This is a genomic window from Corynebacterium sp. TUM25015, assembly GCF_056393505.1.
Genome location: NZ_CM150783.1, coordinates 2,075,200 through 2,132,870, shown reverse-complemented (window position 1 = coordinate 2,132,870; position 57,671 = coordinate 2,075,200). Strand labels below are relative to the sequence as shown.

Below are 57,671 nucleotides of genomic sequence, written 5' to 3'. Positions count from 1 at the left end.
TGATGCGACTGAGAAAACTGGGAACGCTGGGAACGCTGGGGACGCTGAGAACGCTGGGCACAACGGTGCCAAAGAGCTACCCGAACTAAATGATGTATCCCAAGTGGAAGACCACGTCGCGCCGCTGAAAGCTGCGATGCGTGCTGGAGTGCTGGTTCTCCTGGCTCTGGGTGTGGTGTCCCTCCTGGTGTGGGGGCTGATTAGCGGTACAGCAGGCTTGTGGGGAGCCGGCATCGGTTGGTTGGTCGGCGGCGGGTTTATGCTGATGACCGTTGTAATTGTGTTGGTGAGTTCCAATACGTCGCCCTCTGCCACGATGGGGTTGATCTTGGGAAGCTGGTTGGTCAAGGCCGCGGCACTGCTGGGAATCCTGTTCTTCCTTAAAGACAAGACTTTCTACGACACGCCAGCACTGGCCGTGACCGTTATGCTCAGCATGATTGCCGTGCTAGTTATTGAGACGCTGGCAGTCACCCGCACTCAAAAGCTGTACATTAGCTAGGGAGTAGGGCGCTCAATGCGCCCCTTCAGCTAAAAAGCTGGACAGGGGGAGTGTGGAGTAGGCCGCAAATGATTCTTGCTCCAAAGACGTTGAAAAGCACGACCAAGTGGGGGGACCCGCGCTGCGTTTCACTTAGCGATTCGCGAAGCAATACTGATATTGTCTTAGCGGGCCTTTTATTGGCACACGTATGTGTGAACAGTAGATACGGCACCGGCTGATTCTGTAGGGACGTGCGACGGAGTCCCTTAATTATCGGCCTAACTCTTCGAAAAGAGACCTCCATCGCACCGCAGTGATTCCATGCAATCTTGCGGCCCAATCACGGGAGAGAACGCTGAGCGTAACAACCTTGGCCATGAAGGGCGAATTCCACCCGCCTTCATTGGAGCACGAATTCTTCCCGGGGCAAGTGGATAGCAACCACCTGTGGTTCAGTGAGTTTGCCGGTGGAGCGTTCGCGCTCGACCGCCTCATGGTCATCCGTATTGTGATGATTCTGCTGGTTTCTGCATTCTTCTTCTTTGCAATGCGGAAGCCGAAGCTGATTCCGAGTGGCGTTCAGAACGTTGCTGAGCTCTTCTTGGACTTCGTTCGAATTCACATCGCGGAGGATATCTTGGGCAAGAAGGAAGGGCGCCGGTTCCTGCCGATCATCGCCTCTATCTTCTTCACCGTTCTTGCCGTCAACATGTCGACGATCATCCCGTTCATGAATGTTTCAGCCAGCGCTCGCGTGGGTCTACCCCTGGTGCTGGCTGTTGTCGCATACATTGCCTTCATCTACGCGGGTGTGAAGCGCTACGGCTTCGGCAAGTACGTCAAGTCCTCGCTGATCATTCCTGGTTTGCCGACATGGCTCCACTTCATCGTGGCGCCGATTGAGGCATTCTCCACATTCGTCCTCCGTCCGGTAACGCTTACCATTCGTCTTATGGCGAATATGCTGGCTGGACACATCATCCTCGTCATGCTGTTCACTGCTACGAACTTCTTCTTCTGGCAGATGAGCGGCTGGAGCTTGGTTGCTGGCGGCACGATCCTCTTCGCGATCGCCTTCACCCTGTTCGAGCTCATGGTGATCTTCTTGCAGGCATACATCTTTGCCCTGCTGACCGCCGTGTATATCGAGCTGTCCCTCCATGCGGACGAGCACTAATTCGCCCCTTTTTAAGTACTAAAATGACCAGGCCGGACAACAAAAACAGAAAAGCTGCAACCGGCCGGTTCTCAGAAAGGTAATGGAAACCAAATGAACGACATCTTCCTCATCGCGCAGGACACCACCACCAAGTTCCAGGGCTTCGGCACCATCGGCTACGGCCTGGCTGCTATCGGCTCCGCTATCGGTGTGGGCAACGTTGCAGGTAAGACCGCAGAGGCTATGGCTCGCCAGCCTGAGATGGCCGGCCAGCTGCGCACCACCATGTTCCTGGGTATCGCTTTCGCCGAGGCACTGGCTCTGATCGGCTTCGTCGCCGGCTTCCTGTTCTAATTTCAGTGCGATTGGCCGCTCGTTAAGAGCACTTTCTAACCACCGCACCAGAATCGAAAGCTGGAGACTATGACGAACACCTTTTTGTTAGCAGCTGAGAAGCTGCCAATGGAGGAGTCGGTTAACCCGCTCATTCCTCCGCTGTACGACATCGTCTGGTCCATCATTCCTTTTGCAGTCATCCTGTTTGTCTTCTGGAAGTTCGTTCTTCCGAAGTTTCAGGAAGTGCTGAATCAGCGCGAGGATCAGATCGAGGGCGGCATTCGGCGTGCCGAGTCCGCTCAGGCAGAAGCTAAGGCTGCCTTGGAGAAGTACAACGCTCAGCTCGCTGAGGCACGCACTGAGGCTGCACAGATTCGTGATGACGCCCGTTCTCAGGGCCAGAAGATCATCGCGGACATGAAGGCTCAGGCAACCGAAGAGTCCAACCGTATCGTCGAGTCGGGCCACAAGCAGCTCGAAGCACAGCGTTCCGCCGTTGTTACCGACCTGCGTAAGGAGATGGGTGAGAACTCCATCAACTTGGCTGAGCGCCTGCTGGGCGAGCAGCTGTCGGACGACGTAAAGCGCTCGGGCACCATCGATAACTTCCTCGCCGGACTGGACAACGTCGGCGCATCCGGGAAGTGATCGGTATGCACGCAGCGAGCCGAGAGGCAATTGAGCGCCTCGAGAAGACCCTGGATCAGGGTCTGAACGAGACCTCCGACAAAGTGGGCACCGGTGTAACCACCGGCACCGAGCTGTTCGATGTTGTTGAACTGCTCGACAGTGACCGCGGCCTGCGTGTCGCGCTGATCGACCCGGCGAGGGATGCCAACACCCGCGTCGAGCTGGCCAAGCGCCTGCTCGGTGGAAAGGTATCCGCCTCGACGGAAGAAATCGTGTCTGCTGCTGTATCCCAGTCGTGGTCCAACACCCGTGACCTGCGCGACGGACTTGTGAAGCTGGGCCGCCTGGCCCTGCTGCGCGCCGCCGACGCCCAGGGACAACAGGATCGCGTTGAAGACGAACTGTTCCAGCTGGCTCGAATCATCGAGCGTGAGCCGGAGCTAGAGCTGAAGCTGGCCGACCGTGCCACATCTTCGGATGCACGCCGGGATCTGCTGGCTAAGGTCCTGTACGGAAAAGTCACCTCCACGACGGAGGCTCTGGCACTGCAGGCGATCGGTCGCCTCCGCCAGCGTCCAGTCGAGGAGCTTGACTCGTTGACTGAAGAGGTAGCTGCTTTGGAAGGACGCACCGTTGCGCGTGTCCGCTCTGCAGCTGCCCTGGGTGAACAGCAGAAGTCGACTCTGTCGGACAAGCTGGAAAAGATTTACGGTCGCAAGATTGCGGTCCACTCCGAGGTTGATACCAGCCTCCTCGGCGGTGCCGTAATCCGCGTCGGTCACGAAGTTATCGACGGCAGCACTGCAGGACAGCTGCGGCGCCTGCGCCAGTCGATTGCTTAAGGGCGTCATAAAGAATCGCTCCTTAGAAGTAACCGACACCGACCCAAGCAAGAGAATTAATGCTGGAAGACGAAACCGAGAGCAGGAAGAACATGGCGGAGCTGACGATCTCCTCCGATGAGATCCGTAGCGCGATTGCGAACTACACCTCGAGCTACTCCCCGGAGGCCTCCCGTGAGGAGGTCGGCGTGGTCACGGCGGCTGCAGACGGTATTGCCCAGGTAAGCGGCATGCCTTCTGTGATGGCTAACGAGCTACTCGAGTTCCCAGGCGGCGTTATTGGCGTTGCACAGAACCTCGACACCGACACCGTCGGCGTCGTAATCCTGGGTAACTTCGAGTCCCTCAAGGAGGGCGACGAGGTCAAGAGGACCGGCGAGGTCCTGTCCATCCCGGTCGGGGAGAAGTTCCTCGGCCGCGTTATCAACCCACTGGGTCAGGCCATCGACGGCCTGGGCGACATTGAGTCCGAGGAAGAACGCGCCCTCGAACTCCAGGCGCCCTCCGTTCTGATGCGTCAGCCCGTCGAGGAGCCGATGCAGACCGGCATCAAGGCTATCGACGCAATGACCCCGATTGGCCGTGGTCAGCGCCAGCTGATCATTGGTGACCGCAAGACCGGTAAGACCTCGGTCTGCATCGATACCATCCTGAACCAGCGCGACAACTGGGCATCCGGCGACCCGAAGAAGCAGGTTCGCTGCATCTACGTTGCCATCGGTCAGAAGGGCTCTACGATCGCTTCGATCCGTAAGACCCTGGAAGACCACGGCGCGCTGGAGTACACCACCATCGTGGCAGCACCGGCATCCGACTCCGCCGGCTTTAAGTGGCTGGCACCGTTCACCGGTGCAGCTCTGGGCCAGCACTGGATGTACCAGGGCAAGCACGTCCTGGTTATCTACGATGATCTGACCAAGCAGGCTGAGGCCTACCGTGCGATCTCCCTGCTGCTGCGTCGCCCGCCGGGCCGCGAGGCATACCCCGGTGACGTTTTCTACCTGCACTCCCGTCTGCTGGAGCGTGCAGCGAAGCTCAACGACGAGCTGGGCGGCGGTTCGCTGACGGCACTGCCGATCATTGAGACGAAGGCAAACGACGTATCTGCCTTCATTCCGACCAACGTCATTTCCATTACCGACGGTCAGGTCTTCCTGGAGTCCGATCTGTTCAACCAGGGTGTCCGACCGGCTATTAACGTTGGTGTGTCCGTCTCCCGTGTGGGTGGTGCCGCACAAACCAAGGGCATGAAGAAGGTGTCCGGTTCCCTGCGTCTGGATCTGGCCGCTTACCGCGACCTGGAGGCCTTCGCGGCCTTCGCATCCGACCTGGACCCTGCTTCCAAGGCACAGCTGGAGCGCGGTAAGCGCCTGGTTGAGCTGCTGAAGCAGAAGGAGACCCAGCCGCAGTCCGTCGAGGATCAGATGGTTTCCATCTACCTGGCTGGCGAGGGCGAGTTCGACGACGTTCCGGTTGAGGACGTCCGCCGTTTCGAGTCCGAGCTGCTGGAGAACCTGCACGCTTCCCACGGTGGCGTGTTTGAGCAGATCAAGGGTGGCACCCCGTTCAACGACGAGTCGAAGGCCGAACTGGCCGGTGCCGTCCGCGACTTCAAGCAGGGCTTCCAGACCACCGACGGCACCCCCGTCATCAACGAGCCTGAGGCTCGCCCGCTCGGCGACGATGAGGTCTCGAAGTCTCAGATCACTGTCTCCCGCAAAGCAAAGTAACCGCGGAAGGTAAGTGAGCACAGTGACCACCAAGAACATTAATGAAACAGAAGGGAGGCGATAGTTATGGCTAGTCTTCGCGAGCTGAGGACACGCATCAAGTCCGTGAACTCAACGAAGAAGATCACGAAGGCCCAGGAGCTCATCGCCACCTCGAGGATCACCAAGGCTCAGGCGCGCGTTGAAGAGGCAGAGCCTTACGCGGAGGAAATCACCCGCGTCGTTCAGCGTCTGGCATCCGCAAGCTCTCTGGATCACAAGATCCTGCAGGAGCCTGCTGGGGCTTCTCGTGCTGCGATCCTCGTGGTTTCAAGTGACCGTGGCATGTGCGGTGGCTACAACAACAACGTCTTCAAGAAGACTGCAGAGTTGCGCAAGCGCCTGGAGAACGAAGGCAAGGACGTTGTTCTGTACGTCTCTGGTAACAAGGGCATCTCCTACTACAACTTCCGCGGTGAGGACATCGCAGGCGCCTGGTCGGGTTACTCCCAGGATCCCGACTACGCAGCCACCCACGATGTTCGTCGCCACCTGATTGATGGCTTCGTCGCCGGTTCCGAGGGAACCGCTAAGTGGCGTGAGGGCCTCAATGTGGAAGAAGGACAGGGCATTCAGGGATTCGACGAGGTGCACATTGTGTACACCCGTTTCGTTTCCATGCTGAGCCAGACCCCAGAGGCACACCGACTGTTGCCGATCGAGACTGTGGTTGAGGAAGAAAAGCTGGAACTCGGCGAGGACTTGGTCTCCGACAAGGCCGACCATGTCGCTGCCGACTACGACTTTGAACCCGACCCAGACACCCTGTTGAAGGCTTTGCTGCCGCAGTATGTCTCCCGAGGCATCTTCGCAGCAATGCTGGAGTCTGCGGCGTCGGAATCCGCAGCGCGTCGTACCGCGATGAGCGCCGCAACCGACAACGCGACCGACCTGGTCAAGCAGCTCTCGCGAGTGGCTAACCAGGCTCGTCAGGCCCAGATTACCCAGGAAATTACAGAGATCGTCGGTGGCGCATCCGCGCTCGCCGATAGCGGAGAAAGTGATTAAGTATGACTACAGCAAACAAGATTCAGCAGCCCGCTGAATCGGCTGTTGCGGGCCGCGTCGTGCGAGTTATCGGCCCGGTCGTCGACGTGGAGTTTCCGCGTGGCCAGCAGCCAGCACTGTTCAACGCCCTGACCGTCGAGGTTGACCTCGAGGCAGTGGCAAAGACCATCACCCTGGAGGTCGCACAGCACCTCGGGGACAACCTCGTTCGCGCCGTGTCCATGGCTCCGACCGACGGTCTGATCCGTGGCGCCGCGGTTACCGACACCGGTAAGCCGATTTCCGTGCCCGTCGGTGACGTCGTCAAGGGCCACGTCTTCAACGCGCTGGGCGACTGCCTGGACGAGCCAGGTCTGGGCCGCGACGGCGAGCAGTGGGGCATCCACCGCGAGCCGCCGGCATTCGACCAGCTCGAGGGTAAGACCGAGATCCTGGAGACCGGTATTAAGGTCATTGACCTGCTGACCCCGTACGTCAAGGGCGGCAAGATCGGCCTATTCGGTGGTGCAGGTGTGGGTAAGACGGTGCTCATCCAGGAGATGATTACCCGTATTGCTCGCGAGTTCTCCGGTACCTCCGTGTTCGCAGGTGTTGGTGAGCGTACCCGTGAGGGCACCGACCTCTTCCTGGAAATGGAAGAGATGGGCGTGCTGCAGGATACCGCGCTTGTGTTCGGCCAGATGGACGAGCCGCCGGGAGTCCGTATGCGCGTGGCTCTGTCCGGTCTGACCATGGCGGAGTACTTCCGCGATGTACAGAACCAGGACGTGCTGCTGTTCATCGACAACATCTTCCGTTTCACCCAGGCCGGCTCTGAGGTATCGACCCTGCTGGGTCGTATGCCTTCCGCCGTGGGCTACCAGCCCACCCTGGCTGACGAGATGGGTGTGCTGCAGGAGCGTATTACCTCGACCAAGGGTCGTTCCATTACCTCCCTGCAGGCCGTGTACGTGCCGGCCGATGACTACACCGACCCGGCACCGGCTACGACCTTCGCCCACCTGGATGCGACCACCGAGCTGGATCGTTCCATCGCCTCGAAGGGTATTTACCCTGCTGTGAACCCGCTGACCTCTACCTCTCGTATCCTCGAGCCGGGTATCGTCGGCGAGCGTCACTACGAGGTTGCTCAGCGCGTGATCCACATCCTGCAGAAGAACAAGGAACTGCAGGACATCATCGCCATCCTGGGTATGGACGAGCTCTCGGAAGAGGACAAGATCACCGTTCAGCGCGCACGTCGCCTGGAGCGCTTCCTGGGCCAGAACTTCTTCGTTGCGGAGAAGTTCACCGGCCTGCCGGGCTCCTACGTGCCACTGAAGGACACGATCGATGCCTTCGAGCGCATCTGCGACGGCGAGTTCGACGCTTACCCGGAGCAGGCCTTCAACGGTCTGGGTGGTCTCGACGATGTCGAGGCTGCTTACAAGAAGATGACCGAAAAGTAAGGGGTTAGGCACATGGCTGAGATTGCCGCACAACTGGTTTCCGTGGAACGTCCGCTGTGGGTTGGTACCGCAACGTCCGTTACCGCGCAGACCACTGAGGGCGAGATCGGCGTGCTCCCTGGTCACGAGCCTCTGCTCGGCCAGCTGGTCGAGAACGGCGTCGTCACCATTCGGACTAACACCGGTGAGAAGCTGGTCGCTGCGGTGCAGGGCGGTTTCCTGTCCGTATCTTCCGAGAAGATCACCATTCTGGCGGATTCTGCGACGTGGGCCAACGAGGTCAACGTTGCGGACGCCGAGGCTCGCGCACAGTCCGCTGAGACTGAGCACGAGAAGGCCGTTGCCGAGTCCGAGCTGCGCGCTGCGAAGCGTATGACCGCTAACTAGTTTTAGCCCATACGTCCCTTTTTAAGCGGGCTCCACTCTATTTCTTAGGGTGGAGCCCGCTTTGCTTTTCGAAACTTCCTTCAGGGCTGTAAGTTAAATATATGGCGTGGTTGTGGTACTTAATCCTGGCGTTGGTGGCGCTCGTCATCGTTGCTATCGTGTGGCGATTTTTCGCTTTACGTTCCCAGGGCTATCCCGTGGTTTTGCGGCGCCTGCCTAATTCCGATGGAAGGCACTGGCGCCACGGGATTTTGAAGTATTCTGGCCTTTCCGCCCAATTCTATAAACTGCGCAGCCTCCGCCCTGCCTCCGATGTTGTGCTAACGCGCCTGGGCACTCATATCGTTTCTCGCCGCGAGATAACGCAGCGCGAGTCGGCTTTCCTGGAGGATCACGTTCATATTGTAGAGGTCTCTCACCGGGGCAGGCATTGGGAAATTGCTTTGGACAGTTCGGGTGATACCGCGCTCGTAGCATGGCTGGAGTCGGCTCCGTCGGAGCGCCGTATACCCCGCCATTAGTACAGCACTTCCGCGCCTTACTGGTTGGCCCGCGCGACCGTAGCGTAGGCTGAACAACCATGCGCTTAGTCATTGCCCGCTGCTGTGTCGATTATGTCGGCCGTCTTGAGGCCCATCTGCCACCCGCTGATCGCTTGATCCTGGTCAAAGCCGATGGTTCGGTTTCCATCCACGCGGACGATCGAGCTTACAAGCCCCTCAACTGGATGATGCCGCCCTGCACCTTGGAGGCCGTCGATGCTTCTTCTTTCGAGGGTGGTGACGCCCCCACCGAATATTCGGAACTAGACAATGAGGGGGTCGAACAGTTGTGGATCGTAGCGAATCCAAAGGGAGAGCAGCTGCGAATCCAGATCTTCGAAATCTATTCAGATACCGAGCATGATCTGGGGGAGGATCCTGGCCTGGTAAAGGACGGTGTGGAAGCCCACCTGCAGGAATTGTTGGCCGAGCAGATCGAGATTCTGGGGGAGGGGTACACACTTGTGCGCCGCGAATATCCAACTGCCATCGGCCCGGTAGACATTCTGTCCAAGGACTCCACCGGGGCGACAGTCGCGGTGGAGATTAAACGCCGCGGCGGCATCGACGGCGTGGAGCAGCTGACGCGCTATGTGGAGCTACTGAACCGCGATGAGCTGCTTGCGCCGGTGTCAGGCGTGTTTGCAGCGCAGGAGATCAAACCACAGGCGCGCACTCTGGCAGAGGATCGGGGATTCCGGTGCGTTACGCTGGACTACGAAGCGATGCGAGGAACCGATTCCTCGGAGTTCAGGCTCTTCTAAAACATTAAGAAGCCAGCAGAAGCAGAAGAAAGGACCTTTCTAAGGTGACGAATCCTTCCAATACTCCTCCGTCTCGGTTCGTTGCGGGTGCGGTGGATCTCGGTGCGGTGAAGCAGCAGGCGGAGCAACGCGCGCAAGCACAAGCGGCACAGGCTCAGCGCGCTCAGGCCGGGCAGGGAACACCGGGCGCCCAGGGAGCTGCAGCCGGTGCAGCCGGTGGTGCTGCCACCTTCGTATCTACGATTACTCCAGAAAATTTCGAGCTTGACCTGGTCGTGCGTTCGACTCAGGTGCCGGTGATCGCGCTGCTGGGCTCCGCTCGCTCGGAGGCCTCGGAGCAGATGCGCCAGGATTTCACCCAGATGGTGGAATCCCAGCAGGCACCAACGAAGTGGCTTTTCCGCTACGTGGATGTGGATGCCACCCCGGAAGTCGCGCAGGCCTTTGGCGTGCAGGCGATCCCCACTGTGATCGCTTTGGCAGCAGGTCGCCCTTTGACCAACTTTGAAGGCGGTCAGCCGGCAGCTCAGCTCAAGGGCTGGGTCGATGCTGTTGTACAGGCTGTGGACGGCAAGCTCCGCGGGCTGGCTGCGGAGGAGGATCCAGCTCATGGCGCTGCCGGTGCAGAGGGCGCAGATGGTGTTGGCAGCGCAGGAGACAGCGATCCCAACGCCGGCGATCCGCGACTTCAGGCTGCTGCCGAGAAGCTGGAACAGGAAGACTACGCGGGTGCTGTGGCGGAGTATGACGCGATTCTTGTGGCGCCAGGACAGGCCGATGAGGAGACTGTGGCAGAAGCTCGGGCGGCACGCGCGAATGCGCTGCTTATGCAGCGCCTTGCCGACGGGGGAGACGAGTTTGCGGAATCTGACCGCCTATTGCTGGCCGGCGATAAGCCCCGGGCTTTCGATCTGCTGATCGAACAGCTGCGACCTTCTGCTGAGGGAAGCGAGGAAAACAAAAAGCAGGCGAAGACTCGCCTGCTTGAGTTGTTCAGCCTATTCGACCCGGCAGACCCCGAGGTTATTGCAGGCCGCACCCGCATGGCCTCGGCACTGTTCTAAGCGCTTTCGCTTCTTTGACCCCGCTGGAGCCACACGGCTCCCGTCGGGATCTATCCCTCCAGGACGAACCAGCGCGCACTGTGCGCCGGGATCTGCAGTACGGCAGAGGCATCCATGCCGTGCGAACCGGTTGGCTCGGTGTGTAGATCACCACTGACACGCCCAGCACCCTCGTACTGCACGTCGTCGGTATTTAGCACCTCGCGCCATGTTCCGGCCTGCGGCAGGCCGATGCGGTAGTTCTCCTGCGTGGTGCCCGAGAAGTTAATCACACACGCCAGCTCTCGCCCGTGGTGGCGTCGAATAAAAGAGAGAACATTGTTCGACGAGTCATCGTTGGCGATCCATTGGAAGCCCTCGGGGGAGTGATCCTGGCCGAGTGCAGGCTCGGAATGATAGAGCTCGTTGAGTTGGCTGGTCAGAGCGCTAATGCCACGGTGGAACTCGCCCTCCCATCCCTCGAGGTTCTGCCAATCGAGACCGCGGGATTCGTTCCACTCCTCGGTCTGGCCCCATTCCTGCCCCTGGAACAATAGCTTCTTGCCGGGGTGAGCCCACATAAAGGCCAGGTAACTCCGCACCATTGCGGCTCTATCCCACGCAGAACCTGCAGGCATTCGCGACCACAGCGTGCCCTTGCCGTGCACAACCTCATCGTGGCTGATCGGTAACACGTACTTCTCGGAGTACGCATAGACCATAGAGAACGTGATCTCGTTGTGGTGGTAGCTGCGGTAGGCCGGATCGCGCTGGATGTATTCGAGGCTGTCGTGCATCCAACCCATGTTCCATTTCAGGCTAAAGCCCAGCCCGCCCTCGCTGGTGGGGGCGGTCACGCCCGGCCAGGAGGTCGACTCTTCTGCAATGGTCAGCGAGCCCGGGCATTCGCGGTGCACCGTGGCATTCATTTCCTGCAGGAACCGGACGGCATCCAGGTTCTCCCGCCCTCCGTGCTCGTTGGGTAGCCAGTCATCGCGGGAGTAGTCCAGGTAGAGCATGGAAGCCACAGCATCCACGCGAAGACCGTCGATGTGGAATTCCTTGCACCAATACAGTGCATTGGCTACGAGGAAGTTGCGGACTTCGTTGCGTCCAAAGTCGAAGACGTACGTTCCCCAGTCCGGCTGCTCTCCACGGCGGGGATCCGGGTGCTCGTAGCAGGCCTCACCGTCGAAGCGCCCCAGAGCCCAACCGTCCTTGGGGAAGTGCCCGGGAACCCAGTCCATGATGACGCCGATGCCCGCGCGGTGAAGGGAATCGATCAGCAGGCGCAGATCGTCCGGAGTTCCATAGCGGTTATTCGGCGCGTAGTAGCCGGTGACCTGGTAACCCCACGAGGGCTCGAACGGGTGCTCGGAGACTCCCATTAGCTCCACGTGGGTGTAGCCCATCTTCTTGACATACTCCACGAGCTCCACGGCCAGCTGCTGGTAGCTCAACCCCTTGCGCCAGCTACCGAGGTGCATCTCGTAGATACTCATCGTCTCGTCAACGCCTACGGCGGCGCGGTGAGCCAACCATTCGTCGTCGCTCCACTGGAACTCGCTATCCGCGACAACAATCGAGGCGGTCGCAGGGGCAGGTTCGGCTAGGCGTGCCATGGGATCGGCCTTATCCAAACGCACGCCGTCGCCGGTGGTGATGGAGAACTTGTAGCGGGTGCCGGCCCCGATACCGGGGATCCACAGCTCCCAGATGCCACTGCTGCCCAGTGCACGCAAGGGGTGCTGGTTAGCATTCCAACCGTTGAAATCGCCGATCACGGACACGCCTGCCGCATGCGGAGCCCATACGGAGAAGGCCACACCACCGTCGACTATGTGCGCGCCGAGAACCTTCCACAGTTCCTCATGGCGGCCTTCGCCGATGAGGTAGCGATCCAAGTCGCCAACGGTTGGCAGATGGCTGTAGGGATCTTCCAGGGTGGTGGTACCCCCGCCCATCCACGTGACCTCGAAGACGTAAGTGTCAACGAAATAGTCCACGGTTGCGGTAAATAGCGCCGGGTATTCGTCGGCTGGCGTCATCGGAAGGAGATCACCACCGTTGATACGGACGGCGACGGACTCCGCCCCGCACTGAACCGTGCGGATTGTGGTGGTGCCGTCGCCGTTATCGTGCGCCCCTAGGACGTCGTGAGGGGCGTGGTGCCTGCGTTCTGCGAGCCGGTGGTAATCGTGGTTCATACCCGCCAATTCTACCTGCGGGGATCGTATTCTTCCTGACCTCGCATGCAGACCCGCTCGCGCTCACCCTCACCAAGGGTGGGCAGTGTGAAGATGTGCGCAACCTGGAAATCTGGATCCAAGCGCACATAGTTGCTGGCGCCCCATGTGTAGGTCTGGTTCGTCGGCAGGTCAGTCACCTCGAAGTGTGCATCGTGCGGGGTGCCCAGGCCGAGCGCCTCGGTATCGAGGTTCACCGAACCCTCGACGATCTGATTCGGGTTCAGGTTCACCACGACCAGCACCGTATTGCCGGTTACCCCGTCGACCTTCGAATAAGCCAGAAGGTCGTCGCTGGTTGTCTCGTGGAGGCGCAGGGTGCGTTGCTGCTGTAGCGCCGGGTTTTCGCGACGCCACTTGTTCAGATCCCTGATCCATTCAGAGCAATTGTCCGCCGTGTAGTCGCGCGGGCGTAGCTCGTACTTCTCGGAATCTAGGTATTCCTCCGAACCGGCGTGCACCGGGGTGGATTCGTAGATCTCGAAGCCGGAGTACACACCCCACAGCGGAGACATCGTGGCAGCCAGCGCAGCGCGGATAGCGAACATGGCTTTGCCACCGGTCTGCAGGGACTCGTGCAGAATGTCCGGGGTATTGACGAAGAGATTCGGGCGGAAAACATCGGCGTAGTTCGCGATATCTCCCGCGAACTCCTCCAGTTCTGCCTTTGTGGTTTTCCACGTGAAGTAGCTGTAGGACTGAGTAAATCCAGCCTTCGCCAGGCCATAGAGGCGCGGCGGGCGGGTGAATGCCTCGGAGAGGAAGACTACATCCGGGTCGGTGGCGTGGATCTCCGCGATCAGCCACTCCCAGAAGTTCGCGGGTTTGGTGTGGGGGTTATCCACGCGGAAGATCCGCACGCCGCGGCCAATCCACAGGCGTACGACCCGCAGCACCTCGTGGTACAGGCCCTCCGGATCGTTGTCGAAGTTCAGCGGGTAGATGTCCTGGTACTTCTTCGGCGGGTTCTCGGCATAGGCGATGGTGCCATCTGGCAATACGGTGAACCACTCAGGATGCTGCTGCGCCCATGGATGGTCGGGGGCACATTGCAAAGCCAGATCCAGCGCGACCTTCAGGCCAAGGTCGCTGGCCGCGGCGACGAAAGCCTCAAAGTCCTCGACAGTGCCCAGGCGTGGGTGAACAGCCTCGTGGCCGCCGTCCTTAGAACCGATCGCCCACGGAGAGCCAACGTCCTCCGGGGTAGGGGTCAGCGTGTTGTTTTTGCCCTTCCGGTTGATTTCCCCGATCGGGTGGATCGGTGGCAGATAGACCACGTCGAATCCCATGTCCGCGATGCGAGGAAGATCCGCTGCGGCGGTGGCGAAGGTCCCGTGTACCGGGTTGCCCTCGGCATCCCAGCCGCCGGTGGAACGCGGGAACATCTCATACCAGGAACCCACACCAGCGGTCTTTTCCTCCACCAGTACGTGGAACTCCGGACCGCGCGTCAGCAGGTCGCGCAGCGGGCGCTTGTCCAGTGCCTCTTTGATCTCCGGAGAGAGCGCAGTGGCCAAGCGCTCGTCAATGCTCAGTGATTCATCGCGCAGCTGGCCAGGTACGGAGGAAACCAGCTCGCGGTGCTTGCGGGACGCCTTTTCCGACGCCCGCTCGAACAGCCGCGCGCCGATCTCGAAATCGTTGGCCAAGGCATGGGCATCCTGGCCTGCAGCTACCTTCTTGGTGATCGCGTTGAACCAGGTCGCGGCTGGATCCGACCAGGCGTCAACACGAAAGGTCCACATACCCGGCACATCCGGAACGAACACAGCGTGGCGACGGTCGACGTCCTCGGGGTCGGGAGTCATTGTGATCTTCGCACGCCCGCCCTCGGCGCCGGCAGGGCGGCGAACGACGAGCGTGGCGGAGATGGCGTCATGTCCCTCACGCCAGACGCTGGCGCTGACCGGGAACACCTGGCCGACAATGGCCTTGGCGGGGGTGGCTCCGTGGGAAATGACGGGGGAGATGCAGTCGATGCCGAGGCGGCCGGTCATGGTGGAAACTCCTTACACATGGCGTTTGTTGTGGCGTTACACCGTAAGCCTATGTTGTTGGCACACTTCGCGCGGATCTTGAGGCACCATGGGGGAGTGAGCGACAACGTGACGAACCTGATTTCTGCCCCAGCTACCGCCCAGGTCGACGAGGACGACCTGATTGTTAACATGCGCGGCGTATCCGTTGTGCGCGATGGCCGAGCCATTCTGGCGCCCATGGATTGGCAGGTGGAGCTGGACGAACGCTGGATTATCGTCGGCCCTAACGGGGCAGGCAAGACCACTTTGATGCGTCTGGCTTCGGCACAGATGTTTCCGACCACCGGCACCGTAAAGCTGGTGGGTGAGCAGGTGGGTAAAGTCGACCTGCGCGAGCTGCGCACTGCCATCGGTATGAGCTCCTCGGCGTTGGCACAACGCGTGCCGGGTGAGGAGAAGGTCGCGGATATCGTCATCTCCGCCGGCTACGACGTACTCGGCCGCTGGCGCGAGGCTTATGACGAGTTGGACTATGACCGCGCTATCGAGATTTTGGAAAGCATCGGCGCCTATCACCTCGCCGAGCAAACCTGGTCCACGCTGAGTGAAGGTGAGCGCAAGCGCGTGCTCATTGCCCGGGCATTGATGAACGATCCGGAACTGCTGCTGCTGGACGAACCGGGTGCCGGCCTGGATCTGGGCGGTCGGGAGGATCTGGTGGCGCTTTTATCCGAACTAGCGGCGGACGCGGATTCCCCGGCAATCGTGATGATCACTCACCATGTGGAGGAAATCCCGCCGGGATTCACCCACGCGCTGCTGTTGGACGAGGGGGAAGTCGTCGCCCAGGGCATCCTGGAGGACGTGATGACCAGCGAGAACCTGACCCGCACCTTCCATCAACCAATTGAGGTCAAGTACGAACAAGGTCGCTGGTTTGCCCGCCGCAGCCGCCAACGCCGCGGCAGCCACCGCTCCCGGGAAGATCGGTAGACTCTGATTCATGTTGGAAAACCGTTTGGGCCCAGTGCAGCCACGCCACGCGTCAACGGTGATTCTGTTGCGCGATACGTTGTCAGGGATCGAGGTGTACGTCCAGGAACGTGCCTCGACCATGAAATTCTGCGCCGAGATGACGGTTTTCCCAGGCGGGGGCGTGGATTCCCGTGACATGCCAGGTGACGTAGACGGCGATGGTCACGAATCGCCAGCGATTAACTGGCAAGGTGCGGAGGTCAAGTGGTGGGCTAAGCGCCTGCAGAAGCCGGAATCCATGGCACGCGCCCTCGTCTGTGCCGCGGTGCGCGAAACCTTCGAAGAGTCCGGCACTCTGCTGGCGACGCACCGCGATGGTTCCCCTGTGGTTGACACCACCCCATTTCAGGCGGAGCGCAAGCTGCTGGAGAACCACCAGCTGAGCTTTTCGGACTTTATGAGCAACAATAACCTCGTTCTCCGCTCCGACCTTTTACGCCCCTGGGCGAACTGGGTTACCCCGGTTGAACAGCCCATTCGCTATGACACGGCCTTCTTTGTCGCTGCCATGCCGGAGGGACAGCAGACTCGCGATGACACTCCTGAGGCCACTTCTACGGGATGGTTCCGCCCCTCCACGCTGTTGGACGGCTGGCGCTCCCGCAAGATTTCCCTGATGCCTCCGACATGGGCGCAGCTAAAGTTGCTGGATACCTTCCGGACTGTCGAGGAAGTATTGGACTTCTCCTCGAATCTTTCTGTCGACCCCGTACTGGCTGAGCCTGTCGATGAGCCCTACATGGCCGAGTACTACCTGATGGAGCAGCAGATGTACGGCGCGCCCGCCCGCCAATTCGCGCCGGGTATGAAGTTCGCCGTGGATCCTGCCGAGCTTCCCGCTAACCCCTTCGCTAGCCGCCCGGACTCCTACGAGCAGTAGGCCCCGCACAACTATGGCCTTTACTGCATCTGAACTGGACTTTTTACTTGCCGACTCTGCCGCTGGCTCGCTCTTTATTAATGACGCCACCACGTATCAGCTGACCAAGAAATCCCTCGTGCAGGACCTTTCCCACCTGCGCAAGACATATGGTGAGCACGCCCGCGCCCTCGTCGAACTCGTGCAGGCTCGCCGTGCCGACAAGCTGCCGCAAAGCTGGTTGATGGATAGTGAATCCACTCAGCAGGCCACCCCGCCCGTAGTGGCCGCGTGGCGCGCAGAGGTCTTGAAGAACGCCGGGGTGGGCAATGCCGTGGATGTCACTTGCAGTATCGGCACCGAGTTGCAAGCGCTTGCCCAAGCCGGGTTGCAGGTACTGGGTGGAGATCTGGACCACCAACGCCTCCGCATGGCTCGCTTCAATGTGCCAGAGGTTCCCGTGGTGCGAATGGATGCACTACGCCCAGCTTGTACGAGAGCCGTGACCTCCGGTGTAGTCGTAGCCGACCCGGCCCGACGCAATTCTTCGGGACGGGTGACGAAGTTGGAAGACCTACAGCCACCGCTGCCGGAGCTCACGGAGCGGTACGAAAATTTAGTGGTCAAATGCGCGCCCGGAATTGACTACTCTGAGTTCGACGGCCATGTGGAGGTCGTGTCAGTCGATGGAGGAGTAAAGGAAACGTGCCTTTATACTCCCGGCATAGTCGGGCGGGGACGCCGCGCGGTGGTGATGCGGGCGTCAACAGTTAAAGAGACAATTAGCTGTGACGAGCCTGAAACGGATTGTGTGAGTGGGGTGGGGCGCTACATTGTGGATCCCGATGGAGCCATAGTGCGCGCCGGGTTGGTGCGGCATTATGCTGCGCGGCACGGTCTATGGCAGCTTGACCCACATATCGCTTATCTCAGCGGGGATCATGTGCCTGCCGGGGAGCGCGGTTTTGAGGTTCTAGAGGAAGTTCCGCTGAAGAAGGCCCGCACTGCATTGGTGGGGCTGGGGGCAAAGAATGTGGAGATTCTTGTGCGGGGTGTGGACGTGGATCCGGATGAGCTGCGCAAGAAATGGAAGCTGAAAAAGGGGAGTAATGAAATGTATTCCGTCATCGTGACGCGACTGGGGGAGGGTGCCGCCGCGAAGGCTATGGCCTATGTGTGTCGCCCGTGTCAGGGGGCGCGGGGGTAGTTCTAAAACAATATAGGAAAGTTGTGGCGGTGATCACCTAGTGGTAGGTACTATGGTGCCAAATCACAATACCCAAGCAGGAAGGTCAACGAATGTCGAACATCGTTGTTCTGGTTAAGCAGGTGCCGGACACCTACTCCGAGCGCAAGCTCACCGACGATGACTTCACCCTCGACCGCGACAGCGCAGACGCTGTCCTGGACGAAATCAACGAAAACGCTGTTGAGGCTGCGCTGCAGCTGAAGGAAGCTGACAGCTCCCGCAACGTCATCGTCCTGTCTGTCGGCCCGGAGCGCGCAACCGAGGCGCTGCGTAAGGCTCTGTCCCTGGGCTGCGACGAGGCCAAGCTGGTTGTCGACGACAACCTGGCCGGCTCCGATGCACTGGGCACGGCATGGACCCTGTCCAACGCTCTGAACCAGATCGAGGACATCGAGCTGATCATCACCGGTAACGCCTCCACTGATGGCGGCGCTGGCTCCGTTCCGGGTCTGCTGGCTGAGTACCGCCAGATCCCGGCTCTGACTCACATGGAGGAGCTAAACGTAGAGGGTGGCAAGGTCACCGGTAAGCGCGTTACCGAAGAGGGCGTTTTCGGTCTGGAGGCTCCGACCCCGGCCATCGTCTCTGTGACTGAGAAGTCCAACACCCCGCGCTTCGCTGCCTTCAAGGGCATCATGGCTGCTAAGAAGAAGACCATCGAAGAGCTGTCTTTGGAAGAGATCGGCGTGGACGCTGCAAACGTTGGTCTGGCAAACGCCACCACCTCCGTTTCTGCTTCCACCCCGAAGCCGCCGAAGTCGGCTGGTGAGATCATCAACGACGAGGGCGACGGCGGCAAGAAGCTGGTCGAGTTCCTGGTCAAGGAAAAGCTGGTTTAAGGGAAGTAGGGATTTAAGGACATGACCAACGTACTAGTACTGGTTGAGCACGGTGAGGGTCAGCTGAAGAACTCCACCGTCGAGCTGATCACCGCTGCACGCGTGTTCGGCACCGTCGGCGCCGTCGTCGTGGGCGCTCCCGGAACCACCGAGAAGCTGCAGGGCGCACTGGCTGAGGCTGGCGCAGAGAACATCTACGCCGCTGAGTCCGATCAGGCAGAGTCCCTGCTGATCACCCCTGAGGTTGACGCACTGTCCGGCCTGGCAGCCCAGCTGCAGGTTCCGGTTCTTGTTTCCGCTACCGCTACCGGCAACGAGGTTGCTGGCCGCGTCGGCGCTCGCGTCGCTTCCGGTGTTCTGTACAACACCAACAACATCACCGCGGAGAAGACCGCTGAAATCAGCATCTTCGGTGGCGCTTACACCGTTACCGCTTCCGCCGCTGGCGCATCCCCGGTCTTCACCCTGGCTCCGGGCTCCCTGGATCCGGAGCCGCAGGCTGCCGCTGGCAACGTCCAGCAGGTAGAGCTGCCGGGCGCTGGCCCGACCGCTGTCACCATCACCTCCTTCGCTCCGGCAGAGCAGGGTGACCGCCCGGACCTGACCGAGGCCAACATCGTGGTCTCTGGTGGTCGTGGCGTGGGTGGCCCGGAGGGCTTCGCCGACGTTGTCGAGCCACTGGCCGACGTCATGGGCGCTGCTGTTGGTGCTTCCCGTGCAGCTGTGGACGCCGACTACTACCCGGGCAAGTTCCAGGTCGGCCAGACCGGTGTTACCGTCTCCCCGAACCTGTACATCGCACTGGGTATCTCCGGCGCTATCCAGCACAAGGCTGGTATGCAGACCTCCAAGACCATCGTTGCTGTGAACAAGGACGAAGAGGCTTCCATCTTCGAAATCGCAGACTTCGGTGTTGTGGGCGATCTGTTCAATGTTGCCCCGCAGGCTACCGAGGAGCTGAAGAACCGCAAGTAGTTCTTCGCCCTAGGTGTTGAAAGCCGCCACCCGGCGGCTGCCTCAAACCGGCGCCCTTCCGCCAAGCTTTCACGCTGGCGGGGAGGGCGCCGGTTTTTGTCGTGCAGGCTAAATGTCCTGCTGCCGGATATAGTCCTCCATATACGGCAGCGTGAAGCGTACGACCCCAAAGCCGGCCGGTTCAATGAGATCGCGGGTAATGAGCCGGCTGCGCCAAGTGGAAAGTCCCCGCGGTTCCACGCCGAGGCGGGAGGCGATGTCGCCGGTCTTGACGCCCCTTTCGTCGGCACAAATCGTAGCCATCGCGCGGAGGAAGTTCATTTCGCCCTCCGGCAGGCGGCTCAGCGCGGGTCGGTGCACGTGGCTGGTCATGCGGTCGATCGCCCGCTGGGAGGCAGTTTCCACGTGTGCGGCCTCGATGGTGTTTGACCCGTCGATTCCCGCGGCAGCCCACGACAGTGCGCCCACCACCTGAATGAGGTAGGGGTATCCGCGGCAAATGTCAGTGGCGCGGCCTAGGGCGTCATCACTAAAAGGGCGACCAGAGTCCGCAGCGGTGATGGCGAGAGTCTTGGAAACCTCCTCGGTCGGCACAGCGTGGAGATCCACGCGGAAAGCGCGGCGCAAGAACGTGGTGCCCTCGTGCTGCAGCAGGGTGTCCACGCCGTGGGGGAGTCCCGCGCAGACGAAGGCGATGTCGCGCTCATCGCGCATGAGGTCCTGGACTGCCGTGGCTAGGCGGTGGAGCTGGTCGAGGTCGGCGGACTGCAACTCGTCGAGGGTGATGAGGATGCCAGCGCCCGTGATGGCGCCGGAGAGCTCGCGTAGACGGGTGATGAGTGTGGGCACACTGCGGAGCTCCTCGGCTCGCGAGTGAACCTCCGTGCGAAAGCTGCCTACGCCGGTGAGGGAGGCGCCGGAGAGTTTGCGCTGTGGGGGTTGCTCGATGTTGGCGATAGCGGTGGGGATGGTTGTCTCGACCAACTCGGAGATCATGTCGCTGTTGGGGTAGGCGCGCAAGATGATCCAGCCTTGTGTGCGGGCTTTGTCCTCGATCTCGTTGAGTAGCACTGTCTTGCCCACGCCACGCAGACCGCTGGCCAGGATTGTGCGATGCGGGGAGCCGGGTCCTTCGGCTAGGCTGAGTTCGAAATCCTGTAGCAGCTCCGCCCTGCCTGCCAAGTAATATGGCGATGTGCCGAAACTGGGGCGGAAGGGGTTGCGCTGGCTGGGTGTGGGCGTCTGATGTGGGTGCTCGGACATGCCTCATAGCATAGCGCCACCCTGGTGGATTATGTTAGATCCGTTAGATCTTGGCGGTCTTGTTAGAAGTGTTAGATCCCGGTTTAATTGTTAGATCTTTGAAGTGAAAGAAAAACCAGGATCTAGCTCCCATGACCCTGAAGCATCCGAATTCGAGAAACAAGTAGGGTAGGGGCGTGAACGAGACAAACCACGCAGCGAGCGCGCAAGGGCGCCTGTATGTGGACAACGCAGCATCCCAGGCCTTGCGCCCCGAAGCGCAGGAGGCGATGGAGCGAGCCGCAAGTCTGCTGAACCCTGCAGGCCAGTACAAGACCGGCCGCGAAGCCCGCCGCAGCCTTGAGGAAGCCCGCGAACAGATCGCAGAACTCCTCGGCGCGGATGCAGCAGAGGTAATCTTCACCGGCTCCGGCACGGAGGCGGATAATATCGCCATTCAAGGGCTCGCATTTGGCTCGAAGGCTCATCGGGGTGCGCACGTTATCGCCAGCTCCGACATCGAGCACCCCGCCGTAGTCGAGTCCGTCGACTGGCTTACCATGGGGCCGCTCGATCTGAGCTTTGACCGTGCCGTTCTTCCTGTGGACGCCACCGGTCGCGTCCGCGCCGAAGAGTGGATAGCCGGTCTAGAAGGCGGCGCGGACACACCTAGCGACCTGGCGCTGTTGACTTGCATGTGGGCCAACAATGAAACCGGCGCGATCCAGCCGGTGCAACAACTGGCGGAGTTCGCCCGGGAGCACAACGTTCCCTTCCACACCGACGCAGTGCAGGCAATCGGCCACCTGCCAGTCGACTTTCATGCCCTCGGTGCCACCACACTGGCCGCAAGCGCCCACAAGTTCGGCGGCCCAAAGAACACCGGTTTGCTGCTTGCCCGCCGAGATGCGGACATCCTGAGCCCCGTGCGTGGAGGCGGACAGGAGCGAAAGCTCCGTTCCGGCACTGTGAACGTCCAGGGTGCGGTGGGATGTGCGGCCGCGCTGGCGTCATCAATAAAGGAACTAGACCAAGCAACCGCCAGAATGCGCATCGCGCGCGAGACGCTCCGGGCGGCGGCGCAGGAGATCGACGGAGTACGGATCTGGACGCCTGAGGACGGCGCGCTGCCCGGGCACCTGCACATGAGCTTCCCTGGCGCCGAGGGCGACTCGCTGATCATGCTTTTGGACGCCGCCGGGGTGGACGCCTCGACGGGCTCGGCATGCAGCGCCGGGGTGAACCGCGCCAGCCGCGTGCTCACTGCCATGGGAGTTCCCGTAGATGTGGCCCGAGGCGCGCTGCGACTCACCATCGGTGCGGACATCGCCGATGAGCAAGTCGAATACCTGGCAGGAATCTTGCCGCGCGTGGTCGAACAGGCGCGTGCCGCCGGAATGGCCTAACCGGAATGGCCTAATCCACCGGAACGCGAGTAGGGTGCCACTCATGCGAGTAGTAGCAGCAATGAGTGGCGGTGTAGATTCCGCCGTGGCAGCGTCCCGAGCGCTCGAAGCCGGGCACGAAGTGATCGGTGTGCACCTGGCGCTTTCCCAATCTCCGGAGGCCGTGCGGGCAGGTTCGCGCGGATGCTGCTCCCTGGAAGATTCCGCGGATGCGCGTCGCGTAGCAGACAAGCTGGGGATTCCGTTCTACGTGTGGGACTTCTCCGACCGCTTCAAGGCAGACGTAATCGACGACTTCGTGGATTCCTACGCTATTGGCGAAACCCCGAACCCGTGCCTGCGCTGTAACGAGAAGATCAAGTTTGAGGCACTGCTGGATCGCTCCATCGCACTGGGCTTCGATGCCGTGGTAACCGGCCACTATGCCCGCTTGCACGATGGCGTGATGCGCCGCGGAGTGGATCCCAACAAAGACCAGTCCTACGTCCTAGGCGTGCTGACCGACGAGCAATTAGCGCATTGCATGTTCCCGGTTGGAGACACAATTAAGCCGGAGATCCGCGAGGAGGCGAAAAGCCATGGCTTCGGCGTGGCCTCCAAGCCAGATTCCCACGACATCTGCTTCATCCCCGACGGGCAAACGCAGGCCTTCTTGGGCAAAAAGATCGGCCTGCGGCCGGGGCTAATGAAGGATCAGGACGGTTCCACCGTCGCCGAACACGAGGGCGTATACGGATTCACCATCGGCCAGCGCAAGGGGCTGGGGCTGCCACGCGAAGGTCTGGATGGAAAGCCGCGCTATGTAACGGATATTGACGCCGCCACGGGCACCGTAACCGTCGGTCAGCGTGACGACCTACGCATCGGCGGGATCACGGCAGATCGTCTGAAGCGCCTGGACCCTTCCGTACACGGTCGCGAGTTTGAGTGCGAGGTGCAGGTTCGTGCGCATGGAGGGGTAGTGCCCGCCACCGCACGACTGGTCGACGACCCGGAGGGGATCACGCCGGCAGGGCGCGTCAAGAAGGACGGCGAGAGCCCATGGCGCCTGGAGCTAGAACTGCATGAGCCACTGCAGGGCGTGGCGCGCGGGCAGGCGGCAGTGGTCTACCAGCCGGATGCAGATGGTGACATCCTATTGGGCAGCGGCACCATTCGTGCCACCACGCCGTGGAGCAGCGCAGGTGCGGCGGATACAGCTCCTGTTGAGTCTGCAGCGCCTGCAGCAGAGGCGTAGCGCGAACTATGGCAGATGACGCAACGCAACCCGAGCCCATGGGGCGCCTGGGTTGGTGGGAAAACACCGTCACGGACCACGCGGATCTGCGCGCCGCCGCCCAATCCGCACTCACCCGCACGTGCGACGTGGATGAGGATACGGGCGTGCCGCCCACCCTGTCGCTTCCGCGGTGCGGACGGGCAGGGGATCTTACGGCGCTGTCTGCCAGCTTTGCTCAGCTGCCGATTCGCGCGAACCCGCGCGGCTGGGAGCTGACTGCCCACCCTAGCCTCGAGTCTCGCCGCATGGACGGCTGGGTGCGGGAGGCCTCGGACATTGCCGAGGAGTTGCTTGCGGGGAAGACCGAGCGGCTGATACTGCACGTCACTGGTCCGTGGACGTTTGGCGCGGACGTGGAGTTCCGCGGCCATCCAGTGCTGCGCGACCGTCCGGCGTTTAAAGACTGCGCGTTGCACCTGGGCTTTGGTGCGGAACAGATCACCCGCACACTGTCGGCCACGCTTGGCTGCGAGGTGATTGTAGCCCTGCACGAGCCACGCGTCTGCGAAGTCATGGGTGGCTTGCCCGGAGCCACGCGTTTCGAGACCATTCCCGCCGTCGACCGCGAGTTCATCTATGGAGTGTGGCAGCGCTTCCAACAGCAGGTTGGGTGCCCCGTGGTGTTGGACACGGACTCTTTTATCGACGACGCCCTCTCGCACGCGCCCGGCTTCCACCGCATCGTGGTACCGGTGGATCAGTTGCTTACGACTGGGGGAAAGGATCTGGTCGGCGGGATGCTCGGGCGTGGTCAGGGGATCGGTTGGGCAGTGTCGCCGACGGGCACGCCGGGGACTGGCTCGGATGCGGCAGAGGAAGCCGCCGGGGCGATCGCCCGTGCCGTGTTGCGTCAGTGGGAGCAATGGACACTTCCCGCCGATCAACTGCCGAATTTGGTGGACATTGTGGTGCCCGAGGGGAAGCGTACAGCGGCGCAGGCCTCCGTGGCCGCCGCCCGCGCCCGCCACGCAGCGGCATTGCTCTGGCGTAACTGATGCCGCGCTAGAACTCTTCGTAGACTGCCGGATCCTGGTTCTTCCGGCGCCCATCAGGACGTCCCAGCGCGGTAATGGCCTCGATCTCCTCATCACTAAGGGAGATGTCCAACGAGTCGAGGTTCTCGCGTTGCAGATCCGCCGAGGAGGCCTTCGGGATTGCCAACACCCCGCGGCCACGGTGCCAGGCCAAAACGACCTGTCCGGGAGTTGCGGAGTGGGCGTCCGCAATATCGGCAATGACTGGCTCCTCCAAGACCGCGCCGCGCAGCAGTGGCGACCAGGCCTGCGTGACTATACCCAGCTCGCGGTGTACCGCAACGGCCTCGGCTTGTGGGAAATGCGGGTGTAGTTCGATCTGGTTGACCACCGGGTATTCACCCGTGGCCGCGTGCACGGCCTCCAAGTGTTCGGGCAGGAAATTGCACACGCCGACGTGCCGGATAAGCCCGCGTTCGCGCAGCTCCAGCAGCGTTTCAAAGGCCTCGACGTAGTGCCCCTGGCGCGGGTTCGGCCAGTGGATCAGGTGCAGGTCGATGCGGTCTAGCCCCAAGCGAAACAGGGATTCCTCGACAGCGGCGACAGCGTCGTCATGCCGCTGGTAACGTCCAGGCAGCTTGGAGGTGACGATCACATCGTCGCGGGAGATAGCGGGCGCGGAGGCATCGGCGCCGGTCGCTGCGCGGATGCCCGCGCCAACTGCGCCTTCGTTCTCATAATTGTAGGCCGTGTCGATCAATCGATAGCCTGTGCGGATGCCCGCTGCCACGGAGTCCGCGCCGGCCTGGCCCTGCATCTTGTACGTACCCAGCCCGATTTCTGGAAGGGATAGTGCTGACTTCTTAGTCATCGTTTCCTCACTTTCAACTCTGTACACTCAACTCTTTTGATGCCCCGCTGATAGCTGATGGCCTGTTAGCTGTCCGCGTTACCCGGAGCGCCGCTGTCCAGAAGCTTCTTGAAACCATCCTCGTCCAGCACTGGTACCCCCAGATCCTGCGCCTTCGTCAGCTTCGAGCCGGCCTTTTCGCCCGCAACCAGGAAGTCAGTCTTCTTTGACACGCTGCCCGCCGCCTTGCCGCCGCGTGCCTCGATGGCCTCCTTCGCCGCCGTGCGATCGAAATCCTCCAGCGATCCGGTGACCACGATCGTCAGACCCTCCAGGAGCGCCGCATTCACGCCTTCGGCTGCGCCGGACGCATCCGCGGCCTCCTGGTGCATCCGCACACCCGCGGCGGCCCAGCGCTCCACAATGCGCTGGTGCCAATCCACGGAGAACCACGCGGAAATGGATTCAGCGATCGTCTCACCAACCCCGTCGATCCCGGCCATGTCCTCCACCGTGGCTGTGGAAATATCCTCCACGGAAGCGAACTGCTTAGCCAGCGCCTTGGCTGCGGTGGGGCCGACGTGCCGGATCGACAGCGCGACCAGCACCCGCCATAGATCTGCCTCCTTCGCGGCCTGAAGCTTCTCCAACAAAGTCTCGCCGGACTTATTCAACTTCCCGGCTTTCGTTGCATAGGAACTGGTCTTTTCCAGATCCTCCGGGCTCAAGTCGAACAGCTCCGACTCATCCGCCAGCACGCCGGAGTGGATCAGATCGTAGGCGCCCTTTTCCCCCAAAGCGTCGATATCAAACGCCTTGCGGGACGCCAGATACGTCAGCCGCGTATGCAACTGGCCAGGGCAGTATTGAGTGTTAGGGCAGCGCCAGTCGGCGTCACCTACCTTCGAGGGAGCCAACCGCGTGCCGCACTCGGGGCAGAACGTTGAGAACAGGAAAGGTCGCTCTGTACCCGTGCGCTTGTCCTCGACTGGGCCCAGCACCTCCGGGATGACTTCGCCGGCCTTGCGGATGGTGATGGTATCGCCGAGCATCACGCCCTTGCGGTGCGCTTCCGTCGGATTGTGCAGCGTAGCCATTGAGACCGTGGAGCCTGCAACGTACTTCGGCGCCATGACGGCATATGGCGTCGCGCGCCCTGTGCGGCCAATGCCAACGCGGATGTTATGCAAAGTGGTCATGGCCTCTTCTGGCGGGTATTTGTAGGCGATCGCCCACCGCGGGGCACGGCTGGTGTGGCCCAGTTCCAACTGCTCATCCAGGGAATCGACCTTGACGACCAACCCATCCATTTCGTGCGCCGCATCGTGCCGGTGGTTGCCCCAATACTCAACTTGCTGCTGGACCTCCTTAGCGGAGTGGACCTGCTTGGTATAAGGGCTCACCGGCAGCCCCCACGCAGCGATCGCGCGGTATGCATCGTGCTGTGAAGCAGGGGAGAAGCCTTCGCGTGCACCGATCCCGTGGCAGATCAACTTCAGGGGACGCTTGGCCGTGTCCGCGGAATTCTTCTGCCGCATGGCACCGGCGGCGGCATTACGGGGATTCGCGAACATCTTCAGGCCCTCGGCCTGGCGCTGTGCGTTCATCGTGGCGAAGTCCTCGACGTCGATGAACACCTCGCCGCGAATCTCTACCAGTTCGGGGACGGGGAATTCATCGGTGCCGTGGAGAGTGTCCGGGATATCGTCGAGGGTTCGTGCGTTGTGAGTGATGTCCTCGCCCGTCGTACCATCGCCGCGGGTTAGCGCGAGTTCCAGCTGGCCGTCGATGTAAAGGAGGTTTATTGACGCCCCGTCGATCTTCAGCTCCGTCAGGTATGTCTTCGCGGGGGTGCGGTCCAGCCAGCCGGCGAGTTGCTCAGTGTCGAAAACATTGTCCAAGCTGAGCATCTGCTCGCGGTGGTTTACGTTTCGAAACGGGCTGCTGGTGGGTGGCGCCGGAGCGACCTCTTCGGTCGGGGACGGCCCGGTGACGACTTCAGGATGCGCCTGCTCCAGGTCTTTGAGTTCCTGCAGCAGGGCGTCGAAGTCCGCGTCCGAGATTTCCGGATCGCCGTAGTAGTAGAGCTGCCGGTGGTGGCGCACCTGGTCAGCGAGTTCTTGCCAGCGGGAATGAGTACTCACCCCCGCTAGTCTACTTGCGGAATATTTACTTGCGGCGGACGGCGGTGAAGTAGACCGCCACGGCAGCGATCAGGATGATCGCCAGGATTGCCAGGCCGACGTACAGCACGGTGTTGCTCTGCGAGGTGTTCTCGATGTCCTTCGCCTGTGCGTCGGACTTGTCCTCGTCATCGGCGTTAGCGCTTTCGGCGTTTTCTCCACCGTTGTCATTGTTTTCCTCGTTGCCAGCGGGGTCGAGGGTTGGTTCCGGTCCGGGCTCTAGGGGTTGACGCCATTCCGGTCCATCGACCTTGTTGCCTTCCAGGGCGGTGGACAGGCGGAACTCGATGTCCTTATCCTGCTTTCCGTTGTCGCTGTACCCCTCAAGGGTGACCATCACGTACCACTGGCCCGCATCCGAGGCTTCCTGATGGCTCACGTTTTCTTCGCGGTTGCGGTAGAAGACATAAGGCGTGGCTACGGCTCGTGCGGTGGTGGGGACATCTTTATCGAGCGTCTGCGTGGTCTCCTCCGATGTAACTTTTCGGCGGGGAGATGCCACGTAGATGTCTCCATTGCGGGAATCATCGGTCTGCTTCTTATCGAATTCCACTTCTGCGATGGGGCGCTGGCCCCAGTCGACGTTCATGCGATAGAACTTTGTTTCGCCTGGTACTAGGGTGTCGGATACAGTGCCCGGGGTGATTTCGGTGGCCTGGTTGTAGGACAGGCCGCCGGGGGTAGACTTCGGGTCAGTGTGTGGCACCTTGACCTTGTCCTTGTCGTCGCCCTCCGGGGTTTCGCGATCATTTTCCGGACCTGCCTCGGCGCCGTCGACCTGGGGCGGGAAACCAACCATGATCTCGACGGGCAGATCCCGATCAATGCCGGTGCCGGAATGGTTGAGTTTCACGCGATACTTCGTCGGATCACATCCGTCCTCCGGAGTGATGGTTACAGTTTCCGCCTCCGGTGGACCCGGCCAACTAGAGCCACTGTAGTAGCCAGAACCGCTGTCACTACAGGTTTCGTTCTTGTACTCGACGTCCACGTCGTAATAGATGTGGTCGCCACCCTCGAAGCCAATGGGCACCAGGTTTGCGGTGACCTGAGCTGTCTTTCCCTCCGGGATGCTCAGGCTGAACCACTTATCATCGCCGTCCTCGTTGCTGTCGCGTGCGGTGGGCAGGGTGCTTTGGTAGAGGCCTTCGCCTAGGTAGAAACCAGAGGTAGCGTCGTCGGATAGCTGGACGGGTGTGCCTGCGGACTCATATTCTCCGGCGACGCGTTGCGCGACGTCGCTGAGTGCTTCTTGGAGTGCATCCGTGTCGTCGGCAGAGGAATAGGTGCCGCCGGAGACCTCGGAGATACATTCGAGTTCCTTTTGCGCTTTGTTGTCGACTTTGAAGCCGACCGTGTGGATGGCTAGGTCGATGCCATCGCCAGCGATGTCTTTCGCTACTTCGCAGACTGGTGGTGGGGCACAAGTGTCGATGCCATCAGAGACGAGGATGATGTTGCGTGTTCCAGAGTCTCCGAGTTCGGCGGCTGCCTTCTTGATGGCGTTGCCGATGGGGGTGTAGCCCTTTGGAGCGAGTTCGTTGATCTTGCCTTCCAGATCCTCGGGCTTGTTCTTGCCTAGGGGCGCCAGCGTGGTGATGTCTTTGCAGCCCTTTTCGCGGTTGTCAGGAGCGTTGGATTCCTTGGAGCCGTAGGCGATGACGGTGGTTTCGGCTTTGTCGGCCAGAGTTTTCACCGTGTCGTTGGCAGCTTTCTTGGCTGCGTCCATGCGGGTTTCACCGTCGCCAGCATCTTTTTCGGCCATGGAGTCTGAGGCGTCGAGAACGACAGCGACCTTGCCATCGCCGTCGCCACCAGCGTTGCCGGAGTTTTCATTGTCTTCGGCGTTCGCGTTGACTGCGAGGATCGGCAGCAGCGCCATGATAGTGAGGAAAGCGAGCACCGCCGCAGCAAGCCGTCCTGTACCAGGACTTTGTTTCACTTTTATCTGGTGAGCAGATTTAACTTCGTGCATGGGGAATCAGCGCCTTTCTGGTTTGGATATGCCGTTTAGTTGCTGGCTTAGCCTGAGAGAGTTTTTCCTTACGAGGGTGTGACGCTTCACGGCAACGCAATGTTCCCGATGCGTGGAAAGTTCCTGTGAGAAATCTCCCAATCTGGGTAGAAATCTTAGGAAACATCGATAGATTCCGCAGGAAAAGGGCTCTTTCCTTTGGGTGTTCAGGGGGTGTCTGGCGCTCGTTATAAAGTGGTCGACATGACTGCACCGCATTTTGATCCGGCACACATGTTGAGCTTTGACTTGGAAACCACCGGCGTAGATCCAAAGACAGCCCGCATCGTTACCAGCGCCCTGGTGACGATCAAAGGCAAGGAAAGAAAAGACCTAGAGATGCTGGCTGATCCGGGTGTGGAGATTCCGCAGCAGGCTTCTGATGTGCATGGCATCACTACCGAGTACGCCCGTGAGCACGGCGAAGACCACGGTGAAGTGTTGGCAAAAACCATCGAAGGAATTCGGGAGGCCTGGCGCGCCGGAGCCACATTGATCGTCTACAACGCCGCCTACGACCTCAGTGTGTTGCGGGCATTGGAGCCCAGCTTTACCGTCGACGGGCCAGTGTTCGACCCCTATGTTGTTGATAGGGCGAAGGATCAGTATCGCAAAGGCAAGCGCACCTTGGAGAGTGTGTGCGAACACTACGGTGTGAGTTTGGATAACGCTCACGAGGCGACGGCGGATGCGGTGGCCGCTGCCCGCGTGGCGTGGATGTTGGCGCGGAAATACCCCGAGCTGACACAAATGGCAGCAGATGAACTGATGCTCTCCCAGGCCACCTGGTTCTACGAGTCCCAGAAGGGACTGCAGGAATGGTTCCAGAAGAAGGGCAGGGACGTGCCCGTCAACACCGCCTGGCCACTAGCGGAGTAGTGCCACCGGCGGCATGTCGCTACTGGCGGAAGATTGCTACTGGCGGCGAACGGCGGTGAAGTAGACCGCCACAGCAGCGATCAGGATGATTGCCAGGATTCCGAGGCCAACGTACAGCACGGCGTTGCTCTGGGAACTGTTCTCGTTTCCGGAGCTGGCGTTATTGGCACTTTCGCCGCTATTGCTGTTGTTTTCGTTGCTTGTGGGCTCGAGGGTTGGCGCCGGACCGGGCTTTAGGGGTTGACGCCATTCCGGTCCATCGACCTTGTCGCCTTCCAGAGCGGTGGACAGGCGGAACTCGATTTCCTCGGACTGCATGCCGTTATCACTGCTTCCATCAAGCGAGACCATCACGTACCACTGGCCAGCTTCCTTGGCATCGCCTTGGGATGAGCTTCCTTCGCCATTGCGAAAGAAGACATAGGGCGTGCCTACTGCGCGGGCGGTAACTGGAAGATCCTCATCCAGTGATTCCGAAGACGAATATGACGTTTGAACACGTCGTGGAGAAGCGACGAAGATTTTTCCACTGCGGGAATCATCGGTCTGCTTCTTATCGAATTCCACCTCTGCGATGGGGCGCTGGCCCCAGTCGACGTTCATGCGGTAGAACTTTGTTTCGCCTGGAACCAGGGTGTCAGAAACGGTGCCTGGGGTGATCTCAGTCGCCTTGTCATAAGACAGGCCACCAGGGGTCGACTTCGGGTCGGTGTGTGGCACCTTGACCTTGTCCTTGTCATCGCCGTCCGGGGTTTCTCGGTCGTTTTCCGGACCGGCTTCGGCACCGTCGACTAGAGGTGGGAAGCCGACGACAATTTCCACCGGGAGTTCGCCGTCAAAGCTGCTACCCGCAGAACTGATATTCACACGGTATTTCGTCGGGTCGCAGTCTTCCTCCGGGACGATTGTTATAGCTTCCGCCTCTGGTGGATCGGGCCAGCTACTTGTAGAGGAAGAACCACTGACTTTGTCGCTGCAAGAGTCGTTTTTATATCCCACCCGGGTGCCGTATGAGGCCGAATCGTCCTTAGCGGATCCCAGGGGGACAGCATTGACGGAGATCACAGCTTTCCTCCCTTGAGGGATGCTGACGTTGAACCACTTATCGTCGCTATCATCTCCGCTGTTGCTGGAACCGGGCAAGGTGCTTTGGTACAAACCCTCGCCTAGGTAAAAAGCGTCGGTGGCATCGTCGGATAGCTGGACGGGTGTACCTGCAGCTTCATAAACTCCGGCGACTCTGCTTTCGTCGTCGGCGTTCGCGTTAACGGCGAAGATCGGCAGCAGAGCAATGCCGGTGAGAAACGCGAACACTGCAGCAGCGAATCGCCAGGTTTGTGGAAGCTGATGGGTCTTTGCTTGAGGAGCCCGCACGAGGAACTAGCGCCTTTCTGGGTTTGTTGGTGTTCTATAGGGATGGGATGAAGCGTGGCCACGCAATGTTCCCAACGCGAAAAAGTTCTCCACTGCAAAGAATCAATGCTGCAAAGAAACAATGCTGTGGAGAATCAATGCTAGGGAGAACACTAGGGAACGATTCACCTTTTCGCAGGAATAAGCTTCTGCTTCGTACCCTCAGGGGGTACTGCTCGCTATAAAGCGGCTGACTTAGCTGCGCTGCACTGTGGTGCTGCACAGTGCTCCAGCAGCTCCAGCAGCTCCAGCAACCATTTATTCGGACTTCCTTCTAAGAAAAGGCAGGTCAACACTGTCCGCCCGCTGGACGAAAATCCTCGGGGAAACCTATCGCTTTCTCTATTTGTTTCTTATCTTGGTGAAGTAGCACAATAAAGGTGTTGAGGTTAACTCCTGCGTGGTTTTTGTGACGCCCACACGGCTCCCACCGAGCCCCATGGCTGTTGCGGACTGACAAGGGGGAAAGATCAGCACTTTCAAGAGTCCATCTCATAGACATCGAAATGGGGCACTAGGGATCCATGAACGACAAGCACAATCCCCAGGGCGCAGACCACAATGCGGATTACGAAAACGCGCAGCAGCATGGCGTTGATCACCACGTCACCGAGCAAAAGGCGCAGGAAGTAAAAGCTTCGTTGGGGGCTGCGGTAGCTAGCTCCCCGCAGATCGCGGAGCCGAAGAAAGAGAAGAAAGACAACACACACTGGCTATACATCGGCGTGATCGTCGCCGTGATCGCCGGCATCATTTTCGGTCTCGTGGCACCCGATGTCGCAAAGGGGTTCAAAGAGCTCGGAACCACCTACGTCACGCTGATCAAAATGATCATCCCGCCGGTGATCTTCTGCACGATCGTGCTGGGAATTGGCTCGGTGAGGTCTGCGGCGTCAGTAGGCAAAGCAGGAAGCATGGCACTGGCCTACTTCATCACGATGTCCACCTTCGCCCTCGCAGTAGGCCTAGTCGTGGGAAACCTGCTGCAGCCGGGCGAAGGGCTGAACATTGGAAATACCGGTGGCTTCGACGCCAAAAAAGGGCAAGAGACCGGGTTCGTGCAAAGCATCATTCCTGAAACCTTCTTCAGCGCCTTCACCTCAGGCAAGATTCTGCAGGTACTGCTAATCGCCCTGTTGGTCGGCTTCGCAACGCAATCCATGGGCAAGGCCGGCGAGCCGATCCTGGGCTTCGTGGCCGCTCTGCAGAAGCTGGTCTTCAAGATCCTGTCCTGGATCCTGTGGTTGGCCCCGATCGGCGCGTTTGGTGCGATGGCTGGCGTAGTCGGCGGCACTGGTATTAAGGCAGTGCTGCAGCTCGGTATCTTGATCCTAGGCTTCTACATCACCTGCATCATCTTCATCTTCGTGATTCTGGGAACCATCTTGCGAGTCTTCACTGGCTTCAATATTTTCAAGCTGGTGAAGTACCTGGGGCGCGAGTACCTGCTTATCTTCGCTACCAGCTCCTCTGAGTCCGCGCTGCCGAACCTGATGCGCAAGATGGAACACGTCGGCGTGGACAAGTCCACGGTCGGAATCGTCGTGCCGACGGGCTACTCCTTCAACCTGGACGGCACCGCGATTTACCTGACCATGTCAGCCATCTTTATTTCGGACGCCATGAACGTGCACCTGAGCATGGGGGATCAGATCAGCTTGCTGATCTTCATGATTATCGCCTCCAAGGGTGCCGCGGGTGTGTCCGGCGCGGGTATCGCAACCCTGGCTGTCGGTCTGCAATCGCACCGTCCGGAGCTGTTGGACGGCGTGGACATCATCGCTGGCATCGACCGCTTCATGTCTGAGGCCCGCGCCCTGACCAACTTCTCCGGTAACGCAGTGGCCACTCTGTTGGTTGGCAAGTGGACTCACACCGTGGATAAGGAACAGGTCAAGCGCGTGCTCAACGGCGAGGATCCATATGTTGGAACCGCAGATGACCATGATGTCGACCTCAAGTACCCGTCGGTGAAGAACCCCGCAACGGATCACCTGCAGCCCACCCCGCAGGTAAACCTGGACGACTACCGTCAGCAGTAACTGCAGTCGTGCAAACCCGTCTGCCGCAGAGGTGCGGTGGACGGGCACTGCCGTGTAAGGGGGATCACCGGCAGGACTATACTGAAGCGCATGTCACATGAAGCTTCACAAGCCCCCGCTGCCACGGAATCTACTGCCACCGGCGCGGACTATCTGAAGAAAATCGTTTCCGCACCCGTGTACCGCGTGGCCAAAAACACCCCGCTTGAGTACATGGACACGCTGTCGAAGCGCAGTGGAAACGAAATTCTGGTCAAGCGCGAAGACTTGCAGCCCGTGCATAGCTTCAAGATCCGCGGCGCATTCAACCGCATGGCACAGCTCACGGAAGAAGAGCGCCGCCGCGGAGTCGTCGCCGCCTCCGCCGGAAACCATGCACAGGGCGTGGCACTATCCGGCACGGAACTGGGAATCCGCACTGTCATTGTGATGCCGGAGGTCACCCCCAGCATCAAAATCGACGCAGTGCGCAGCTTCGGTGGGGAAGTACTGTTACACGGCGCTAACTTCGACGAAGCCAAAGCCAAGGCCATGGAACTATCCGACCAGGAGGGCATGGTCTGGGTCGCCCCGTTCGACGACGAGGCGGTCATCTCCGGGCAAGGAACCGCTGGTCTCGAAATCTTCCAATCCCGACCGGACGTTGACCGCGTGTTCGTACAGGTCGGCGGCGGTGGTTTGGCAGCGGGCGTAGCCGTGCTTCTCAAAGAACTGAACCCCAAAATTCAGGTCATCGGAGTGGAGCCGGAGGAATCCGCCTGCCTCACCCAAGCCCTCACAGCAGACCAACCCGTTGCCCTCGACCACGTCAGCCTCTTCGCCGAAGGCGTAGCCGTCAAACGAATCGGCGCAGAGACATTCCGCCTCTGCCGTGACTACCTCGATGACGTGATCACCGTAAGCTCCGACGAGATCAGTGCTGCCATCAAGGACATCTTCGACGACACGCGAGCCATCGCCGAACCCGCCGGCGCCGTCGCACTGGCTGGGCTGAAGCGCTATGTTGCTACCCACAAAATTCAAGACGAAACCCTGGCTCACGTCCTCTCCGGTGCGAATGTGAACTTCCACTCCCTGCGCTATGTCTCCGAGCGTGCGGAAATCGGTGAGGGTGGCGAGGGCATCTTCGGCGTGACAATTCCCGAGCGCGAAGGTGCGTTCCTCGAGTTCTGCAAGATCCTCGGCCAGCGTTCCGTCACAGAGTTCAGCTACCGAGTCGGCCAGCGTGGTGGGGAAGAACCAGCCCGAATCTTTGTGGGCGTCAAACTGAAAAACGGCGAGGAGGAGCGCAAGGGCATCGCCGCGGATCTCAGCAGCGCAGGTTATGGAGTGGTCGACCTCTCCGACGATGACGTCGCCAAGGAACACGTGCGCTACATGATAGGAGGCACACCCGGTCAGCGCGTTGACGAGACCGCGTATAGCTTTGAATTCCCCGAGCACCCCGGCGCACTATTGCGCTTCCTGGAAGTGCTGGGAACCCGTTGGAATATCACCGGCTTCCACTACCGCAGTTTCGGCATGGACTACGGTCGCGTGCTGGCGGCGTTTGAGGACGTATCCGGCGATATCGAGTTCCAAGCACACCTGCAGCAGCTGGGATACCACGCGACCGATGTGACGGATAGCCCGGCGTATAACTTCTTTATCCGCAGCCAATAGTGCCGGCGGGCTGCCGGCGGGCACAGTGGCTATCTAAAGACAGTGGCTAACTAAAGAACGCCCCAAAGATAGCGCCGAGCTGCCGCAGGTGTTCTACCTCGCTAAGCAGAAAGTCCGGCCCGCCCGGGCGGCCGACTATGAGCAGTAAGTCAGTTCCCTTGATTGGCGTTCCCGCCAACGCGGACTCCATCACAACCCAGTTCTCGGGAATCCAATCCTCGCGCTCTGGGTTCAACACGCGGGCCTCGGTTAGTGGCGGGTGGTCGAGTTCAAGCCCGTTATCCTCCGGGGCGGCGGAGGAGGCAGCTACCCGGTGCGTCCGCGGCGACGTATCCAACACCAGCGCCCAGCCCGCCGTCATGGAGCGCGGCAGATCCTGCATCATGATCTCTAGCGCTTCTTGTAGTTGACGCCGCTTTTCCGCCACTCCAGACAGCATCTGAATCTGGCCACGTCGGTCGATCTTGCCGGAAAAAGGTCTGATCGAATCGACATAGAAGCCATCGAGCTCCTGCGTGGCGGTGATGAGACTATCCGGCAGATGTCCCGAGGGGATGGAAACGACAATGTCGTCGATGACGGAGTCCGGATCATCCTCCGCTGGTCCGACGATATCCACGCCACGAATATCGCCGCCGACAGTCCCCAGTGCCATGGCTAGCAAGCCAAGGGATCCGGGGGAATCAGGCATACGGACACGCATGAGGAAAGACATGGAACCGATACTAGCGCCACCTGAAGTCCACGGGGGCAGGTTGGCTTGGCTAGAGTAGAACCCATGTCTGAGATTTCGCGCGAAGATGTTGCCCACCTGGCCCGCCTGGCTCGCCTGGACCTAGGGGAACAGGAGTTGGATGAATACGCAGCTCAGATCGATGGAATCGTCGATCACGTTGCAGCGATCAGGAAGGTGGACACCGAAGGCGTTGAGCCATTGAGCCACCCCACCCAAAACGTTGACGGCGACGTTGCCGTCATGCGTGAAGACGTGGTCGTTCCGAGCCTTACGCCCGAGCAGGCACTCGACCAGGCTCCGAAGCAGAGCGAGCAGCGCTTCGAGGTGCCGCAGATCCTCGCGGACTAGCCACAACGCCAACAGACCGTTTAGAACCCGTTAGAACAACGAACGTTAGAGAAATAAGGAACTGTAGGAACACTCATGGCTGAGAACAAGTACATCGTCGGTTCCCGGGATGACTCGGACTTCACCACCTGGACCGCCGCGGAAATGGCGGAAAAGATTCACGCGCGCGAGATCAGCTCCCAGGAGGTTACCCAGGCTCACCTGGACCGCATCGGTGAGATTGACGGGGATATCAACGCGTTCCTGCACGTTGGTCCCGACGAGGCTCTCGCCGCAGCCGCGAACGTCGACGAGGCGCTGGCCGCAGGCGATCAGCCGACCAGCAAGCTGGCGGGCGTGCCGCTGGCGCTGAAGGACGTGTTCACCACCATGGACGCGCCGACCACCTGTGCATCGAAGATGCTCGAGGGCTACATGAGCCCCTATGACGCGACCGTCACCATGCGCCTGCGCGCAGCGGGTATCCCGATCCTGGGCAAGACCAACATGGACGAGTTCGCCATGGGCTCCTCCACGGAAAACTCTGCGTACGGCCCGACTAAGAACCCCTACGACCTGGAGCGCACTCCGGGCGGTTCCGGTGGTGGCTCGTCCGCAGCTCTGGCTGCAGGCATGGCTCCACTGGCTATCGGAACGGACACCGGTGGTTCGATCCGCCAACCCGCCGCACTGACCAACACCGTGGGCGTGAAGCCCACCTATGGCACCGTTTCCCGCTATGGCCTGGTGGCTTGCGCATCCTCTCTGGATCAGGGAGGCCCGACGGCGCGTACAGTATTGGACACCGCGCTGCTGCACGAGGTTATTGCAGGCCATGACGCCAACGACTCCACCTCCTCCACCCACGCCGTCGCACCGGTCGTCGAGGCCGCAAAGCAGGGCGCTTCCGGAGACCTCAACGGTGTGAAGCTCGGCGTAGTCAAGCAGTTCGAGCGCGCTGAGGCCTTCCAGCCCGGCGTGCTGGAGGCATACCACGCCAACTTGGAACAGCTGAAGTCTCAGGGCGCTGAACTGGTGGAAGTTGATTGCCCGAACTTCGACCATGCCATGAACGCCTACTACCTGATCCTGCCCTGTGAGGTCAGCTCCAACCTGGCTCGTTTCGACGGCATGCGCTACGGCCAGCGCCGGGGAGACGACGGTACCCGCTCCGCCGACCAGGTGATGAGCCTGACCCGCGCCGAGGGCTTCGGCCCCGAGGTGAAGCGCCGCATCATGCTGGGAACCTACGCCCTGTCCGTTGGCTACTACGACGCGTACTACCTGCAGGCGCAGCGCGTACGTAACCTGATCTCTCAGGACTTCGCCAAGGCCTATGAGCAGGTCGACGCTATCGTCGCACCGGTTACCCCGTCCACCGCATTCAAGCTGGGGGAGAAGGTCGACGATCCGTTGGCGATGTACATGTTTGACCTGTTTACCCTGCCGCTGAACCTGGCGGGCGTATGCGGCATGTCCGTGCCCGGTGGCTTTGCAAGCGATTCCGGCCTGCCGACCGGTCTGCAGATCATGGGCCCAGCACATGGCGACGACCGTCTGTACCGCGTCGGCGCCGCTTTCGAAGCCGGCCGCGCCTAAGCGTGCCTAAGCACGCCGAAACTGGCCATTGACTGGCGGCTAGCCGTCTAGCTTTCGGCCAGCTTTCAACTAGCTTTTAGCTAGCTTTTTGGCGGGGCGGGATCCGCCCATAGCCGCACGCGTATGGTGGAAGTCATGGGTAAGCTTCCCGAACTTTACACAGGCGATGGTTTCGTCGAAGACCCCGACGGCTCCCGCCGCTGGGGTGTGCTCGGCGCCGCGGGGCTGTTTCTCGTCACTGACGACCGCCACGTTCTGATGCAGCACCGCGCCAAGTGGACGAACCGTGGCGGAACCTGGGCTCTGCCCGGGGGAGCGATCGACGTCGGCGAGTCACCTACCGACGGCGCCCTACGAGAAACGTGGGAAGAAACAGGCGTGGGGGCGTCAGCAATAAAGGTCCACCAAGAAATCGTGACCTCGACCGTGCCTGTCAAGAAGGCGTACTGCCGCCTTCCAGTTCGCGAAGAAGAACGGCACCTCTTTGCGGGGATTGAAAAGATCATCGAGCGCAACGGGGATCCCCGCCAAGCCCTGCAGGACTTTCCGGTTCGGCACCCTAGCCTGGACGCCGACTTGGAGGCTCACGGCATCTTCGGACTCGGAGGCACGTTCTGGTGGCAGTACGTCAACCCGGAAATCACTGAGTGGACGTACACCACTGTCCTAGCCACCTGCGCCGAGCACCTGGAACTTCATCCGACCGCCGAATCGCTGGAGCTGCTGTGGCAACCCATTGACCGGTTGGAGGAGCTGCCGCTCATGCCGGAGTTTCAAGCAAGTTTGTCTGCTTTGAGGGCGGCAGTAGACTCACTGTAAGTGAACGCACAGCAGCTCCCACCCACACACCGCACTCGCTCTGCAGAAGAAACCTATCCCGCACTGCCTCTGCCGCTGTCACAGGCGTGGCGCGCCCTCGTGGCGTTGTGTATCGGGTTTTTCATGATCCTGCTGGATCAGACGATCGTGGCCGTCGCCACGCCAGCATTCCAAGTAGACCTGCATGCCGACTACGGGCAGGTGCTGTGGGTCACCAGCGCTTATTTGTTGACATTCGCAGTGCCCCTGATGGTCACCGGCCGGCTAGGCGACCGCTTCGGGCCAAAGAACCTATATATAGCGGGCATGACGATCTTCACCCTCTCGTCATTGGCCTGCGGCCTGGCGGGCAGTATCGAAATGCTGATTGCCGCCCGCGCCGTGCAGGGTATCGGCGGGTCACTTTTGACACCGCAGACCATGAGCGTGATCAACCGTATCTTCCCGCGCGACAAGCGCGGCGCAGCATTGGGTATCTGGGGTGCGACGGCAGGAATTTCCACGCTCGCCGGGCCGCTGCTCGGCGGCTTCATTACGGAGTACGCCACGTGGCACTGGGTGTTCTTTATCAATGTGCCGATCGGCGTGCTGTCCGTAGTAATGGTTGCCCGGTGGGTGCCGCGCTTCCGGCCGACGCGCGACCGCATTAATGTGCCGTCGATCCTGCTTTCCATGGTGGCGATGACGATGGTGATCTACGGCATCCAGGAAGGCGACCCCGCCGGCTGGGCTCCGTGGATTTGGGCGCTGCTGGTCGGCGGCGTGGCGATGATGATCGCCTTTGTCTGGCTGCAATCCTGCCTGTCCGCGGGCAGCGCGTTGGTACCCATCGCGCTGTTTACCCGTCGCCATTTTGCCTTCGGTAACGCTTCGATTTTCACTATGGGGTTCACCATCGCCGGCATGATGGTTCCGGTGATGTTGTTCCTGCAGGAAGTCCATCGCTTCGGTCCAATGAAAGCCTCCTTCGTTGTAACTCCCATGGCCATCATCGCGGGGGTGATGGCGCCATTCGTCGGCAGGCTTGTTGACCGCTACGATCCCCGGCGTTTCGCCGTGTTGGGCTTCTGCTTGATGGCCATTGGAGTGGCCGCGCTGGCGCTATCCATGCGACCCGAGCGCCCGCTGTGGATGATCATCGGATCATTCGTGATCCTGGGCTTTGGCAATGCTTTTGTCTGGGCGCCGAACTCCACCGCCACACTGCGAGACCTGCCGCCGCAGTTCGCCGGTGCGGGCTCCGGAATGTACAACGCCACCAGGCAACTCGGTGCAGTCACCGGTGCAGCGGTAATCGCCGCGGTCGTGCAAGCACGCGTTAGCGTAGTCGGCCCCCAAGCCTTCGGAGAATCACTGCTACCCGCGGTAGTCATGCTCATCCTCGGCGCACTGGCTTCCAGCATGGCTCGGCAAGAGGCGAGCCACGGAGACGAGTAGGCGTCCATAGGCGTACATTCCCTTGCCGTCCGGCAGATCCGACGCCATATCGCTAAACTTTGAAGCATGCGTATTGCGACCTTGACCAGTGGTGGAGACTGCCCAGGATTGAACGCCGTCATCCGAGGCATTGTGCGTACGGCGGCAGGGGAAGGCCATACCGTCGTTGGCTTTGAAGACGGCTGGCAGGGACTGTTGGAAGATCGTCGTGTGCAGTTGTACGACGACGACTTCATCGATCGTATTCTGCGCCGCGGAGGCACCATCTTGGGTACCGGTCGCCTGCACCCGAAAGACTTTATGGCAGGCATCGACCGCGTGAAGGCTAATCTCGCTGACGCGGGCATCGACGCTCTGATCCCCATCGGCGGCGAGGGCACACTCAAGGGCGCGCGCTTCCTGCATGACAACGGAGTCCCGGTGATTGGCGTGCCGAAGACCATTGACAACGATGTCAACGGCACGGATTACACCTTTGGTTTTGACACTGCCGTCGCCGTCGCGACCGATGCCATTGATCGCCTGCACACTACCGCTGAATCACACGATCGCGTGATGATCGTGGAGGTCATGGGCCGCCACGTTGGCTGGATTGCGTTGCACGCGGGCATGGCCGGCGGTGCGCACGAGATCCTCATTCCGGAGTTTCCATTCGACATTGATGACGTCTGCCGTCGCATGGCACGCCGCTTCCAGCTGGGGGAGAAGTACGGCATCATCGTTGTCGCCGAGGGAGCGCTGCCGAAGGAAGGCACCCTGGAGGTTGCGGAGCGTGAAGTGGATCAGTTCGGCCATGAGAAGTTCCAGAACATGTCGGCGCTGATTGCCAAGGAGATCGAGAACCGGTTGGATACCGACGTGCGTTCCACCGTCCTCGGACACATCCAGCGCGGCGGTACGCCCACTGCGTTCGACCGCGTACTGGCAACGCGTTTTGCCGTGAACGCCACCAAGGCTGCAATCAACGGCGATTTCGGCAAGGTCGTGGCGCTTAAGGGCGGCGACATTGATCTGATTGACTTTGAAGAAGCCGTCGGAACGTTGAAGGAAGTTCCCGAGAAGCGCTACGAGACGGCACGTTCCCTGTTCGGGTAGTGACACACCGCGCCATCCACTAGAGCGGACGGCAAGGCATAGGAGTCGGGCGCCTGTCAAGGGAGAATTGTTTTCCCTGTGGAAAACCGTTTTTTCGGTGAAAATTATCCACAGGGAGTTTCTTGCGGCGGGGCGAGAAAAGGCGCGATGTTTTAGCGTTGGCGCTATGGAAAAACTGCGGCAGCTCGGGGAGCTTCAGCGCCAAGTGGCAGCGGCCCAGCGCCACGGCGCTGATCTGCTGAGCGAAGCCTTTGGCGTTCCTGCCGAGCAGCTGCCCTTGGAAAAAGAACTCGCTAGGAGAGTGGCGCGGGCGGCGGAGCACTTCTCCGGGCCGGCGTATTCGCGTTACAAGAAGCGCGCGCTGGAAGCTGCGCGCCGCAATCGTCACGGCCTGGACGTGCTGATGCTCATTGCCGAGCGGGCGCGCACATTGGGTATCAAACATCGCTACGTCTTCACGGAGCAACTGTGCAACACAGCCGGAGACCTGACGGCGATCTCTCGCCGCGCCACACAGCTTCGACGCCGCATGCAAGGGCCACGAGTGCCAGACGATGGCGGACGTCGCATCCTCCACGGAACGAAGACCACCATCCAGTTCACCGGTCCGGCACACGAAATGTCGGAGATCTGGGAGTCTGCACGCCTAGACCCATTGGCATGGTTAACCGAGAATCGAACCATTCAGCGCAGCACGCTGACCACCAATGTTGTCGTCGGACTAGACGAATACATGCAGGTGCTTAGCGGTCAGGGCGATGAAGTGGAATTACGTGCGACCAATGGAGCAGTCCTCACCGGAGCGGAATACGTCGCCCGACGCCTCGCAGAAGCCAGCGGGGTAGAGCCGCATGCCGTTGAAGTGAGCGCCGCCGAGTTGGGCGCCTCCGAGTTGAGCGGCGTTGAAATGAACGGCGTTGAATTGAGGAATGGGGATTACATAACTCTGATATCGGCGGAGCAAGGACCGGTGAACCTATATCGGGTGAGGCGGTTGGCGTCACAAAAGCAGCGCCGAATGCTGGAAGCCGAAACGACGCAATGCGCCTGGCCGGGGTGTGGGCGTCCTGCGAGTGAATGCCAAGTACACCACCTTCAGGAATTTGCACGAGGAGGGGAAACGAACCCCGAGAACATGTCGCTCTTATGCCCGTACCACAACGGAGTAAATGGACAGCCAAACCGAGGGAGGATGGCGCGGGTAAGCGGACGCGTCACCTGGTTGCCACCCGGGCGGGCAGCGCCCAAGGACGCCCAGCGGTAGCGACCCCAACGACACACAGCAGCGGGGACGTATTAAGATGGCTGGCATGACTGCGCCTGTCTACGATTACTCCGATGATGTGATGGACTTCGACGAAGTGCTGGAGCGCTTCGACCCGGTAATGGGCATGGAAGTCCACGTCGAACTCGCAACGAAGACGAAGATGTTCTCCACTTCTTCCGCAGAGTTCGGCGATGCACCTAACAGCAACGTTGACCCGTGCAGCCTTGGCCTGCCGGGTGCGCTGCCGGTAGTGAACAAGCTGGGCGTGGAATGGGCAATCAAGATTGGCCTGGCACTGAACTGCAAGATTGCTCCGAAGTCTCGCTTCGCGCGGAAGAACTACTTCTACCCGGACCAGCCGAAGAACTACCAGATTTCCCAGTATGACGAGCCGATCGCCTACGACGGGTACCTGGATGTTGTCCTGGAAGACGGATCCGAATGGCGCGTGGAGATTGAACGCGCTCACATGGAGGAGGACACCGGCAAGCTGACGCACCTCGGCGGTGCCGACGGTCGCATCCATGGCGCAACCGCCTCCCTCGTAGACTGCAACCGCGCCGGAGTGCCGCTGATTGAGATCGTGACCAAGCCGATCGAAGGCGCCGGCGAACGCGCTCCCGAGGTTGCGAAGGCATACGTCTCTGCGCTGCGCGATCTCGTGAAGGCCCTGGGTGTCTCCGATGCGCGCATGGATCAGGGCTCCATGCGCGTCGACTCGAACCTGTCGCTGCGTCCCGTGGGAACCACTGAATATGGCACGCGCACCGAGACGAAGAACATCAACTCCCTGAAGTCCGTTGAGCAGGCAGTGCGCTTTGAAATGCAGCGTCAGGCAGCATGCCTTGTCAACGACGTGGAGATCGTGCAGGAAACCCGCCACTACCAGGAAACCGACGGAACCACCTCCAAGGGGCGCCCGAAGGAGACCATGGCGGATTATCGTTACTTCAACGACCCGGATCTACCACCCGTACTGGCGCCCGCCGAATGGGTGGAGGAGATTCGCTCCACCTTGCCGGAAATGCCGTGGATTCGCCGTGCCCGCATTCAAAAGGAATGGGGACTGAAGGACGAAGAGATGCGAGACCTGGTCAACGCCGGTGCCCTCGATCTCGTCATCGACACCGTCGAAGCGGGAGCCAAGCCCGATGAGGCGCGTTCCTGGTGGGTCTCCTACCTCGCAGGAAAGGCAAACGAACAGGGCGTGGAACTGTCTGCGCTAGACATCACGCCAGCCCAGGTGGCGCGGGTGGCGTCATTGGTAAATGAGGGCAAGCTGACCACCAAGCTTGCGCGCCAGGCCGTGGACGGCGTACTAGCCGGTGAAGGCGACGTCGATGAGGTCGTAAACGCTCGTGGTTTGGAAGTTGTCCGCGATGACGGCGCCATCGAAGCTGCCGTCGATGAGGCACTTGCTGCCAACCCCGACATCGTGGAGAAATACCGCGCAGGCAACAAGAAGGTCACTGGTGCGATTGTCGGCGCCGTGATGAAGGCCACTAAGGGCAAGGCTGACCCTGCTCAGGTGAACCAACTTATTGCCAAGAAGCTCAGCTAAAGGGGCAGCAAAGCGGGCTGCTGCTATTTAAGCGTCCGAGACATGCCGAGTGACCTCCCCCACAAGCTCTAAAGGTCGGAATAGTCTGGGTGGCGTGAATAACAACGCGAAGCCAAACAACCCTAGGCCCACTAGTCCAGATGACGATCTGGCGGATGACATGCACAATGACATCGACGTGCCGGTCTACCGTCGTGAAGCGAATGAGCCCGCCGCTGAGGAGCCTGCTGCAGACGAGCCCTCAGCCGGTTCGACGAAAATTGAGAAGCCGAGCGAAGTTGAGGACGAGCCCGGAGCTGAGGCTGCGCCAGCTCCAGAATCAGCCGCGGAAGGTAAGCCTAAACCCGCGAAGCGGGATATCTACGCCTTGGCTGGTCGCGCCCGGCCCCAGCGAATTGAGAGCAGGGCAGCGGAACTTGCTCCCGCTGAGTCCAAGGATTCTGACGTAGATCTGACTAACCTTGACGCTCCCACCAAATCCACGGCAGCCGGCACAGCTGGCGCGGCAAGCGCCACTGGCGCCGCTAGTACGACTGCGGAGGATCGCTGGGACAAGATCGATGATTCCGACGTTGCGCAGTATCCAGATTCGGGAGCTAGCAACCAGTCCTTGCCTGAGGAGAAGCGCCCACTAGAGGCCGGCGTCGCACCCGAGGAAACGGAGAGATCCGCAGTTGCTGCGCCTGAGACCGCAGCTGCTCCAGAGAGCACTACTGCGCCTGAGACTGTTGTGGCGCCCGCAGCCGTTGGGGCACCGGCAGCGGTTGGAACGCAGAACACCGCAGAGCCAGGTGACACTGTGGGGACGCCCACGGAAGACGCTTCTGCAACCGCGAAGCGCGGAACCACAAGCTTTGGCCTCTTCGTGCTTCGGGCAGCGTTAGGCGCATACCTGCTAGTTCGTGGACTGCAGACGCTATTCTCCTTCGGCGGAGACCCCGGCGTGGATGTCTTCCAGACCCAGCTGGAGAACTACAACTTCGCGGACATCCTGGCTATCGGCATCCCAGTAGCGCAGGTTGTAGCCGGTGGACTGCTGTTGCTTGGTCTACTCACACCGTTCGGTGCGGCGCTGGCTACGGTGGTTGCAGGTTTCATGGCATTCCACAACCTCAACAACTTCCAAGGATCCCTTTGGCCATATGGAATGAGCCCTTATATCCAGCTATGGGTCGTTCTGACAGTGGTTTCGATCAGCCTTATTTTCGTCGGTCCTGGCCGTATCAGTCTTGATCGCAGCCGAGGATGGGCAACTCGTCCACTAGCCTCGGCGTGGATCTTCTTCGTGGTTGCAGTGGCGGCGACTGCTGGTCTCTGGCTCGCGGTCGGCGGAGGTAACCCGTTCAACTAGGGAACGTTCTTCTGTCGTCGTAGCATTCAACTGCGCTCGGCCAGTATCCGCCCCGTCGCGGTGTCCGTTTGGGCCACTGCGGCGGGGCTTCCATCTGCCACAACTTGCCCTCCGCGCGCGCCTGCACCTGGTCCCATTTCAATCACTCGGTCTGCCTGGGCGACAACGCGCATGTCGTGTTCCACAATCACCACCGTGTTCCCGTTGTCGACTAAGCGCTGCATCTCTGCCACCAGCAGGTCTACGTCCGCGGGGTGCAATCCAGTGGTCGGTTCGTCCATGAGATACACGGTGTGCCCACGCTGCGCACGCTGCAGCTCGGTCGCCAGCTTGATCCGTTGAGCTTCGCCACCGGATAGCTCCGTCGCCGGCTGGCCGAGCCGCAAATAATCCAAACCCACAGCAGATAGCGCTTGCAAAGCGCGAGCGATCGGCTCTTCGTTCGCGAAAACGTCTTTGGCTTCGGCGACCGTCAGCCCCAGTACATCCGCGATCGTCCTCCCGTTCCACGTCACTTCGAGTGTCTCCGCGTTGTATCGTGCACCGTGGCAGTCTGGACAAGGAGCATAGCTGCCGGGCAGGAAGACCAACTCGATCTCGATCTGCCCTTCGCCGCTGCAAGTCGGGCACCTCCCTTGGGTGACATTGTAGGAGAATCGGGAGACGGTCCACCCGCGCTGCTTCGCCTCGCGGGTCTGGGAGAACAATTTCCGAACGCGGTCGAATAGCCCGGTATAGGTTGCAAGGCAAGAGCGAGGAGTCCTGCCGATGGGCTTCTGAGAGATTTGTACTAGCCGGTCGACACTATGGCTTTCACCGCCGCTGTTCTTCTCCTTCGATTCCACGTCTCCATCGTTCACGGCTGTCTTGACTTGTTCGCGTAGAGTACTGGCGAGAACCTGGAGGAGGGTGGATTTGCCGGAACCGGATACGCCCGTGAAAGCGGTGAACGTGCCGAGGCCGATAGTTACGGTGAGATTGTCCAGGGTGCGCTGGTTGATGTCCCGGAGTACCAGCGCCCCGGAAGGGGTGCGAGCCTTAGAGTCGCTGGTCAGCTCCAAAGGCCCGGCGGAGAGTGCTCGTCCGGTGGGGCAATCCATCTCGGCCAGTCCGCGCTGTCCCGTTGTAGGACTGACGGGGCCGGAGTAGAGTACCTCGCCGCCGAGTTCGCCTGCACCAGGACCGACGTCGACAACCCAGTCGGCTTCTGCAACTAGGTGCATATCGTGCTCGACGAGAAGGACACTGTTGCCCGCGTCCAGGAACCTGCGGATAAGTTTCGACACTGCGCGGCGTTCTTCGGGGTGCAGCCCCGCAGAGGGCTCATCCAGTACATAGGCCACGCCGAAGAGTCCCGAGCGCAATTGAGACGCCAATCGGAGTCGCTGCAGCTCGCCCGCTGACAGTGTCGCCGTCGCTCGATCCAGGCTGAGATGTCCGAGCCCCAAATCCACCACCGACTGTAATGTGGGAATTGCCTGATCCAGCAGGATCCTCTCGGCTTCGGCGGCTGCGCCGTCGGGGGATTTGGATGTGTTTGGGAGGTCGGCTCGACGCTCTATGAAATGCTCTACCACCTCCTCTAAAGGAAGCGCTCCGAGGCTATCGATGGGGTAGTCGAGATAGTTAACGGAAAGCGCCTCGGTATTTAGCCGACGCCCTTTGCAAGTGCCGCAGCGTGACGAGCGCATAAACGATAGCACCCGCCGGCGCGTGGAGTCGGATCCTGTTTCGGCCAATGTCTTCCGCAGATAGGAGGCCACCGAACGCCAGGTGCCTTCATATGTTCGCTGAATCTGATCCGCCCCGCGATGTGGATGGATTGTTACGACGGGGCGCTCATCGGTGAAGAGAATCCAATCTCGGTCGGCACGCGGAATGTCACGCCAGGGAATATCCATCGGAAATCCAAGTTCCGCCACGATATCGTGGAAGTTCTTACCCAACCAGGCACCCGGCCAGGCTGCGATGGCGCCTTCGTCGATGCTGAGCGACGGATCCGGAACCATCGATTCCTCCGTCGGCTCATGCACCACTCCAGTGCCTTGGCACTCCGGACACATACCGACCGTGGTGTTAGGAGAGAAGCAATCAGAATCCAGCCGGCCACGGCGCTTCCGCAACGTCGACGGATACTCCCCGCATCGGGAGTACAGCAGACGGATCGTATTCGACAGGTTCGATACCGTTCCTACCGTCGAGCGCGCCCCTCCCGCGGATGCGCCTTGTTGTAAAGCGACCGTCGGTGGTAGCCCCTCCACGGAACCGACCCGCGGGTCCACGGCTCCACCGATCAACCTCCGTGCGAACGGTGCGACCGACTCCAGATACCGGCGTTGTGCCTCCCCATGCAGCGTTCCAAACGCAAGTGAAGATTTCCCCGATCCAGAAACACCCGTCACTGCCACAAGCGCATTGCGCGGAAGCTCAACGTTCTGATGTTTGAGATTTCGCAGATGCGCGTCGCGGACGCGGATCATGCCATCCGTGCTGCCACCATCTGTTGCGTTGTGTGCGGGGGACTGGGAGGTGGAATCTTGCATACTTCCCAGTCTACGGACGCCACAATGGCTGCCGGCAGGGCACTACCTGACTTCGCGGACGGCTCCGCGGTCTGCGGAAGTTGCCATGGCGGCATACGCGCGCAGTGCCTTGGTGACCTTTCGCTGGCGGGTGGTGGGGGTCCAGGGCTTGTCGGAGGCCTCCATCTCGGCACGGCGCTGCTCGATCTCAGCATCGGAGATGTTCAACTCGAGGCGACGTTCGTGGACGTCGATCGTGATGGGATCGCCATCGCGGACCAGACCGATCAGTCCGCCGTGCGCAGCCTCGGGGGAGATGTGGCCGACGGACAGGCCAGACGTACCACCGGAGAAGCGTCCGTCGGTGATCAGTGCACATTCCTTGCCCAGGCCAGCGCCCTTGAGGAACGCAGTCGGGTGCAGCATCTCTTGCATTCCCGGCCCACCGGCAGGCCCCTCATAGCGGACGACTACCACGTGTCCGGGCTTGACCTTCTTGTCCAGGATCACACGTACGGCTTCTTCTTGAGATTCAACAACCAGCGCGGTGCCTTCAAAGTGCCAGATTGACGGGTCAACACCCGCGGACTTGATCACAGCACCGTCTTCGGCGAGGTTGCCGCGCAGGATAACCAATCCGCCGTCCGTGGTGTATGCGTGCTCTACATCGCGGATGACGCCACCTTCTGCGTCGGTATCCAGGCTGGACCAACGGTTCTCTGTGCTGAATGGCTCGGTCGTGCGGACCCCACCGGGGGCAGCATGGAACAACTCGATGGCTTCTTCTGTGGCGGCGCCAGAGCGGATATCCCAGGCCAGCAGCCACTCCTTCAGCGTGGCGGAGTGGACGGAGTGGACGCCTTCATTCAGTTTGCCGGCACGATAGAGCTCGCCCAGAATGGCGGGGATTCCGCCTCCGCGGTGGACGTCCTCCATGTGGTAATCGGAGTTCGGGGAAACCTTCGACAGGCAGGGAACCTCGCGGGAAAGCTGGTCGATGGAGTGGAGGTCGAAATCAACTTCGCCCTCCTGGGCAGCTGCCAAGATGTGCAACACGGTGTTCGAAGATCCGCCCATTGCCATGTCCAGTGCCATGGCGTTTTCAAACGCTTCGCGAGTCGCAATGTTGCGCGGCAGGACGGAGGCGTCACCTTCGCCGTAGTAGCGGCGGCAGAGTTCGACGATGGTCGTGCCAGCCTTGGTGAACAGGTCACGGCGCTTGGCGTGGGTAGCCAGTGTGGAACCATTGCCCGGTAGCGAAAGCCCCAGTGCCTCGGTCAGGCAGTTCATCGAGTTGGCGGTGAACATGCCGGAGCAGGATCCACACGTCGGACAGGCGGCTGACTCAACTTCCAACAGAGACTGCGCATCAACCTTGTCAGAAGCAGAGGCCGAGATGGCGGTAATGAGGTCCGTCGGAGCTTGCACGACGCCATCGACAGCCACAGCCTTGCCTGCCTCCATCGGCCCACCGGAAACGAAAACCACCGGGATGTTCAGACGCATGGCGGCGTTCAGCATGCCAGGTGTGATCTTGTCGCAGTTGGAGATGCAAACTAGCGCATCGGCTGCGTGGCCGTTGACCATGTACTCCACGGCATCAGAAATCACTTCGCGGCTTGGCAGCGAATAGAGCATGCCCGCGTGCCCCATGGCAATGCCATCGTCTACGGCAATGGTGTTGAACTCGCGGGGCACACCGCCTGCCTCGCGGATGGCGTCGGCGACGATTTCGCCAACGTCTTTCAGGTGCACGTGCCCCGGGACAAATTGTGTATAAGAGTTCGCGATGGCGATGATGGGCTTCTCGAAGTCCTTGTCCGTCATGCCTGTGGCACGCCATAGGGCGCGAGCGCCTGCGGCGTTACGGCCTTGGGTGGTGACGGTGGATCTCAAGGGGATGGCATTCATGCTGTTCTCGGTTCTCGTCTTCGTCGTTGAAGGTCTGTTCTGTTTTTAGCAGTTTTCGACTGGCCACCGTGCGCAACTGCTGATTTTGGTTTGCGCTATTCGCTAGTTTCAGTGTTGCGCTCGGCGTTTCCCCGCTCGGCGTTTCCTTGCTTGGAGCTGCCTTCCGGTACTTCAGCTTCTGTTTCCACTCCCGCTTCGCGGCGGCGCTGCTTTTCGTACTCCTTGTACTCGTCCTTGTCCATGAGAACGGCGTATCCGTCCTTGTTGACCACCTGAACCTTGTCCTCCGTCGCTTCGCGTGCTGGGGTGACAGGGTCGGGGATACGTCCGCCACTTACCTTGTGTAGGTCGATAAGGGAGTTGAAAGTAATGCCGGGAAGCCAGAAGCTATTTTCCTGCTTGTCCACTGCGTAGGCGCGTCCGGCTCGGTTAAAGCGCAGCGCCCGGAAGTCTTCCCACTGCATGGTTTTGCCTGCGCGGAAGAGGTAGCGCGTGGTGATGGCTTTGTCGGTGACGGTGGTGCGCACTCGCAAAGTCCACAGAATAAACACTAGCGGCACCAGTGGAACCCAGAAAAACCAGGCGACCTTATAGCCCGTGAAAAGTAGGCAGATCAGGAACATGACGATCCCGCCGAGGATGTGTTCACGGCTGGGGTGGAAAACCTTCGAGCTCATGTATGTCATTTAATCAGCCGCGGGCGGTGTCGGTCGCATTGGGCTCGTTCTGCGCATTAGGGTTTTGCGTTGCGCTTTGCCCGCCATTAGCAGGTGCACTCGTGCGCGCCTGTCCGTTTTGTCTATTGGGATTACCAGCGGATGTTTCGGCGGTGCTTCCGGAGGAGCCGCCGTCTACACTTTGACTGTTTCCGCCTGCTTCGGAGTTGTTTTCGTTGGCATTGCCGTCTGTCACATTGCGGTCTGTCACGCTGCTGTCCGCGACATTTCCCTCCGTGGCATTGCTTTCTGTTGCGTTATCGGCGGTTGCGCTCTCGCCCGTTGCATCGGAGTCGGACGTCTCATTTGCCTTTGGATCCACTGTCGATTCGCTCTTGGGTTGGCGATCGCGCCAATAATCCGGGGAAAGCCATCCGGTGTCGCCACCCTCCGGGTTGGACGACGCCAAGGCCAACCCGCCGACCAGAAGCAGTGCCAAGATCAGACCCGTCGTTGATGGGCGGGTACGGCCTCCGATGCTCATTAGCCTCTTAAACTTCGACTTGTACTCAGCGTTGCGCCAAATGCCCGTGAACTCGGATGGCTCTTCGTAGCCTGTCTTATCATCGGTTGCCTCGGCGGCAATGTCCGCATCATGTGCGCTGCCTTTAGCGGCTGTATCAGCGACTGTTCCGTCCGAGGTGACCTGGCCAGCGTGTGCGCCTCGCGTACGGCCAAGGGTACCGTCGCTATCAAGCGGCTTGACTCCCGGACCGTCGTCCTTCGAAGCGGGATGAAGCGGGTTATTAACTGTGGATTGAGTAGATCCTTGCTCTGCCTTAGCCGCGTCGCTTGCGGCGGCGTGGGAGTGCTGAGCGGGCAAGACTTCCGTTGGAGCCAGCGCGTGCTCTGCCGCTACGGCCTTACGGGGGTCGGTGGAGGGAGCTTCAGCACCGCCGAGGAACGCCCGTGGCATGTCGTAGCGATCCCAGAACACGTTGACCAGCGCCGACCGCAGAACACGTTCCACTGCCCATTGGCGCGCTGGGTTCACAACGACCATCACACGAAAGTTCACCTGCCACGGCTGCCCAGCAGCGGTGGGGGCGACAATATCCGTGGCGGGCAAAACTTCTAATTCGCCCGTCACGTCGTCGGCAATCGATTCGTCTTCCAAAGCGCGACCTGCAGTCGTTTCGACGCGTTGCGTTAGCTTCGACATGGACTCGCCCGGCTGCAGAGGAACGGCCAGGTCGACCACCGCGCGCGACCAGTCTTGGGAGTAGTTGGTAATTACACCGGCTGAGCCGTTGGGGATGGTTACGACCTCGCCGGAAGCCGTGCGAACCTTCGTGGCACGCAATGTCAGCCCGACGACGGTGCCGGAAATGTTGCTGGATGTTCCGTCGAAGGCGACGAAGTCGCCCACACCGAATTGACGCTCGGAGATGATGAAGAAGCCCGCGAGAAAATCTCCAATCACGTTCTGCGCACCGAAACCAATGGCAGCCGACACCACCGTTGCTGGCAGTGCAGCGCCCATTGCGGGTACGCCGAGGTTTGTTAGCCCCAGCATGATGATTGCGAAATACGCAATTGCCTGCAATACGTAGACCAGTGCGCCGACGAGAGCTAGGCGCGACTTGGTGGCCTCTTCGCCCTCGTCAAATCGACTGCTAACAATGCGAATCGCCAAACGACCCAAGCGCGGGATCAAAATTGCGATAATTATCAATGCGCTCAAAGGAATGCCGTGAACGACTAGCCATTCCCAGAGTTGGAAAGCATAGAACTTCAACATGGTATTCCACCGTAGTCAGGGAGCCTGTTGGGAAGCTGGCAGTCGTCGGCAAAAGGCCGGTTTTTGGCTTGAGATCGGCCGGCCTCGTGGCGCCGGGAAACACAGGTCGGGGGCGGTTTTAGGGTGTTCAATATGTGAGATCACGGCGCCATACTTTGAGAAACATGTGGTCAAACGCTTGACTGTCTTGCTGGAAAGCGCTATATTTAGAGCCATGAAATCCACGCAACTAGTACGAGTACTCATTATCGAGGGGCGCCACTAGCTTCCTCGTCGAGCTCGACACGGCGCCCCCGACAACCGACTCACATGGTCGGCTGCTTGGGGGCTTTTGTTGTTTGTTGTGTGGAGGACATACATCCAAACCGAACAAGCGATTCCACACCGTAGATTTTCGGCTTTTCGCTTCCTAGAGGCGGTAGGCGACCCAGAGGTGCGCCAATCGTTCCGGGAGCTAAGAGCAAAGAATTGAAGGCAGGACGGACTCAAGGAGCGAAGGAAAACGTGACACACACATCACGCTCGCAACCCAGCCCCGCCACCTTGGCGAAGCACCCCCGCGGCAAGCAGCCGGAGCGAATTAACGGCGCACAGGCCGTGGTGCGCTCGCTAGAAGAGCTAGGTGCCGACGTAGTATTCGGCCTGCCTGGCGGCGCCGTGCTGCCGCTCTACGAGGCTCTTTACGACTCCGAAAAGCTGAACCATATCCTCGTTCGCCACGAGCAGGGTGCAGGCCACGCTGCCACCGGCTACGCGCAGGCTACCGGCCGGGTGGGCGTGTGCATCGCAACGTCCGGGCCGGGTGCGACGAACCTGGTAACCCCCATCGCTGACGCCAACATGGACTCTGTTCCCCTGGTTGCGATCACTGGCCAGGTGGGTAAGGGGCTGCTGGGTACTGACGCCTTCCAGGAGGCAGATATTCGCGGCGTCACCATGCCGATCACCAAGCACAACTTCATGGTGACTTGCCCGGAGGACATCCCTGGCGCCATCGCGGAGGCCTTCCATGTAGCCTCCACTGGCCGCCCGGGTGCGGTGTTGGTGGATATCCCAAAGGATGTGCAGAACGCAGAATTGGCTTTCAGCTGGCCACCGACGTATGAGCTGCCCGGCTACCGGCCAGTCACCAGCCCACACCCGCGGCAGATCGAGGAAGCTGTGCGGATGATCAGCGCTGCAAAGCGCCCGACGCTGTACATCGGCGGTGGCGTTATTAAGGCAGAGGCTCACGCGGAGCTGCTGGAATTTGCAGAGGCGAACGACATCCCAGTCGTCACGACTCTTATGGCACTGGGTAGCTTCCCGGCCTCGCACCCGCTGTACATGGGCATGCCGGGCATGCACGGAAGTGTTCCGGCGGTGGCAGCGCTGCAGCGTTCCGACCTGCTGATCACCATCGGCGCCCGCTTCGACGATCGCGTCACCGGTCACGTGGAGAGTTTCGCGCCCGATGCGAAAGTCATCCACGCCGACATCGACCCGGCAGAGATCGGCAAGATCCGCGAAGCTAATGTCCCGATTGTCGGAGACGCTAGGGAAGTACTTGCAGCTCTCCATCAGGCGATGCGTAACCTGGACCTGAAGAAGCCCGCTACCGCGGGCTGGCTGAACTACCTGCGCAAGCTGAAGCAGGACTTCCCCCGCGGCTATGATGAGCAGCCCAATGGCAAGCTCGCTCCGCAGTATGTTATTGAAACGCTGTCGAAGACCGTCGGGCCGGAAGCTATCTATGTTGCCGGCGTGGGGCAGCACCAGATGTGGGCTGCGCAGTTCGTCGACTACGAGAATCCTCGCACCTGGCTGAACTCCGGTGGTCTCGGCACAATGGGCTACTCCGTGCCCGCGGCCATGGGTGCGAAGGCCGGCAAGCCAGATACCTCCGTTTGGGCCATCGACGGTGATGGCTGCTTCCAGATGACCAACCAAGAGCTCGTTACCTGCGCGGTGGAGAAACTGCCCATCAAGGTTGCTCTTATAAACAACGGAAACCTCGGCATGGTGCGTCAGTGGCAGACGCTGTTCTACGACCAGCACTACTCCCACACCAACCTGAAGCCGGGGGAGACGTACCTGCCGGACTTCCTCATGCTGGCGGAATCCATGGGCTGCGCGGCATTCCGCGTCACGAAGCCAGAAGACGTGGAGCCGACCATCCGTAAGGCGGAGGAAATCAACGACCGCCCGGTCGTCATCGACTTCATCGTTGGCGAGGACGCGCAGGTGTGGCCAATGGTCGCCGCCGGCACGTCCAACGAAGAAATCCAGTACGCGCGCAACCTGCGACCGTTGTTCGACGAGGAATCCTCGGCGGCGGAAGAGCCCGCGGAGATCCACGAGATCACCCAGGAAGGTGAGGAAGACTAATGAGCACGAGTAAGGAACAGGTCCACACTCTGTCCGTCCTGTGTGAGGATGTTGACGGTATCGTCTCGCGAATCTCCGGCATGTTCACCCGCCGTGCGTTCAGCATCATCTCGATCAGTTCGGGGCGCACGGAAGTGGAGGGCATCAACCGCATCACCATCATTGTCGAAGGTGAGGATCATGTGGTCGAGCAGATCACGAAGCAACTGAACAAGCTGATCCCCGTTATTAAGGTCACGCGTCATGATCCGGAGGTAATCGTCTCCCGCGGCTTGATGATGGTGAAGGTTTCCGCAGACAACTCGAACCGCACCCAGGTTGTGGAGTCCGCCAAGCTATTCCGTGCCCATGTCGTGGACGTCGGCCCGGAGTCGGTCATCATTGAGTGCACCGGTACGCCGTCGAAGTTGCAGGCTTTGCTGGATGTTCTGGAACCGTTCGGCATTCGCGAGTTGGTTGAAGCCTCACCGACTGCGATTAGCCGTGGCCCTCGTGCCATGTATCCAGCGAATCTTTAATGCTTGTGGTGATGTCCCTCGGTATGCAGCCGGGGGCGTCACTACCTACGAAAGAGGGCAAGAAGCCCACAGAGTTCACTATGTGGACAAAAAAGTCTCACTAAATGAAATAAAGTCTGCTATAAATGTAGATAGTCAACGAAAGGATGCTCCCCATGGCAATTGATGTTTTGTACGACGACGACGCTGATCTGTCGATCATCCAGGGTCGCAAAGTAGCCATCATCGGCTACGGCTCCCAGGGTCACGCACACGCGCAGAACCTGCGCGAGTCCGGCGTGGAGGTTGTTATCGGCCTACGTGAGGGCTCCAAGTCCCGTGCAAAGGCGGAAGAGGCTGGCTTCGCCGTGAAGACCAACGCAGAGGCTGCAAAGTGGGCCGACGTGATCATGCTGCTGGCTCCGGACACCTCCCAGGCGAAGATCTTCACCGAGGACATTGAGCCGAACCTGAACGACGGTGATGCACTGTTCTTCGGACACGGCCTGAATATTCACTTCAAGCTGATCGAACCGGCTGAGAACATCATCATCGGCATGGTTGCGCCGAAGGGGCCGGGTCACCTGGTTCGCCGCCAGTTCGTTGATGGCAAGGGCGTTCCTTGCCTCATCGCCGTGGAGCAAGACCCGAAGAACAACGGCCGCGACCTGGCTCTGTCCTATGCAGCCGCCATCGGTGGTGCACGCGCTGGCGTGATCCCGACGACCTTCGAGGCTGAGACTGTTACTGACCTGTTTGGTGAGCAGGCCGTTCTGTGTGGTGGCACCGAGGAACTGGTCAAGACCGGTTTTGAGGTTCTGGTTGAGGCTGGCTACGAGCCGGAGATGGCCTACTTCGAGTGCCTGCACGAGATGAAGCTGATCGTGGATTTGATGTTCGAGGGCGGCATCGGCAACATGAACTACTCCGTGTCTGACACGGCAGAGTTCGGTGGCTACCTGTCCGGTCCGCGCGTCATCGACGCGGATACCAAGAAGCGCATGAAGGACATTCTGACCGACATTCAGGACGGCGCCTTCACCAAGCGCCTGGTTGCCAACGTTGAGGGTGGCAACAAGGAGCTGGAGGAGCTGCGCGCTTCCTACAACGATCACCAGATCGAGAAGACGGGCGCCAAGCTGCGCGACCTGATGAGCTGGGTTAAGGTCGACGCTCGCGCTGAGACTGCGTAGAGCAGCCTGTCCAAAGAGGCTTCCCTAAAAGCTGCGTGCTCTCAGTCCCCATTTTCAATAAGTTGTCAATAAGGTTGAAGCTGCTTAAAGTGAGGGCATGAACGCTCCAACAAGTGCAGCTCAACAACAACCACAGAACCGTGGTGGTGTCGATGAACACCGCCACGGTTCTGCGCATTCGCACTATGTTCCGACGAATTCTCCGCTGCGCGCTTTGCTTATCGTTCTCGGAGTCACTGGCACAGTCTTCTTTGCAGAGTTGATTGGTGGCCTGATTACCGGCTCCGTCGCGCTGCTCGCCGATGCTATGCACATGCTGTCGGACGCTGCCGGGCTGATTATTGCCGTCGTAGCCATTTTCATCGGCCGTCGAGCTGCTACAGTGCAGGCGACATTCGGCTATCGACGGGTAGAAGTGGTCGCCGCACTCGTTAATGCGGTGACTGTGTTGGGGATTTCAATCTGGATTGTGGTTGAGGCGTTCCAGCGGCTCCACCAGCCGGTTGAGATTATGGCCGGTCCGATGATGATTATCGCCGTGATCGGTCTTCTGGCCAACGCGATCTCCGCGTGGGTTTTGAATCGCCAACGGGATCACTCTGTCAATGTGCAAGGTGCATTCCTGCATGTGTTGGCGGACATGTTGGGATCCGTCGCGGTGCTTGTGGCTGGCGGTGTGATTATCGTGACCGGCTGGCAATATGCCGACGTTATTGCTTCGCTGGTAATCGCTGCGCTGGTACTGCCGCGGGCTTGGCAGCTGATGATGCAGGCCCTACGCATTTTGCTCGAGCAAGCTCCTCCGGGGTATCAACCCGCTGAGATCGACGCTTTGCTGCGGCAGGTCGACAACGTGCTGGACGTGCACGACCTGCACTTGTGGTCGCTGGATGGCACAAGCGCTCTAGCCTCAGTGCACCTTGTGGTTCCGGACGGCTGTGACCCAGCTTCGGTGCTGTGCGCGGCACAGCAGGAATTACAGGAGTGGGGGATT

At 60.3% G+C, this 57,671-nt stretch carries 47 protein-coding genes (2 of these 47 only partly in view); 35 read left to right on the top strand and 12 right to left on the bottom strand.

Annotated features, from left to right (window positions below; translation table 11 throughout):
• The 12 genes from AC06DS_RS09615 to AC06DS_RS09560 form a co-directional block, all read left to right on the top strand.
• Positions 1-502 carry the 3' portion of a Cg1360 family ATP-synthase-associated protein gene (locus AC06DS_RS09615; RefSeq protein ID WP_293789777.1) on the top strand. It extends 5 nt beyond the left edge of the window, so the window shows 502 of its 507 coding nt (coding positions 6-507); the start codon falls outside the window, past its left edge; its stop codon occupies positions 500-502.
• A gap of 358 nt (positions 503-860) precedes the next feature.
• Positions 861-1,661, top strand: coding sequence for a F0F1 ATP synthase subunit A (gene atpB / locus AC06DS_RS09610; RefSeq protein WP_293789779.1), 801 nt, complete (start codon positions 861-863; stop codon positions 1,659-1,661).
• A gap of 93 nt (positions 1,662-1,754) precedes the next feature.
• Complete coding sequence (locus AC06DS_RS09605) at positions 1,755-1,997, top strand: ATP synthase F0 subunit C (RefSeq protein WP_005292984.1); 243 nt, start codon at positions 1,755-1,757, stop codon at positions 1,995-1,997.
• A 69-nt stretch (positions 1,998-2,066) separates the two neighbouring features.
• Positions 2,067-2,627, top strand: coding sequence for a F0F1 ATP synthase subunit B (locus AC06DS_RS09600; protein WP_005292982.1), 561 nt, complete (start codon positions 2,067-2,069; stop codon positions 2,625-2,627).
• Positions 2,628-2,632: 5 nt separating this feature from the next.
• Complete coding sequence (locus tag AC06DS_RS09595; RefSeq protein WP_477100629.1) at positions 2,633-3,451, top strand: F0F1 ATP synthase subunit delta; 819 nt, start codon at positions 2,633-2,635, stop codon at positions 3,449-3,451.
• 92 nt (positions 3,452-3,543) lie between these two features.
• Positions 3,544-5,181 carry a F0F1 ATP synthase subunit alpha gene (atpA, locus tag AC06DS_RS09590; protein WP_434819986.1) on the top strand — a complete coding sequence of 546 codons (1,638 nt, stop codon included), beginning with the start codon at positions 3,544-3,546 and terminating at the stop codon, positions 5,179-5,181.
• A gap of 66 nt (positions 5,182-5,247) precedes the next feature.
• On the top strand, positions 5,248-6,228 hold the full coding sequence (locus AC06DS_RS09585) for a F0F1 ATP synthase subunit gamma (protein WP_293789796.1): 981 nt from the start codon (positions 5,248-5,250) through the stop codon (positions 6,226-6,228).
• Between the two features lie 2 nt (positions 6,229-6,230).
• The gene (atpD, locus tag AC06DS_RS09580) at positions 6,231-7,676 is read left to right on the top strand and encodes a F0F1 ATP synthase subunit beta (protein ID WP_293789799.1); all 1,446 of its coding nucleotides are present in this window, start codon (positions 6,231-6,233) and stop codon (positions 7,674-7,676) included.
• 12 nt (positions 7,677-7,688) lie between these two features.
• Positions 7,689-8,063 (top strand): F0F1 ATP synthase subunit epsilon, encoded by a 375-nt coding sequence (locus AC06DS_RS09575; protein ID WP_293789802.1) that lies wholly within the window; start codon positions 7,689-7,691, stop codon positions 8,061-8,063.
• 101 nt (positions 8,064-8,164) lie between these two features.
• On the top strand, positions 8,165-8,584 hold the full coding sequence (locus AC06DS_RS09570; RefSeq protein WP_293789804.1) for a DUF2550 domain-containing protein: 420 nt from the start codon (positions 8,165-8,167) through the stop codon (positions 8,582-8,584).
• A 59-nt stretch (positions 8,585-8,643) separates the two neighbouring features.
• Positions 8,644-9,369 (top strand): endonuclease NucS, encoded by a 726-nt coding sequence (nucS, locus tag AC06DS_RS09565; RefSeq protein WP_434825892.1) that lies wholly within the window; start codon positions 8,644-8,646, stop codon positions 9,367-9,369.
• A 44-nt stretch (positions 9,370-9,413) separates the two neighbouring features.
• The gene (locus tag AC06DS_RS09560) at positions 9,414-10,433 is read left to right on the top strand and encodes a tetratricopeptide repeat protein (protein ID WP_477100628.1); all 1,020 of its coding nucleotides are present in this window, start codon (positions 9,414-9,416) and stop codon (positions 10,431-10,433) included.
• Positions 10,434-10,483: 50 nt separating this feature from the next.
• Here AC06DS_RS09560 and glgB read toward each other — a convergent pair whose 3' ends face one another.
• Both glgB and AC06DS_RS09550 read right to left on the bottom strand, forming a co-directional pair.
• Positions 10,484-12,619, bottom strand: a complete 2,136-nt coding sequence (gene glgB / locus AC06DS_RS09555) for a 1,4-alpha-glucan branching protein GlgB (RefSeq protein ID WP_477100627.1) — start codon at positions 12,617-12,619, stop codon at positions 10,484-10,486.
• Between the two features lie 11 nt (positions 12,620-12,630).
• Positions 12,631-14,655, bottom strand: coding sequence for an alpha-1,4-glucan--maltose-1-phosphate maltosyltransferase (locus AC06DS_RS09550; protein ID WP_477100626.1), 2,025 nt, complete (start codon positions 14,653-14,655; stop codon positions 12,631-12,633).
• Between the two features lie 51 nt (positions 14,656-14,706).
• Here AC06DS_RS09550 and AC06DS_RS09545 point away from each other — a divergent pair, with 51 nt between their 5' ends.
• The 5 genes from AC06DS_RS09545 (at position 14,707) to AC06DS_RS09525 (ending at position 19,594) form a co-directional block, all read left to right on the top strand.
• Positions 14,707-15,630, top strand: coding sequence for an ABC transporter ATP-binding protein (locus tag AC06DS_RS09545; RefSeq protein WP_477101201.1), 924 nt, complete (start codon positions 14,707-14,709; stop codon positions 15,628-15,630).
• Positions 15,631-15,640: 10 nt separating this feature from the next.
• Positions 15,641-16,552 (top strand): NUDIX hydrolase, encoded by a 912-nt coding sequence (locus AC06DS_RS09540; protein WP_448307511.1) that lies wholly within the window; start codon positions 15,641-15,643, stop codon positions 16,550-16,552.
• 13 nt (positions 16,553-16,565) lie between these two features.
• Entirely contained in the window at positions 16,566-17,738 is a 1,173-nt protein-coding gene (locus AC06DS_RS09535) for a THUMP-like domain-containing protein (protein WP_477100625.1), read from the top strand.
• A 92-nt stretch (positions 17,739-17,830) separates the two neighbouring features.
• Positions 17,831-18,619, top strand: coding sequence for an electron transfer flavoprotein subunit beta/FixA family protein (locus AC06DS_RS09530; protein WP_293789825.1), 789 nt, complete (start codon positions 17,831-17,833; stop codon positions 18,617-18,619).
• A gap of 21 nt (positions 18,620-18,640) precedes the next feature.
• Complete coding sequence (locus AC06DS_RS09525; protein ID WP_448307513.1) at positions 18,641-19,594, top strand: electron transfer flavoprotein subunit alpha/FixB family protein; 954 nt, start codon at positions 18,641-18,643, stop codon at positions 19,592-19,594.
• 108 nt (positions 19,595-19,702) lie between these two features.
• Here the strand turns inward: AC06DS_RS09525 and AC06DS_RS09520 are convergent, their stop codons facing one another.
• Positions 19,703-20,857, bottom strand: a complete 1,155-nt coding sequence (locus tag AC06DS_RS09520; protein WP_477100624.1) for an ATP-binding protein — start codon at positions 20,855-20,857, stop codon at positions 19,703-19,705.
• A gap of 176 nt (positions 20,858-21,033) precedes the next feature.
• Here AC06DS_RS09520 and AC06DS_RS09515 point away from each other — a divergent pair, with 176 nt between their 5' ends.
• From AC06DS_RS09515 to AC06DS_RS09505, 3 genes are read left to right on the top strand one after another with little or no spacing between them, the layout of a single operon-like run.
• Entirely contained in the window at positions 21,034-22,242 is a 1,209-nt protein-coding gene (locus AC06DS_RS09515) for a cysteine desulfurase family protein (protein ID WP_477100623.1), read from the top strand.
• A 43-nt stretch (positions 22,243-22,285) separates the two neighbouring features.
• Positions 22,286-23,479: a tRNA 2-thiouridine(34) synthase MnmA gene (mnmA, locus tag AC06DS_RS09510; protein WP_408925477.1), complete on the top strand. Its 1,194-nt coding sequence runs from the start codon at positions 22,286-22,288 to the stop codon at positions 23,477-23,479.
• A gap of 8 nt (positions 23,480-23,487) precedes the next feature.
• Positions 23,488-24,516, top strand: a complete 1,029-nt coding sequence (locus AC06DS_RS09505; RefSeq protein WP_477100622.1) for a uroporphyrinogen decarboxylase/cobalamine-independent methonine synthase family protein — start codon at positions 23,488-23,490, stop codon at positions 24,514-24,516.
• Positions 24,517-24,523: 7 nt separating this feature from the next.
• Here AC06DS_RS09505 and AC06DS_RS09500 read toward each other — a convergent pair whose 3' ends face one another.
• From AC06DS_RS09500 to AC06DS_RS09490, 3 genes are all read right to left on the bottom strand, one after another.
• Positions 24,524-25,366, bottom strand: coding sequence for an aldo/keto reductase (locus tag AC06DS_RS09500; RefSeq protein ID WP_477100621.1), 843 nt, complete (start codon positions 25,364-25,366; stop codon positions 24,524-24,526).
• A gap of 65 nt (positions 25,367-25,431) precedes the next feature.
• Positions 25,432-27,489 carry an NAD-dependent DNA ligase LigA gene (ligA, locus tag AC06DS_RS09495; RefSeq protein WP_477100620.1) on the bottom strand — a complete coding sequence of 686 codons (2,058 nt, stop codon included), beginning with the start codon at positions 27,487-27,489 and terminating at the stop codon, positions 25,432-25,434.
• Between the two features lie 25 nt (positions 27,490-27,514).
• Entirely contained in the window at positions 27,515-29,470 is a 1,956-nt protein-coding gene (locus AC06DS_RS09490) for a vWA domain-containing protein (RefSeq protein ID WP_477100619.1), read from the bottom strand.
• 276 nt (positions 29,471-29,746) lie between these two features.
• Between AC06DS_RS09490 and AC06DS_RS09485 the strand changes: the two genes are divergently transcribed.
• A complete protein-coding gene (locus tag AC06DS_RS09485) occupies positions 29,747-30,421 on the top strand; it encodes a 3'-5' exonuclease (RefSeq protein ID WP_293789849.1) in 675 nt (224 codons plus the stop codon).
• A gap of 36 nt (positions 30,422-30,457) precedes the next feature.
• Here AC06DS_RS09485 and AC06DS_RS09480 read toward each other — a convergent pair whose 3' ends face one another.
• Complete coding sequence (locus AC06DS_RS09480) at positions 30,458-31,795, bottom strand: hypothetical protein (protein WP_293789851.1); 1,338 nt, start codon at positions 31,793-31,795, stop codon at positions 30,458-30,460.
• Positions 31,796-32,358: 563 nt separating this feature from the next.
• Here AC06DS_RS09480 and AC06DS_RS09475 point away from each other — a divergent pair.
• Together AC06DS_RS09475 and ilvA are read left to right on the top strand one after the other, a co-directional pair.
• A complete protein-coding gene (locus AC06DS_RS09475) occupies positions 32,359-33,876 on the top strand; it encodes a cation:dicarboxylate symporter family transporter (protein ID WP_477100618.1) in 1,518 nt (505 codons plus the stop codon).
• A 90-nt stretch (positions 33,877-33,966) separates the two neighbouring features.
• A complete protein-coding gene (ilvA, locus tag AC06DS_RS09470) occupies positions 33,967-35,538 on the top strand; it encodes a threonine ammonia-lyase, biosynthetic (RefSeq protein ID WP_477100617.1) in 1,572 nt (523 codons plus the stop codon).
• A gap of 46 nt (positions 35,539-35,584) precedes the next feature.
• On the opposite strand, the gene AC06DS_RS09465 is transcribed toward ilvA, so the two are convergent.
• On the bottom strand, positions 35,585-36,253 hold the full coding sequence (locus tag AC06DS_RS09465) for an ACT domain-containing protein (RefSeq protein ID WP_293789855.1): 669 nt from the start codon (positions 36,251-36,253) through the stop codon (positions 35,585-35,587).
• Between the two features lie 63 nt (positions 36,254-36,316).
• Between AC06DS_RS09465 and gatC the strand changes: the two genes are divergently transcribed.
• The 8 genes from gatC (at position 36,317) to AC06DS_RS09425 (ending at position 45,730) form a co-directional block, all read left to right on the top strand.
• On the top strand, positions 36,317-36,622 hold the full coding sequence (gene gatC / locus AC06DS_RS09460) for an Asp-tRNA(Asn)/Glu-tRNA(Gln) amidotransferase subunit GatC (protein WP_293789857.1): 306 nt from the start codon (positions 36,317-36,319) through the stop codon (positions 36,620-36,622).
• 75 nt (positions 36,623-36,697) lie between these two features.
• Positions 36,698-38,200: an Asp-tRNA(Asn)/Glu-tRNA(Gln) amidotransferase subunit GatA gene (gene gatA, locus AC06DS_RS09455; protein ID WP_477100616.1), complete on the top strand. Its 1,503-nt coding sequence runs from the start codon at positions 36,698-36,700 to the stop codon at positions 38,198-38,200.
• A 135-nt stretch (positions 38,201-38,335) separates the two neighbouring features.
• Positions 38,336-39,019, top strand: a complete 684-nt coding sequence (locus tag AC06DS_RS09450; protein ID WP_477100615.1) for an NUDIX domain-containing protein — start codon at positions 38,336-38,338, stop codon at positions 39,017-39,019.
• Positions 39,020-40,456 (top strand): DHA2 family efflux MFS transporter permease subunit, encoded by a 1,437-nt coding sequence (locus AC06DS_RS09445; RefSeq protein ID WP_477100614.1) that lies wholly within the window; start codon positions 39,020-39,022, stop codon positions 40,454-40,456. It abuts the gene before it with no gap.
• 66 nt (positions 40,457-40,522) lie between these two features.
• Complete coding sequence (locus tag AC06DS_RS09440) at positions 40,523-41,551, top strand: ATP-dependent 6-phosphofructokinase (protein ID WP_293789865.1); 1,029 nt, start codon at positions 40,523-40,525, stop codon at positions 41,549-41,551.
• 166 nt (positions 41,552-41,717) lie between these two features.
• A complete protein-coding gene (locus AC06DS_RS09435; protein ID WP_293789867.1) occupies positions 41,718-42,815 on the top strand; it encodes an HNH endonuclease signature motif containing protein in 1,098 nt (365 codons plus the stop codon).
• 46 nt (positions 42,816-42,861) lie between these two features.
• Complete coding sequence (gatB, locus tag AC06DS_RS09430; RefSeq protein WP_293789869.1) at positions 42,862-44,379, top strand: Asp-tRNA(Asn)/Glu-tRNA(Gln) amidotransferase subunit GatB; 1,518 nt, start codon at positions 42,862-42,864, stop codon at positions 44,377-44,379.
• Positions 44,380-44,473: 94 nt separating this feature from the next.
• Positions 44,474-45,730: a DoxX family protein gene (locus AC06DS_RS09425; protein WP_477100613.1), complete on the top strand. Its 1,257-nt coding sequence runs from the start codon at positions 44,474-44,476 to the stop codon at positions 45,728-45,730.
• Positions 45,731-45,756: 26 nt separating this feature from the next.
• Here the strand turns inward: AC06DS_RS09425 and AC06DS_RS09420 are convergent, their stop codons facing one another.
• The 4 genes from AC06DS_RS09420 to AC06DS_RS09405 form a co-directional block, all read right to left on the bottom strand.
• Complete coding sequence (locus AC06DS_RS09420) at positions 45,757-48,210, bottom strand: ATP-binding cassette domain-containing protein (protein ID WP_477101200.1); 2,454 nt, start codon at positions 48,208-48,210, stop codon at positions 45,757-45,759.
• 105 nt (positions 48,211-48,315) lie between these two features.
• Complete coding sequence (gene ilvD / locus AC06DS_RS09415) at positions 48,316-50,163, bottom strand: dihydroxy-acid dehydratase (protein WP_293789872.1); 1,848 nt, start codon at positions 50,161-50,163, stop codon at positions 48,316-48,318.
• Between the two features lie 95 nt (positions 50,164-50,258).
• The gene (locus tag AC06DS_RS09410; protein ID WP_448307532.1) at positions 50,259-50,840 is read right to left on the bottom strand and encodes a PH domain-containing protein; all 582 of its coding nucleotides are present in this window, start codon (positions 50,838-50,840) and stop codon (positions 50,259-50,261) included.
• Between the two features lie 13 nt (positions 50,841-50,853).
• Positions 50,854-52,620: a mechanosensitive ion channel family protein gene (locus AC06DS_RS09405; RefSeq protein ID WP_477100612.1), complete on the bottom strand. Its 1,767-nt coding sequence runs from the start codon at positions 52,618-52,620 to the stop codon at positions 50,854-50,856.
• Between the two features lie 504 nt (positions 52,621-53,124).
• Between AC06DS_RS09405 and AC06DS_RS09400 the strand changes: the two genes are divergently transcribed.
• The 4 genes from AC06DS_RS09400 to AC06DS_RS09385 form a co-directional block, all read left to right on the top strand.
• Positions 53,125-54,987 (top strand): acetolactate synthase large subunit, encoded by a 1,863-nt coding sequence (locus tag AC06DS_RS09400; protein ID WP_434817872.1) that lies wholly within the window; start codon positions 53,125-53,127, stop codon positions 54,985-54,987.
• Positions 54,987-55,505 carry an acetolactate synthase small subunit gene (gene ilvN / locus AC06DS_RS09395; protein WP_477100611.1) on the top strand — a complete coding sequence of 173 codons (519 nt, stop codon included), beginning with the start codon at positions 54,987-54,989 and terminating at the stop codon, positions 55,503-55,505. The genes AC06DS_RS09400 and ilvN overlap by 1 nt, the downstream gene beginning before the upstream one ends.
• Positions 55,506-55,660: 155 nt before the next feature.
• Positions 55,661-56,677, top strand: coding sequence for a ketol-acid reductoisomerase (gene ilvC / locus AC06DS_RS09390; protein ID WP_293789882.1), 1,017 nt, complete (start codon positions 55,661-55,663; stop codon positions 56,675-56,677).
• A 97-nt stretch (positions 56,678-56,774) separates the two neighbouring features.
• Positions 56,775-57,671, top strand: partial view of a cation diffusion facilitator family transporter gene (locus tag AC06DS_RS09385; RefSeq protein WP_293789884.1) — the 5' portion only. The gene runs 69 nt beyond the window's last position; only the first 897 of its 966 coding nucleotides appear in the window; the start codon lies at positions 56,775-56,777; its stop codon lies beyond the right edge, outside the window.

Coding starts and splice junctions, on each gene's coding strand:
- AC06DS_RS09595 (WP_477100629.1), top strand. CDS start 2,633: ATGCACGCAGCGAGCCGAGAGGCAATTGAGCGCCTCGAGAAGACCCTG.
- AC06DS_RS09465 (WP_293789855.1), bottom strand. CDS start 36,253: ATGTCTTTCCTCATGCGTGTCCGTATGCCTGATTCCCCCGGATCCCTT.
- AC06DS_RS09530 (WP_293789825.1), top strand. CDS start 17,831: ATGTCGAACATCGTTGTTCTGGTTAAGCAGGTGCCGGACACCTACTCC.
- AC06DS_RS09540 (WP_448307511.1), top strand. CDS start 15,641: ATGTTGGAAAACCGTTTGGGCCCAGTGCAGCCACGCCACGCGTCAACG.
- atpB (WP_293789779.1), top strand. CDS start 861: ATGAAGGGCGAATTCCACCCGCCTTCATTGGAGCACGAATTCTTCCCG.
- AC06DS_RS09435 (WP_293789867.1), top strand. CDS start 41,718: ATGGAAAAACTGCGGCAGCTCGGGGAGCTTCAGCGCCAAGTGGCAGCG.
- AC06DS_RS09545 (WP_477101201.1), top strand. CDS start 14,707: ATGTTGTTGGCACACTTCGCGCGGATCTTGAGGCACCATGGGGGAGTG.
- AC06DS_RS09420 (WP_477101200.1), bottom strand. CDS start 48,210: ATGATCCGCGTCCGCGACGCGCATCTGCGAAATCTCAAACATCAGAAC.
- ilvC (WP_293789882.1), top strand. CDS start 55,661: ATGGCAATTGATGTTTTGTACGACGACGACGCTGATCTGTCGATCATC.
- AC06DS_RS09410 (WP_448307532.1), bottom strand. CDS start 50,840: ATGAGCTCGAAGGTTTTCCACCCCAGCCGTGAACACATCCTCGGCGGG.
- AC06DS_RS09500 (WP_477100621.1), bottom strand. CDS start 25,366: ATGACTAAGAAGTCAGCACTATCCCTTCCAGAAATCGGGCTGGGTACG.
- AC06DS_RS09535 (WP_477100625.1), top strand. CDS start 16,566: ATGGCCTTTACTGCATCTGAACTGGACTTTTTACTTGCCGACTCTGCC.
- AC06DS_RS09570 (WP_293789804.1), top strand. CDS start 8,165: ATGGCGTGGTTGTGGTACTTAATCCTGGCGTTGGTGGCGCTCGTCATC.
- AC06DS_RS09505 (WP_477100622.1), top strand. CDS start 23,488: ATGGCAGATGACGCAACGCAACCCGAGCCCATGGGGCGCCTGGGTTGG.
- gatB (WP_293789869.1), top strand. CDS start 42,862: ATGACTGCGCCTGTCTACGATTACTCCGATGATGTGATGGACTTCGAC.
- ilvD (WP_293789872.1), bottom strand. CDS start 50,163: ATGAATGCCATCCCCTTGAGATCCACCGTCACCACCCAAGGCCGTAAC.
- ilvN (WP_477100611.1), top strand. CDS start 54,987: ATGAGCACGAGTAAGGAACAGGTCCACACTCTGTCCGTCCTGTGTGAG.
- gatC (WP_293789857.1), top strand. CDS start 36,317: ATGTCTGAGATTTCGCGCGAAGATGTTGCCCACCTGGCCCGCCTGGCT.
- AC06DS_RS09405 (WP_477100612.1), bottom strand. CDS start 52,620: ATGTTGAAGTTCTATGCTTTCCAACTCTGGGAATGGCTAGTCGTTCAC.
- AC06DS_RS09475 (WP_477100618.1), top strand. CDS start 32,359: ATGAACGACAAGCACAATCCCCAGGGCGCAGACCACAATGCGGATTAC.
- AC06DS_RS09600 (WP_005292982.1), top strand. CDS start 2,067: ATGACGAACACCTTTTTGTTAGCAGCTGAGAAGCTGCCAATGGAGGAG.
- gatA (WP_477100616.1), top strand. CDS start 36,698: ATGGCTGAGAACAAGTACATCGTCGGTTCCCGGGATGACTCGGACTTC.
- AC06DS_RS09520 (WP_477100624.1), bottom strand. CDS start 20,857: ATGTCCGAGCACCCACATCAGACGCCCACACCCAGCCAGCGCAACCCC.
- AC06DS_RS09585 (WP_293789796.1), top strand. CDS start 5,248: ATGGCTAGTCTTCGCGAGCTGAGGACACGCATCAAGTCCGTGAACTCA.
- AC06DS_RS09550 (WP_477100626.1), bottom strand. CDS start 14,655: ATGACCGGCCGCCTCGGCATCGACTGCATCTCCCCCGTCATTTCCCAC.
- AC06DS_RS09450 (WP_477100615.1), top strand. CDS start 38,336: ATGGGTAAGCTTCCCGAACTTTACACAGGCGATGGTTTCGTCGAAGAC.
- mnmA (WP_408925477.1), top strand. CDS start 22,286: ATGCGAGTAGTAGCAGCAATGAGTGGCGGTGTAGATTCCGCCGTGGCA.
- AC06DS_RS09440 (WP_293789865.1), top strand. CDS start 40,523: ATGCGTATTGCGACCTTGACCAGTGGTGGAGACTGCCCAGGATTGAAC.
- atpA (WP_434819986.1), top strand. CDS start 3,544: ATGGCGGAGCTGACGATCTCCTCCGATGAGATCCGTAGCGCGATTGCG.
- AC06DS_RS09485 (WP_293789849.1), top strand. CDS start 29,747: ATGACTGCACCGCATTTTGATCCGGCACACATGTTGAGCTTTGACTTG.
- AC06DS_RS09525 (WP_448307513.1), top strand. CDS start 18,641: ATGACCAACGTACTAGTACTGGTTGAGCACGGTGAGGGTCAGCTGAAG.
- AC06DS_RS09575 (WP_293789802.1), top strand. CDS start 7,689: ATGGCTGAGATTGCCGCACAACTGGTTTCCGTGGAACGTCCGCTGTGG.
- nucS (WP_434825892.1), top strand. CDS start 8,644: ATGCGCTTAGTCATTGCCCGCTGCTGTGTCGATTATGTCGGCCGTCTT.
- glgB (WP_477100627.1), bottom strand. CDS start 12,619: ATGAACCACGATTACCACCGGCTCGCAGAACGCAGGCACCACGCCCCT.
- atpD (WP_293789799.1), top strand. CDS start 6,231: ATGACTACAGCAAACAAGATTCAGCAGCCCGCTGAATCGGCTGTTGCG.
- ilvA (WP_477100617.1), top strand. CDS start 33,967: ATGTCACATGAAGCTTCACAAGCCCCCGCTGCCACGGAATCTACTGCC.
- AC06DS_RS09605 (WP_005292984.1), top strand. CDS start 1,755: ATGAACGACATCTTCCTCATCGCGCAGGACACCACCACCAAGTTCCAG.